This is a genomic window from Rhizobium sp. CRRU65 (assembly GCF_048551595.1).
GTDB lineage: Bacteria > Pseudomonadota > Alphaproteobacteria > Rhizobiales > Rhizobiaceae > Rhizobium > Rhizobium leguminosarum_J.
The window spans coordinates 57,466-106,446 of the sequence record NZ_JBLYZH010000024.1 but is presented as its reverse complement, the minus strand read 5'-3'; the positions used below and the strand labels follow the sequence as shown (position 1 = coordinate 106,446).

The 48,981-nt window shown below is 61.6% G+C and carries 46 protein-coding genes, 1 other RNA gene and 1 pseudogene; 22 read left to right on the top strand and 26 right to left on the bottom strand.

Features of this window, described 5'->3' with window-relative positions; all coding sequences use genetic code 11:
• The 5 genes from ACM5SV_RS33700 to tkt form a co-directional block, all read right to left on the bottom strand.
• The coding region (locus ACM5SV_RS33700; protein ID WP_419425487.1) for a potassium/proton antiporter at positions 1 to 1,524 on the bottom strand (1,524 nt) is incomplete at its 3' end.
• 493 nt (positions 1,525 to 2,017) lie between these two features.
• Positions 2,018 to 2,197, bottom strand: coding sequence for a hypothetical protein (locus ACM5SV_RS33695; RefSeq protein WP_012758883.1), 180 nt, complete (start codon positions 2,195 to 2,197; stop codon positions 2,018 to 2,020).
• A 189-nt stretch (positions 2,198 to 2,386) separates the two neighbouring features.
• On the bottom strand, positions 2,387 to 2,701 hold the full coding sequence (locus ACM5SV_RS33690) for a hypothetical protein (RefSeq protein WP_003552580.1): 315 nt from the start codon (positions 2,699 to 2,701) through the stop codon (positions 2,387 to 2,389).
• A 249-nt stretch (positions 2,702 to 2,950) separates the two neighbouring features.
• A complete protein-coding gene (gap, locus tag ACM5SV_RS33685) occupies positions 2,951 to 3,961 on the bottom strand; it encodes a type I glyceraldehyde-3-phosphate dehydrogenase (RefSeq protein WP_222014729.1) in 1,011 nt (336 codons plus the stop codon).
• An 81-nt stretch (positions 3,962 to 4,042) separates the two neighbouring features.
• Complete coding sequence (gene tkt / locus ACM5SV_RS33680; protein ID WP_222014728.1) at positions 4,043 to 6,016, bottom strand: transketolase; 1,974 nt, start codon at positions 6,014 to 6,016, stop codon at positions 4,043 to 4,045.
• 322 nt (positions 6,017 to 6,338) lie between these two features.
• On the opposite strand from tkt, the gene ACM5SV_RS33675 reads away from it, so the two are divergent.
• The 3 genes from ACM5SV_RS33675 (at position 6,339) to ssrS (ending at position 7,503) form a co-directional block, all read left to right on the top strand.
• Positions 6,339 to 6,614, top strand: a complete 276-nt coding sequence (locus ACM5SV_RS33675) for a DUF4164 domain-containing protein (RefSeq protein ID WP_012758879.1) — start codon at positions 6,339 to 6,341, stop codon at positions 6,612 to 6,614.
• Positions 6,615 to 6,629: 15 nt separating this feature from the next.
• On the top strand, positions 6,630 to 7,007 hold the full coding sequence (locus tag ACM5SV_RS33670; protein ID WP_003542783.1) for a cell division protein ZapA: 378 nt from the start codon (positions 6,630 to 6,632) through the stop codon (positions 7,005 to 7,007).
• Between the two features lie 337 nt (positions 7,008 to 7,344).
• Positions 7,345 to 7,503, top strand: a non-coding RNA gene (ssrS, locus tag ACM5SV_RS33665) — 6S RNA.
• 81 nt (positions 7,504 to 7,584) lie between these two features.
• Here ssrS and ACM5SV_RS33660 read toward each other — a convergent pair.
• From ACM5SV_RS33660 to ACM5SV_RS33645, 4 genes and pseudogenes are all read right to left on the bottom strand, one after another.
• Positions 7,585 to 9,072, bottom strand: coding sequence for an esterase-like activity of phytase family protein (locus tag ACM5SV_RS33660; RefSeq protein ID WP_222014726.1), 1,488 nt, complete (start codon positions 9,070 to 9,072; stop codon positions 7,585 to 7,587).
• 246 nt (positions 9,073 to 9,318) lie between these two features.
• Positions 9,319 to 10,303, bottom strand: a pseudogene (locus tag ACM5SV_RS33655) (NAD-dependent epimerase/dehydratase family protein).
• Positions 10,304 to 10,400: 97 nt separating this feature from the next.
• Entirely contained in the window at positions 10,401 to 10,937 is a 537-nt protein-coding gene (locus tag ACM5SV_RS33650) for a helix-turn-helix transcriptional regulator (protein WP_222014724.1), read from the bottom strand.
• Positions 10,938 to 11,013: 76 nt separating this feature from the next.
• Complete coding sequence (locus ACM5SV_RS33645) at positions 11,014 to 11,346, bottom strand: ArsR/SmtB family transcription factor (protein ID WP_012758875.1); 333 nt, start codon at positions 11,344 to 11,346, stop codon at positions 11,014 to 11,016.
• Positions 11,347 to 11,415: 69 nt separating this feature from the next.
• Between ACM5SV_RS33645 and ACM5SV_RS33640 the strand changes: the two genes are divergently transcribed.
• From ACM5SV_RS33640 to ACM5SV_RS33630, 3 genes are all read left to right on the top strand, one after another.
• Positions 11,416 to 11,898, top strand: a complete 483-nt coding sequence (locus tag ACM5SV_RS33640) for an SRPBCC domain-containing protein (protein WP_222014722.1) — start codon at positions 11,416 to 11,418, stop codon at positions 11,896 to 11,898.
• Positions 11,899 to 12,036: 138 nt separating this feature from the next.
• Positions 12,037 to 13,068, top strand: coding sequence for a phosphogluconate dehydrogenase (NAD(+)-dependent, decarboxylating) (gene gnd, locus ACM5SV_RS33635; RefSeq protein WP_113548303.1), 1,032 nt, complete (start codon positions 12,037 to 12,039; stop codon positions 13,066 to 13,068).
• Between the two features lie 206 nt (positions 13,069 to 13,274).
• Positions 13,275 to 15,386 carry a mechanosensitive ion channel family protein gene (locus tag ACM5SV_RS33630; protein ID WP_419425486.1) on the top strand — a complete coding sequence of 704 codons (2,112 nt, stop codon included), beginning with the start codon at positions 13,275 to 13,277 and terminating at the stop codon, positions 15,384 to 15,386.
• A gap of 6 nt (positions 15,387 to 15,392) precedes the next feature.
• Here the strand turns inward: ACM5SV_RS33630 and ACM5SV_RS33625 are convergent, their stop codons facing one another.
• Positions 15,393 to 15,770, bottom strand: coding sequence for a DoxX family protein (locus ACM5SV_RS33625; RefSeq protein WP_017995098.1), 378 nt, complete (start codon positions 15,768 to 15,770; stop codon positions 15,393 to 15,395).
• A gap of 237 nt (positions 15,771 to 16,007) precedes the next feature.
• On the opposite strand from ACM5SV_RS33625, the gene mprF reads away from it, so the two are divergent.
• Entirely contained in the window at positions 16,008 to 18,611 is a 2,604-nt protein-coding gene (gene mprF / locus ACM5SV_RS33620) for a bifunctional lysylphosphatidylglycerol flippase/synthetase MprF (RefSeq protein WP_221974375.1), read from the top strand.
• On the top strand, positions 18,608 to 19,990 hold the full coding sequence (locus ACM5SV_RS33615; protein WP_222014718.1) for a virulence factor family protein: 1,383 nt from the start codon (positions 18,608 to 18,610) through the stop codon (positions 19,988 to 19,990). Before mprF ends, ACM5SV_RS33615 begins: the two co-directional genes overlap by 4 nt.
• Positions 19,991 to 20,077: 87 nt before the next feature.
• On the opposite strand, the gene ACM5SV_RS33610 is transcribed toward ACM5SV_RS33615, so the two are convergent.
• The 8 genes from ACM5SV_RS33610 to ruvC all read right to left on the bottom strand — a co-directional run bounded on the left by ACM5SV_RS33610 (position 20,078) and on the right by ruvC (position 25,129).
• Positions 20,078 to 20,641, bottom strand: coding sequence for a DinB family protein (locus ACM5SV_RS33610; protein WP_221974374.1), 564 nt, complete (start codon positions 20,639 to 20,641; stop codon positions 20,078 to 20,080).
• Between the two features lie 90 nt (positions 20,642 to 20,731).
• Positions 20,732 to 21,244, bottom strand: a complete 513-nt coding sequence (locus ACM5SV_RS33605) for an NUDIX hydrolase (RefSeq protein WP_221968655.1) — start codon at positions 21,242 to 21,244, stop codon at positions 20,732 to 20,734.
• A 6-nt stretch (positions 21,245 to 21,250) separates the two neighbouring features.
• Positions 21,251 to 22,153: a metallophosphoesterase gene (locus ACM5SV_RS33600; protein ID WP_012758866.1), complete on the bottom strand. Its 903-nt coding sequence runs from the start codon at positions 22,151 to 22,153 to the stop codon at positions 21,251 to 21,253.
• On the bottom strand, positions 22,154 to 23,194 hold the full coding sequence (gene ruvB, locus ACM5SV_RS33595) for a Holliday junction branch migration DNA helicase RuvB (RefSeq protein ID WP_003552548.1): 1,041 nt from the start codon (positions 23,192 to 23,194) through the stop codon (positions 22,154 to 22,156). It abuts the gene before it with no gap.
• Positions 23,195 to 23,277: 83 nt separating this feature from the next.
• Entirely contained in the window at positions 23,278 to 23,892 is a 615-nt protein-coding gene (gene ruvA / locus ACM5SV_RS33590) for a Holliday junction branch migration protein RuvA (protein WP_012758865.1), read from the bottom strand.
• 13 nt (positions 23,893 to 23,905) lie between these two features.
• The gene (locus ACM5SV_RS33585) at positions 23,906 to 24,322 is read right to left on the bottom strand and encodes a type II toxin-antitoxin system VapC family toxin (RefSeq protein ID WP_221974372.1); all 417 of its coding nucleotides are present in this window, start codon (positions 24,320 to 24,322) and stop codon (positions 23,906 to 23,908) included.
• Positions 24,303 to 24,566, bottom strand: a complete 264-nt coding sequence (locus ACM5SV_RS33580; protein ID WP_003552542.1) for an AbrB/MazE/SpoVT family DNA-binding domain-containing protein — start codon at positions 24,564 to 24,566, stop codon at positions 24,303 to 24,305. Before ACM5SV_RS33580 ends, ACM5SV_RS33585 begins: the two co-directional genes overlap by 20 nt.
• Positions 24,567 to 24,619: 53 nt before the next feature.
• Complete coding sequence (ruvC, locus tag ACM5SV_RS33575; protein ID WP_003542749.1) at positions 24,620 to 25,129, bottom strand: crossover junction endodeoxyribonuclease RuvC; 510 nt, start codon at positions 25,127 to 25,129, stop codon at positions 24,620 to 24,622.
• Between the two features lie 245 nt (positions 25,130 to 25,374).
• On the opposite strand from ruvC, the gene ACM5SV_RS33570 reads away from it, so the two are divergent.
• Both ACM5SV_RS33570 and ACM5SV_RS33565 read left to right on the top strand, forming a co-directional pair.
• Positions 25,375 to 27,690, top strand: a complete 2,316-nt coding sequence (locus ACM5SV_RS33570) for a methyl-accepting chemotaxis protein (RefSeq protein ID WP_419425485.1) — start codon at positions 25,375 to 25,377, stop codon at positions 27,688 to 27,690.
• Positions 27,691 to 27,815: 125 nt separating this feature from the next.
• Positions 27,816 to 28,817: an LLM class flavin-dependent oxidoreductase gene (locus ACM5SV_RS33565; RefSeq protein WP_128438565.1), complete on the top strand. Its 1,002-nt coding sequence runs from the start codon at positions 27,816 to 27,818 to the stop codon at positions 28,815 to 28,817.
• Between the two features lie 208 nt (positions 28,818 to 29,025).
• Here the strand turns inward: ACM5SV_RS33565 and ACM5SV_RS33560 are convergent, their stop codons facing one another.
• The gene (locus ACM5SV_RS33560; RefSeq protein WP_131707433.1) at positions 29,026 to 29,772 is read right to left on the bottom strand and encodes a YebC/PmpR family DNA-binding transcriptional regulator; all 747 of its coding nucleotides are present in this window, start codon (positions 29,770 to 29,772) and stop codon (positions 29,026 to 29,028) included.
• Between the two features lie 141 nt (positions 29,773 to 29,913).
• On the opposite strand from ACM5SV_RS33560, the gene ACM5SV_RS33555 reads away from it, so the two are divergent.
• Positions 29,914 to 30,417: a pyridoxamine 5'-phosphate oxidase family protein gene (locus tag ACM5SV_RS33555; protein WP_018445919.1), complete on the top strand. Its 504-nt coding sequence runs from the start codon at positions 29,914 to 29,916 to the stop codon at positions 30,415 to 30,417.
• Between the two features lie 141 nt (positions 30,418 to 30,558).
• Here the strand turns inward: ACM5SV_RS33555 and ACM5SV_RS33550 are convergent, their stop codons facing one another.
• From ACM5SV_RS33550 to ACM5SV_RS33520, 7 genes are all read right to left on the bottom strand, one after another.
• The gene (locus tag ACM5SV_RS33550; RefSeq protein WP_222014714.1) at positions 30,559 to 31,404 is read right to left on the bottom strand and encodes an MBL fold metallo-hydrolase; all 846 of its coding nucleotides are present in this window, start codon (positions 31,402 to 31,404) and stop codon (positions 30,559 to 30,561) included.
• A gap of 168 nt (positions 31,405 to 31,572) precedes the next feature.
• Positions 31,573 to 32,397 carry a TIGR00282 family metallophosphoesterase gene (locus ACM5SV_RS33545; protein ID WP_025395924.1) on the bottom strand — a complete coding sequence of 275 codons (825 nt, stop codon included), beginning with the start codon at positions 32,395 to 32,397 and terminating at the stop codon, positions 31,573 to 31,575.
• A 3-nt stretch (positions 32,398 to 32,400) separates the two neighbouring features.
• Complete coding sequence (locus ACM5SV_RS33540; RefSeq protein ID WP_222014713.1) at positions 32,401 to 32,988, bottom strand: 5-formyltetrahydrofolate cyclo-ligase; 588 nt, start codon at positions 32,986 to 32,988, stop codon at positions 32,401 to 32,403.
• Between the two features lie 117 nt (positions 32,989 to 33,105).
• A complete protein-coding gene (locus ACM5SV_RS33535; RefSeq protein ID WP_222014711.1) occupies positions 33,106 to 33,801 on the bottom strand; it encodes a hypothetical protein in 696 nt (231 codons plus the stop codon).
• A gap of 60 nt (positions 33,802 to 33,861) precedes the next feature.
• A complete protein-coding gene (locus tag ACM5SV_RS33530; RefSeq protein WP_222014709.1) occupies positions 33,862 to 34,779 on the bottom strand; it encodes an NAD-dependent epimerase/dehydratase family protein in 918 nt (305 codons plus the stop codon).
• The gene (locus ACM5SV_RS33525) at positions 34,776 to 35,615 is read right to left on the bottom strand and encodes a glycosyltransferase (RefSeq protein WP_222014705.1); all 840 of its coding nucleotides are present in this window, start codon (positions 35,613 to 35,615) and stop codon (positions 34,776 to 34,778) included. Before ACM5SV_RS33525 ends, ACM5SV_RS33530 begins: the two co-directional genes overlap by 4 nt.
• A gap of 142 nt (positions 35,616 to 35,757) precedes the next feature.
• Positions 35,758 to 36,978: an NAD-dependent epimerase/dehydratase family protein gene (locus ACM5SV_RS33520; RefSeq protein ID WP_221968653.1), complete on the bottom strand. Its 1,221-nt coding sequence runs from the start codon at positions 36,976 to 36,978 to the stop codon at positions 35,758 to 35,760.
• A 119-nt stretch (positions 36,979 to 37,097) separates the two neighbouring features.
• On the opposite strand from ACM5SV_RS33520, the gene ybgC reads away from it, so the two are divergent.
• The 11 genes from ybgC (at position 37,098) to glmM (ending at position 48,821) form a co-directional block, all read left to right on the top strand.
• Positions 37,098 to 37,556: a tol-pal system-associated acyl-CoA thioesterase gene (gene ybgC / locus ACM5SV_RS33515; protein ID WP_131707439.1), complete on the top strand. Its 459-nt coding sequence runs from the start codon at positions 37,098 to 37,100 to the stop codon at positions 37,554 to 37,556.
• A 372-nt stretch (positions 37,557 to 37,928) separates the two neighbouring features.
• The gene (gene tolQ, locus ACM5SV_RS33510) at positions 37,929 to 38,648 is read left to right on the top strand and encodes a protein TolQ (RefSeq protein WP_003552507.1); all 720 of its coding nucleotides are present in this window, start codon (positions 37,929 to 37,931) and stop codon (positions 38,646 to 38,648) included.
• An 18-nt stretch (positions 38,649 to 38,666) separates the two neighbouring features.
• Complete coding sequence (tolR, locus tag ACM5SV_RS33505; protein ID WP_003542730.1) at positions 38,667 to 39,122, top strand: protein TolR; 456 nt, start codon at positions 38,667 to 38,669, stop codon at positions 39,120 to 39,122.
• 8 nt (positions 39,123 to 39,130) lie between these two features.
• On the top strand, positions 39,131 to 40,270 hold the full coding sequence (locus ACM5SV_RS33500; RefSeq protein WP_012758852.1) for a hypothetical protein: 1,140 nt from the start codon (positions 39,131 to 39,133) through the stop codon (positions 40,268 to 40,270).
• Positions 40,271 to 40,684, top strand: a complete 414-nt coding sequence (locus ACM5SV_RS33495; protein ID WP_017995084.1) for a TonB C-terminal domain-containing protein — start codon at positions 40,271 to 40,273, stop codon at positions 40,682 to 40,684. It begins immediately after the preceding gene.
• 20 nt (positions 40,685 to 40,704) lie between these two features.
• Positions 40,705 to 42,012, top strand: coding sequence for a Tol-Pal system beta propeller repeat protein TolB (gene tolB / locus ACM5SV_RS33490; protein WP_012758850.1), 1,308 nt, complete (start codon positions 40,705 to 40,707; stop codon positions 42,010 to 42,012).
• Between the two features lie 152 nt (positions 42,013 to 42,164).
• Positions 42,165 to 42,698 carry a peptidoglycan-associated lipoprotein Pal gene (gene pal / locus ACM5SV_RS33485; protein WP_012758849.1) on the top strand — a complete coding sequence of 178 codons (534 nt, stop codon included), beginning with the start codon at positions 42,165 to 42,167 and terminating at the stop codon, positions 42,696 to 42,698.
• Positions 42,699 to 42,861: 163 nt separating this feature from the next.
• Positions 42,862 to 43,848 carry a tol-pal system protein YbgF gene (ybgF, locus tag ACM5SV_RS33480; protein ID WP_012758848.1) on the top strand — a complete coding sequence of 329 codons (987 nt, stop codon included), beginning with the start codon at positions 42,862 to 42,864 and terminating at the stop codon, positions 43,846 to 43,848.
• An 11-nt stretch (positions 43,849 to 43,859) separates the two neighbouring features.
• Positions 43,860 to 45,200 carry a tRNA lysidine(34) synthetase TilS gene (gene tilS / locus ACM5SV_RS33475; RefSeq protein WP_222014704.1) on the top strand — a complete coding sequence of 447 codons (1,341 nt, stop codon included), beginning with the start codon at positions 43,860 to 43,862 and terminating at the stop codon, positions 45,198 to 45,200.
• A 96-nt stretch (positions 45,201 to 45,296) separates the two neighbouring features.
• Entirely contained in the window at positions 45,297 to 47,228 is a 1,932-nt protein-coding gene (gene ftsH, locus ACM5SV_RS33470; RefSeq protein WP_017961979.1) for an ATP-dependent zinc metalloprotease FtsH, read from the top strand.
• A gap of 240 nt (positions 47,229 to 47,468) precedes the next feature.
• Entirely contained in the window at positions 47,469 to 48,821 is a 1,353-nt protein-coding gene (glmM, locus tag ACM5SV_RS33465) for a phosphoglucosamine mutase (protein WP_003542705.1), read from the top strand.
• Positions 48,822 to 48,981: the final 160 nt, after the last annotated feature.

Genomic DNA, 48,981 nt, shown 5'->3' with positions numbered 1-48,981 from the left:
ATCGAGATCGGCGGCGGGGCGGGCGGGGGAGAGCGCGAAGGCCCCGAAGAATTCGGCATCGTCGTCATCGACAGGCGCCCGGCTGGCGAAGAGCCGGTCAAGCAGGCGGGAATAGCTCGGCACGATGAAGAGATAGACGAGATCGTGCTCGCGCAGCCGCCCGGCATATTGGTAGCGCATGGACTTGCCGTCGCGGATGACGAGCGACGGGGTCGCCCAGCGCGGAATGCGCTCGCCGCGCAGTACCGGGCTATCCTTGATGACGCGGTAGGAGAGCAGTTCGTGGTTGGCCGCGCCCGGCAGGTCGACCTCGACCTTGTCGACGGCGCCGATGCGCGGCGGAATGATGAGGCCGAGCTTCTTGGCGACGGGCTTGATTGTCCAGCCCTGGAGGAGCAGCGAGACCAGCACGATGATGAAGGCGGTATTGAAATAGATCTGGCCGTTCTCAAGCCCGCCGAGGATCGGCATGATGGCAAGCAGGATGGAGACGGCGCCGCGCAGGCCGACCCAGGCAACGAAGCCGATTTCCTGCTGCGTGTAATCGAAGGGAAGCAGCGACAGCCAGATCGCCAACGGCCGGGCGACGAAGATCAGGAAGAGGGCGAGCAGGATGGCCGGCACGATGATGACAGGAAATTGCGATGGCGTGGCGAGCAGGCCGAGCACCAGGAACATGATGATCTGCGCCAGCCAGGTCATGCCGTCCTGGAAGCGCTTGATGGTGCCGATCGCCTGCATCTTGCGGTTTCCGGCGTAGATGCCGGCGACGTAGACGGCGAGGAAGCCGCTGCCGCCAACCGCGCCGGTGAAGGAAAAGACGAGAAGAGCGAGCGCCAGCACAAAGATCGGTGTCAGGCCGCGATCGGTATCGAGCCTGCTGACGATCAGCACGATCATCATGCCGCCGAGCAGGCCGAGAATGACGCCGAGGCCCATCTGCTGCACGAACATGGCGAGCATGCCGATATTGATGCCGGCATAACGCTCGCCGCTCGCCAGCACCTCGACGAGGGCGATGGTGAGGAAGATCGCCATCGGGTCGTTGGTGCCGGATTCGACCTCCAGCGTCGAGCGCACCTTGTCGCGGATGTTGATGCCGCCGATGCGCAGCAGGAAGAAGACGGCGGCGGCATCGGTCGATGCGACGATCGAGCCGAGCAACAGGCCTTCCAGCCAGGTGAAATTCAAAAGCCACATGGCGGCGAAGGCAAAGAGCGAGGCGGTGATCAGCACGCCGACCGAGGCGAGCGCCAGAGAGGGCACGGCCGCGAGCCGAAAGGCCTGCATCGGCGTGCCGAAGCCGGAATCGAAGAGGATCACGGCCAGCGCAATGGAGCCGAGAATATAGGCGAGATAATTATTGCTGAACTCGATGCCGAGACCATCGACGCCGGCAGCAAGGCCGATCATCAGGAAGAGCAGCAGCAGGGGGGCGCCGAAGCGGAAGGCGAGCAGGCTCGAAAAAGCGGCAAGAAGCACGAGCGCCGTCGAAACCAGCACCACGATATAGAACGCTTCCATGCCCACCCCTTTCAATCGACTGCTTCGCGAACACAGCCACCCCCGGCCGATCCGCCTTTATTCAACCCCTCCATCACGCGCTGCGATCCGTCAGTAAACGGCAAAACGTCAGAGAAGGGTAGGCCTTGCGGCTTAACCTCGTCGCGATGCTGCTTCATGCTGCTGAACGGCTGCCGGACGGCCAACCGACACGGAATGCTACGGGAGAAATTCTCTATAAAGAATGTATAGGAAAATCAGGCGAGAGCAGGGCAAAAGAGACAGGCACGGATTTTTCCTGCCCGTATCTGCGAATGGCAACAGAATAAGACACCCTCCTCCTTTCATGCGGCCCGTTTGCCTTGTCCAATGACGGGAAGAATGGATTGCAGGCGCCTATGCGAAGAGCGTGGAAATGAACGCTGAGATTTTTCGATATCGGGTGGAAATGCCGGCCGCCTAGCGAGAGCAGCCGGCTGTCGTTTTGTGCCAGAAGCGGCCGGCCCTTGCTCTGCTATCCCAACACTGCCTGAAATATGACGATGGCGAGAAACGAGAGGCCAATGAGGGCGGCGACCCAGATGACCAGACGATTGGCCTTTGCCAACACGGCAGGTCTGACGTCCCGCTTGGGGTGAAACCGTTGCCGCCGTTTGAGGGTGGTGTGGGACAAGCGTTTTTGTGCCTCTGCCATTTATCACCTCCACTTGGCTCACTTTAGCCATTGTGCAGCGCTGCGTATTTGCTCAATCTAGCACGCTTGGCCAGCGGATTACCAATCCGTGCAGAGACGACGATCGAATTCGAACCCCGAGGCAGCCTCAACTGCACCGCCATCCTGTCCTGAGAACGGCGCCATATCGAACCCGGTGCGGATCGTTAGTCAGTCTTCTGTGTCCTCGCCCTCGTCGGTCAGATCCGCGACCGGGACCAGGAAAACGACGAACTCGTCCTCGATGGTCCGTTCGGGATCGTCGTCGAATTCATAGGCATGCTCGACTTCGCTTGCTTCCTCGGTGGTCGCCTTGCGCAGGCTCAGGGCCGCTTTGCGGTCCCAGAGAGGCTTGCCTTCGGATTCCAGGACGGTCAGATCGTCGCGAAAGTCTTCCGCCTCGAAGAAATGCGTCGCTTCCTCGTGATTTTCCGAGCGGAAACTGGCAACGGCGCGGCCGGCGATTTCAACGGTAAAGTAATCCATCCATCTCTCTCATTTTCATGCGGGCGTCAGTGCTGCCGCACGGTATTGGCGTGGCCGCGCCTGGCCGGTGGCCAATGCGCGAGGAAACTGGGCATTTCGAATGTCCAGGGTGACGTATTCTAGCAGATCTCATCGGGGCAATGGACGAAAAGATGGCGGAGTGGGGAAAGCTGGTTTCGTTCGGAAGGCACGGCAACAAAAAGCGGCCCGGTTTCCCGGGCCGCTAGCATGTCGATGCCTCAAGAGCGCTCAGATGAGCTTGGCGAAAGCGACTGCCGTGTCGGACATGCGGCTGGAGAAGCCCCACTCGTTGTCGTACCAGGACAGGACGCGCACGAAGTTGCCTTCCATGACCTTGGTCTGATCGGTCGCGAGGATCGAGGAGTGGCTGTCGTGGTTGAAGTCACGGGAGACGAGCGGCTCGTCGGTGTAGCCGAGGATGCCCTTCAGCTTGCCGTTGGCAGCAGCCATGATGGCTTCGTTGATTTCACCAACGCTGGTCGCCTTCTTGGCGACGAACTTGAAGTCGACGACGGAAACGTTCGGAGTCGGAACGCGGATCGAGGTGCCGTCGAGTTTGCCCTTCAGATGCGGCAGAACGAGGCCGACTGCCTTGGCTGCACCCGTCGAGGTCGGGATCATGGAAAGGGCGGCCGCGCGGGCGCGATACAGGTCCTTGTGCATCGTGTCGAGCGTCGGCTGGTCGCCGGTGTAGGAGTGGATGGTCGTCATGAAGCCGTGGTCAATGCCGACGGCGTCGTCGAGAACCTTCACAACCGGCACCAGGCAATTGGTGGTGCAGGACGCGTTGGAGATGACCAAGTGCTCCTTGGTGAGCTGATCATGGTTGACGCCGAAGACGACCGTCAGGTCAGCGCCGTCGGCGGGCGCCGAGACGATGACGCGCTTGGCGCCGGCCGTCAGGTGAGCGGCAGCCTTGTCGCGGGCGGTGAAGATGCCGGTGCATTCCATCGCGATGTCGACGCCGAGTTCGCGGTGCGGGAGGGTGGCCGGATCCTTGATCGCCGTGACCTTGATCGGCTTGCCGTTGCCGACGATGATCGAGTCACCCTCGACCTTCACCGTTGCCGGGAAGCGGCCGTGGATCGAGTCATAGCGCAGCAGGTGGGCGTTGGTTTCAACCGGGCCGAGATCGTTGATGGCGACGATTTCGATGTCGGTGCGGCCGGATTCGACGATGGCGCGAAGGACGTTGCGGCCGATGCGGCCGAAACCGTTGATGGCAACCTTGACTGTCATGTTCATTCACTCCCGATAGAGTAGGGCCCGATAGTGAGGGCCTGGAATTGAGGAGATGGAGAGCGCCTCAAGGCGCCCTCATTAAAGCTTTGCTTCCGCGGCTGCAACGACGGCGTCGGCGGTGATGCCGAAATGCTTATAAACTTCCTTGACCGGGCCGGAAGCGCCGAAGCTCTTCATGCCGATGAAGGTGCCTTCCGGTCCGATGAACGCATCCCAGCCTTCGCGAACGGCGGCTTCGACGGCGATCTTGACTGGCGAGTTGCCGAGGATTTCCTTGCGATAGGCTTCCGGCTGCTCGAAGAACAGTTCGGTGCAGGGAACCGATACGACGCGGACGGTGACGCCCTTGGCTTCGAGTGCCGTACGGGCTGCAACGGCGATTTCGACTTCGGAGCCGGAGGCGAAGATCGTCACCTTGGCGTCGGCATTGCCGGCGAGCACATAGGCACCCTGTTCGCACAGGTTCTTTTCGCTGTATTCGGTACGGGCTGCGAGCAGGTTCTGGCGCGTCAGAGCAAGGCCCGAAGGACGGTTGTGCGTCTTGATGGCGATCTGCCAGCATTCCGCCGTTTCCGTGGCGTCGGCCGGACGGAAGACCATCAGGTTCGGGATGGCGCGCAGGCCGGCGAGCTGTTCGACGGGCTGGTGCGTCGGGCCATCTTCGCCGACGCCGATCGAGTCATGCGTCAGGACGTGAATGACGCGGATGCCCATCAGCGAGGCGAGACGGATCGGCGGGCGGCAATAATCCGAGAAGATCAGGAAGCCGCCGCTGTAGGGGATGAGGCCGCCATGCAGCGCAATGCCGTTCATGGCAGACGCCATGCCATGCTCGCGGATGCCCCAATGCATATAACGACCGGCGAAATCCGTCGGGGTGATCGAATGCATCTGGCTGGTCTTGGTGTTGTTCGACGGCGTCAGGTCGGCGGAGCCGCCGAGCGTTTCCGGCAGGAAGCCGTTGATGACCTCAAGCGCGTCTTCCGAAGCCTTGCGGGTCGCAACCGTCGGCTTGGTCTCGGCGAGCTTCTTCTTAAATGTGCTGATCGCGGCGTCGAAACCTTCCGGCAGCTCGCCTGCCATGCGGCGGGTGAACTCGGCTTTGGCCGGAGCCTTGGCGAGGCCGTCTTCCCAGGATTTGACGAGGTCAACGGAGCGCGCGCCGGCTGCACGCCAGCTGTCGAGAACGTCCGAGGGGATGACGAAGGCTTCGGCTTCCCAGTTCAGTGCCTTGCGGGTGGCTGCGATTTCTTCGGCGCCGAGCGGGTTGCCGTGGACCTTGTGGGTGCCCTGCTTGTTCGGGGCGCCGAAGCCGATGATCGTCTTGCAGGCGATGAAGGTCGGCCGGTCGGACTTGTGGGCAGCTTCGATCGCGTCGGCGATAGCGGCCTGATCGTGACCGTCGATCTCGATCGTGTTCCAGTGAACCGCCTTGAAGCGGGCGACCTGGTCGGTGGAATCCGACAGCGACACGGCGCCGTCGATGGTGATCGAGTTATTGTCCCAGAACAGGACGAGCTTGTTGAGCTTCAGGTGGCCGGCGAGCGCGATGGCTTCGTGGCTGATGCCCTCCATCAGGCAGCCGTCGCCGCAGATTGCATAGGTATAGTGATCCTGGAGATCGGAGCCGAACTCCTCGCGCAGCTTGCGTTCGGCAATCGCCATGCCGACGGAATTGGCAATGCCCTGGCCGAGCGGACCGGTCGTCGTTTCGATGCCGGTGGCATGACCGTATTCCGGGTGGCCGGCGGTCTTCGAACCGAGCTGGCGGAACTGCTTCAGATCTTCGATCGTCATGTCAGGATAGCCGGTCAGATACAGCACCGAATAGAGCAGCATCGAGCCATGGCCGGCCGACAGCACGAAGCGATCGCGGTTCGGCCAGTGCGGCTTCTTCGGATCGAACTTCAGATATTTGGTGAACAGGACCGTTGCCACGTCGGCCATGCCCATCGGCATGCCCGGGTGGCCGGAGTTCGCCTTTTCAACGGCGTCCATGGCAAGAAAACGGATCGCATTCGCCATCCGGTCGTGTTGTTCGGGAGAGGTCATGGCTTTTCCGCAAGTTCCGGGTGTCGGGGGATGGCCTCGAGCCTCCAAGACCATCGAGTGAAAGCGGCAGAGACATAGCAGTTGGGACGGGCAAGTCAATAAATGGCAGGTCAAATCCGGGCGGGAAGCGGCGATTTTTGACATTTGATCACGCGATTGTACAAATGACGAAATCGATGTGTAAAACGCTCATCCACAGGATAGGCCGGTGGGCAAGTGACAGGATTTATTGACGGGCCGTTAGCGAGCTGCATATCCTTTTGAAATCGCAGGATCGGCGCGGCGTGCCGATTCGCGGATCCTGCGCGGGAATCGGAAAGACATGATGCCCACAGGCAAAACCATGGAAGCAGCGCTCAACGAATTGAGACAGGCGATATCGAGCCTCGAAAACGCCGTCGACATGCGCGTCGAACGGCAGCGCGAGCAGGGCGAGATCGAGGGCGAGGTGCGGCGTGTACACGCCGACCGCTCGCGCCTGGCGCAGGAGCTCGACCAGGCCGAATTCCGCGCCAACCGGCTGGAAGAGGTTAATCGCGAGGTATCGCGGCGGCTGGTGACGGCCATGGAAACGATCCGCGCGGTTCTGGATCGCTGATAGGAAGAGTTTGGCATGGCGCAGGTGACGGTAACGATCGACGGCAAGGCCTATCGCATGGCCTGCGAGGAAGGGCAGGAGGATCACCTGACCGATCTCGCCACCCGTTTCGACCGCTATGTCGGCCATCTCAAGGATCAGTTCGGCGAAATCGGCGATCTGAGGATCACCGTCATGGCCGGCATCATGATCACGGACGAGATTGCCGAGTTGACGCGCCGCGTCGCCGGATTGGAGTCCGAGCTCGAGACGCTGCGCGGCAATCGCGATACGGTGCTTGCAGCCACCGCCCGGACCGAGGAAAATCTTGCCGCAGCGCTGAGCGAAGTGTCGAGCCGCATCCGCGGCATCACCGACAAGCTGAATGGCCGGTCCGCCCCCGAACTCAATTGATCCTAGAGCCTTTCCTGGTCAGATTGAAGCATTCTGTTGGCTCAAACGGAGTCGGATGGTCGACCGGCCGGCGTGTCGTAGCCCGGCTCTACGGCCAAGCCGGCCGGTCGATCAGCCGGCCCGTTTCAGCCAACCCGAAGGGCCGGGCATCTTTCCGCCAGGCCAAAGGCGATCGGCTCGGACGTACCAAGAGGTATGCCCTTCGCCAATCGCCTCTGCCCTGACGAAAACCTGCTCCGGCAGAATGCTTCAATCTGACCAGGAAAGCCTCTAATTAAATAGGGGCGGCCTTCCGTCGCCACTGGCGCGGCAGCGCAAACAACCTTATATATCGCCATGCGGTCTGCGCCTCTCGACAGGAACCACAATCCCTGGGGCCATACTCGATCCAAAGGGAGCTGTCCCTGGCCAGGCCCGTGGGCCTGGACACACGGCGCCCACCTACGTTTGTAGGCACCCAGGATCGTAAACATCCATCGGTGGTCGTGGATCGCACCCTTTCCTTCCATTTTCAGCGAAGACGCCGGATATGGCGGGCGAACGCGGGTTGCCCGTTCGCCCTTCTTCAGCGCGTCCGTTACTTCTTCAGACCTGGAAGGGTGACCTGGAAGACCTGGAACATTGTGTCGACGTCGGCACCGCCGTCGGCCTTGTAGGCGGCACCCACCTGGAAACCATCCTGCGTCAAAAAGTCGTTGTCATTGGCGACGAACAGGAAGTAGTCGTCCGGCAGGTTCGGGTTGAGAACGCTCGCCAGACCCATGGCTTCCCATTTTTCCGACAGATTGTTCTTGTCGTTCGGCGCGCCGTTGTGCAGGCCGAAGCGGTCGAGGTCGACCTTGTCGTTGAGGTCGATGAAGGGTGTCAGCGTCGCCGGCGTCAGCGAGGGATCGATGACGCCCTTCGGCGCGATCGGCTTGCCGTCATCGAAATTGCTGCCGGCAATGTCGGTCGCGGCGGAAACGTCGACGATGTCGACCTTGCGGTAGAGCGAGATGTCGCCCTTCAGGCCCTGGCCGTTGCCGCTGTCACGGGCGAGCATCAGGAAGGTCTTGTCGGAAAGAGCAATGATTTCGCTCTCGGCGGCGATCATCGTCTTGTCCTTGGCGTCCTTGAAGACCGGCAGCGGCACGACATATTCGTGCATCAGTTTCAGGTGATCGGGATCGGCGGCGTCATAGATCAGCGCGCGGGTATTCTGCCGGGTCGAGCCGGAATCGCCGCCGTCCTGGCGGGTAGCCGATTGCAGCACAGCGATGATGAACTTACCATCAGGCGTCATCGCCATGCCTTCGAGACCCTGGTTGTTCTGGCGGCCGGTCTCCGGATCTTTCGGGTCCGGAGCGGAGGCGCCGGGGCCGGGATTGTTGGAGGCAAAGCTCAACGCGCCCTTGCGCATCGGCAAAAGCGCCTTCGGCGGCTGGGTGGCGGAGAGCAGGTGGCCGTCAGCGGAGAAGTGATAGATATAAGGACCATATTCGTCGCTGACGAACATGCTGCCGTCGGCCATGCGGATGATGGCTTCATTGTCGAGCGCGATCTTGCCGTTCGTCGCCTGCGGCAGCGGCGGAAAATCACCGGCAGCGGGGCGGACGCCGGATTCCGGGTCGAGACCGGTCATGTCGCCGCCCCTGTCGTCGACGAAGAGTGTGGAATCGACGAGCCTTGCGTCGACGCCCGACTGTTCCTTGCCAACCTCGGGTGCCGCACCCGGAGCGGTCGGCGTCAGGCCGATCGAGATGGTGTTCAGACGTGTCCGGTAATCAACGGTGCCGACGGCGTTGTAACCGCGGTCGGGCAACAGGTAGAGCGTGCCCTTGTAGCCGGCGCCGTCGCGGCTCCAGGCGGCGGGATCGATCGCCATGCCCGAGCCGGAACCGAAGGTCTCGCCGAATTTGTCACGCTGGTTGGCCGGAATGCGGCCGATGCCCACCAGGCCCTTGTTGACGAAGGTGAGGCCGCCGACGGTGGCGGAATTCTCGGCCATTGCGACGACTGGCACGGCGGCGGATGCCGCGAGAACCGCGGCGAAAATTCGCGCTGTGTAAGGTCTGACATTCTTCATGGAAATACCCTCTCGGTCAAAAGCGCTCTCGAAACGGCTTCCGCCCGCAGGCTGGACACCGCTTCAAATGACACCCCGGCCTGGATTCGATTTCCCGATGGCGCAACACGCCCTGGATTTCGTCGCCCCATATCCCCGGCAGACGGTCTATGACGGGATCGTGATATCTGGATGACACTTCTCAGCGATAGCGTCATGCTGGAGAGGAAGTCGGGCTTTCGCGTGTCCGCATTGCAGCTCGCTGCTCTATCCGACCGGGTAAGGCCCTTCGGCGAAGACCTCATCGTGGTAGCCCTTGGAGCCGACAATTCAGCGCCAAAGGGCTTCGCCACTCCCTGTTGTCGCGCAGGCAATCGAGCACGAAACGGAAATCATATCGCGGCTGCCAGCCGAGTTCCCGCCTTGCGCGTTCGTTGACATAGACACGGTCGAGCGAAGGAAACATCTTCCAGCCGCGTGATGCGTAAAGGGCGCCTGCACCCTGGAACAGTCGTTCGACGACGTGAGGCGCGTCGCGCCGGATCGCGGCGAGATCATTTGCCGAAAACGGCGTCGTGGCGGAGATGATGTAGCGGCCAAAGCCAATTGCCGGCGCCTTTTCGAGCGCCAGCAGATGGGCGCCGACCACGTCGCTGATATCGACGCGGCGGTGAAGAAGCTCATTGGCCTGGGCGTTCTCTGCCAAATAGCCGTTGCGAATGTCAGGATCGTCGTCATTTTCGGGAAAGAAACGCGAAGTCCTGAGAATGGCGACCGGCAGGCCGGATTTGCGGGCGAAGAGTTCGCACAGACCTTCGGCGGCGAGTTTCGTCACGCCGTAGATGTTTTTCGCGACGGGAAGCACGTCCTCGGTCACCCATGCCGCCGGTTCGCCGGCAGCCGGCGTCAATGCCGCACCGAAGGTGCTGGTGGTGCTGGTGAAGACGAAGCTTGCGACGCCTGCGGTGGTCGCCTCTTCGAGCAGGTGCAGAGTGCCGGCGATATTGGTGTCGAGGAAATCATAATTGCCGTGGGTCGCCACATGCGGTTTGTGCAACGTCGCGGCATGGATGACGTGGCTGATGCCCGACATCGCCTGGCGGACGAAGGCGCGATCACTGATCGAGCCGACCATGTCGGTAAAAGCCGAGGGCTTGATATCGATGCCGCGCACCCAGCGGCTTTCCGCCCTCAAGGTCTGCATCAGCGCCTCGCCGAGATGGCCGGCACTTCCCGTCACCAGTATCGTCATCACATCGTCTCCTGACCGTTCGGCGGCGGACGCTATAAAGACTAAGGTTTTCAGGCAACGCATAAATTATGCATGGGCGTGCAGGAAAGCTGCAGGCTCAGCCGATGGTCGTGACGAGGCGGCCGGCGCTGCAATCGGAAAGCATGATCCGTTCCCAGGTCACGCGGCCGGCGGCGATCGGCAGCAGCGCATTGCCGTTGGCGCCGGTATCAAGCGTCAGCGACGAGAGCCTGCCCGCATGCCAGCCGCGCTCCTCCAGCGACTGCTCGGCGGCGGCGATCTCGGCGGAGGCGTAGGAGAATAGAGAGCGGCCGAGAAAGGCGCCGAGCGGCGCCCGGCACTCCGCCTGCCGCGGGCGAGAGGCGGCGAGCAGCCGGTGGGTGCGGTCGCAGATCAGATGCACCGGCCGGACGGAATCCTCGACCAGCCCCTTCAGCGCCGCATCGACTGCTGCATGTGGCGGCGAGGCGAAAATCCGTTCCAGCTTGATAGCCTGTTCGGGCGAAAGGGCGAGCTTATCGCGCTCCCAGCGTGAGATCGTCGCCTGGTTGACGCCGAGGAGTTCGGCGAGATGTTCCTGCTTCATGCTCCGCAGCAGCCGCATGCGGCGTATGCCGGCTCCGGATATCGTCATCCGTCTGATCCCGTGTCGTTTTTTGCAGCATAAGGCTTCGGCGGGGCGGGCGGCAAGGCGGTTTGACGCCGGGTCATTATTCGGGCTGACCTTCCAGGTCGCCTTTCAGCCGGTCGAGGATAGAGAGCGCATGGCCGGCATAGGCGCTGATCCAGCGGTCATAGATGTGCTTGATCGGCAGGCTGTTCAGATGGTTCCAGCGCTCGCGGCCTTCCTTCCTGGCGATGACCAGATCGGCCTCTTCCAGTACCTTCAGATGCAGCATCACCGTACAGCGATCCATCTCCGGAAACATCTCGCAAAGGGTCCCTGTGGTTCGGGGGCCATCCTTGAGCAGATCGAGGATTTCGCGGCGGCGATGATGCGCCAGCGCCTTGAAGACAGGGTCGTCGGTTGATTCGCTTGACATGTTATGTTTTTATAACATAATGACGCCAAGTACAACGGAACAGGCACAATGGAGAAGAGGAGAAGTGTCATGTCTCTCGGAATCCGCGTTTCCGGCCGCATCGGCCGTCCCGTCGCAGAGGTGTTCGATGCCGTCGTCAATCCGAAGAAGCTCAGCAGCTATTTCACCACGATCGGCGGAGCGAGCGCGCCGCTCGTGAAGGGCACGACGGTGACCTGGTGGAAGGATGCGCCGGTCGAGGTCGTCGAACTGGTGCCGGAAAGCCGCATCGTGCTGCGCTGGGATGGCGGCACTGGCGAAGACGAGGCGAAGTACAAGACGCTGGTCGAGATGAACTTCAAGCCGCTGGAAGACGGCGGCACGCTGGTGACGATCGCCGAGACCGGCTGGCGCGAAGACGATTCCGGCCGGCGCGGCACCTATCTCAACTGCGAAGGCTGGACGCAGATGCTTTGCTGCATGAAGGCTTTCGTCGAATACGGCATCAATCTGCGCGAGGGCATGTTCCTCAGCGAAATGAAGGGAGAGCCGGCCAGCGCGCCTGATGTTTGAAGGAGTGTGTCGGCATCAAGACGATCGGCAGCGCAATCGTCGCATTCCCCGAAATCACCGAGACTTTGCTTGCCTGTCACACTGCGGGTGCTAATTTCCGGATTCGATACTTCATTTCGGTTTCCAGGAGATTTCATTATGCAGCTTGGCATGGTTGGTTTGGGCCGCATGGGCAATTATATGGTCCAGCGCCTGATGCGGGGCGGTCACGAATGCGTCGTTTACGACGCCAGGCCGGAAAGCGTTGCCGAGCTCGCGGGCCTCGGTGCGACCGGCAGCGCTTCGCTCGCGGAATTCGTCTCGAAGCTCACCCATCCACGCGCGATCTGGCTGATGCTGCCGGCGGCGATCGTCGACAAGGTGCTGGCGAGCCTAGTGCCGCTGCTTGAGAATGGCGATATCATCATCGACGGCGGAAACTCCTATTACCATGACGACATCCGCCGCGGCGCCGACCTCATCACCAAGGGCATCCACTATGTCGATGTCGGCACAAGCGGCGGCGTCTTCGGCCTCGAGCGGGGTTATTGCCTGATGATCGGCGGCGAGAAGGGCATCGTCGAACACCTTTCCCCGATCTTCGCGACGCTGGCGCCTGGCGTCGGCAAGACGGAAGCCTCGCCCAACCGGAGCGTCGAAGCGGCTGCGGCCAGCACCGCCGAGCAGGGTTACCTGCATTGCGGCCCGCATGGCGCCGGTCATTTCGTCAAGATGGTGCATAACGGCATCGAATATGGCCTGATGGCCGCCTATGCCGAAGGTATCAATATTCTGAAGCACGCCAATATCGGCGCCGCCTCGCACGAGACCGATGCGGAAACCGCGCCGCTCGCCCATCCGGAACATTTCCAATATGATTTCAACCTGCAGGATGTCGCCGAAGTCTGGCGCCGCGGCAGCGTCATCACCTCCTGGCTGCTCGATCTTACGGCCGATGCGCTGCATGCCGATCCCGCACTTTCGAAATATGCAGGCCGCGTCTCGGACAGCGGCGAAGGCCGCTGGACGATCATGGCGGCAATCGACGAAAGCGTGCCGACGCCGGTGCTGAGCGCTGCGCTCTACGGTCGCTTCTCCTCGCGCGACAATGACGAATTCGCCAACAAGGTGCTGTCGGCGATGCGCGCGGGCTTCGGCGGCCACGTGGAAAAACCGGCCGTGAAATCCTGAAGGCGAGCGACTTCACTCACCGTTCCGACAAAGCCATCATTCTGAAATCGAGCGCGGCGTTTCGTTTCGAAGAGGCGGCGACGTTGACCTTTCCTAGCCATCAGTATGGTTTTCCTACTGCTTGCTGGCGGCAACGGTCGCGAGTATCCATTGCAAAATGTCGGCGCTGCTCTGCACAAGCGACCGACATTTCATTGGAGGCGGTCATGGAGCGTGGCATGGCAAGGGGCTTGAAGGCCGTCATATTCGGCATGCTGACATTGCTCGCGCTTTTTTCGGCGGTTTCGCCTGGCTTTGCCCAGACGTCGCCGGCGCAGGTGTCGGCCGCGGCCGCCCCGCCGGCCGAGGTGCGTCAGATGATGGAGCTGATGCAGACTCCTCAGGTCAAACAATGGATGTCGACGCAAATGGCGGCAGCACCCGCGAGCGATTCGGCGGCCGGCGACCAGATGTCGGTGCTGTCAGGTCTGCTCCAGCATGCCCGTCGGCACGTCTCGATGGTCTCCGATGCAGCGATGACACTGCCCTCGCAGGTCGGCCATGCTTCTTCGCTGTTTTTCGGCGAGATCGCCGCCATCGGCTGGCCACGCATGATAGCGCAGTTTCTGGCGATTTTCCTGCTCGGCACCATCGTCGAGCGCATTGCCCGCTATGCCTTCCGCCGCCGTCGCCAGGCGGCGCAGATGGCGGGCATGCATCTCGCCCCGCGCGTCATTCCGGCGCTGATCTTTGCGATGGCGACGGCACTTGCTCTTCTCAGCGTCAGCTGGCCGCCGGTCAGCCAGAGCATCGCGATCGTTTGCGTTGTCGCGCTCGTGGTCCAGCGCTTCACCATCTGCCTTGGTGGCGTGCTGGTCGATCTCATCGGGCTGGCGCGAGCCGAGGAAGAACGACAGGAGATCACCGCTCCGATCATGCCGGCGCGTGACGTCGCATTCTTCTGGTATCGGCGCTGTGCAACCTTCGTCATCTATTTCATTTTCGGCTGGGCGGTGATCCAGTCGATGGAGCCGCTCGGCTATTCTGCGAGCGTGCGGCTCCTCGTCGGCTATATCCTCGGCATCGGCCTATTGTTGATTGCGATCGAGGCGGTCTGGTCGCGGCCGCACAAGGACGAGAAGCGTGGTCACGGGACCTCCTGGGCGCTCACCGTCTATTTCCTGTTGCTCTGGAGCCTCTGGGTCGCAGGCTTCAACTGGCTGCTCTGGCTCGGCATTTACGTGTTGCTGCTGCCGCGCGTGCTTGCCGTCTCGACGATTGCGGTAAAATCGCTGCAGCAGACCGAAGCGAGCTTCCTTGCCACGCGCCGCATTGCAGCCGTGCTGCTCGACCGTGGCGTGCGGGCGCTGATCATTGCCGTTGCCGCCATCTGGCTTGGGCATATGCTCGGCGTCGGTGCCGATACGATGGCGGCCGGCGAAACGATGATCGACAAGATCGCGCGCGGCGTGATCGGCGGCATCGTCATCCTGCTTGCCGCCGATCTGCTCTGGCATGTCATCAAGGCCTATATCGACGGCAAGCTGCTTGAATCATCCGTGGATGGCGGAGCAACGGATGAGGAGAAGGCCAAACGCGCGCGGATACAGACGCTGTTGCCGATCTTCCGCAATATCCTTGCCGTCGTCATTGCCGTCATCGCCGTTCTGATGGTGCTCTCCGGCCTCGGTATCGAAATCGGGCCGCTGATCGCCGGCGCCGGTGTCGTCGGCGTTGCGGTCGGTTTCGGCGCGCAGACGATCGTCAAGGACGTCATCAGCGGCATGTTCTATCTCTGGGACGATGCCTTCCGCATCGGCGAATATATCGAAAGCGGCAGCCACAAGGGCGTGGTCGAGGCCTTCAGCCTGCGTTCGGTGAAGCTCAGACATCATCGCGGGCCGCTGACGACGGTGCCGTTCGGTGAACTCGGCGCAGTGAAGAACCTCAATCGCGACTGGACGATCGACAAGATCAGCCTCAACGTCAAATACGACACCGATCTCGTCAAGGCGAAGAAGGTGATCAAGCAGATCGGCCAGACGCTGCTCGAAAATCCGGAATTCGGCCCTCATATCATCGAGACTCTGAAGATGAAGGGTGTCGAGCAGTTCGGCGAATTCGCCATCGAAATCCGGCTGTCGATGATGACGAAGCCCGGCGAGCAATTCGTCATCCGCCGCAATGCGCTGGCGATGATTCGTAATGCCTTCCAGGAAAACGGTATCGAATTCGCCGTGCCGACGGTGCAGGTGGCGGGCGACCGCGACGCGGAGGTGGATGCTGCCGTCGCACGATACGCCGCGCATGCGCGGGCGGGCGCCGAACCGGCGGCATGAACCGCTTCACATCGCGCCGGCTGCTGCGATCAGCAGGCCGCCGATGATCGCCAGGTTGGTTTTCCAGGTATTGATCGCGCTGTCGCGCGCCGTTCCCTGCATGTCCCAGAAATTCAGCAGCATGACGGTGGCCGCCAGCGTGAAGACGATGAGACCGAATGCCGCTGCCGCGACAAAAAGGCCGAGCATCAGCAGGATGCCGGCGACGATCTGGAACGTGCTGCCCAAGATCAGCACCCATTTCGCAAAAGGGAGGCCGCGGGCTTCGATCGCCTCGGTCAGCGGCACGATGACGAAAAAATGATGAACGCCGCCAGCGACATAGAGGCCGCCGAGCAGCAGGCGGCCGAGAGCAAGCATCACCAAGGCCGAACCATCCTGCATATCGAACCTTTCTCTCGCGTCTCAACTCTCCATCGAGCGCAAGGCTCTGCCGAAGCTTACGAAAATGCAATGTGCTGCGTCGCCCGCCTGCGCAAATTCGCCCCAATTGAGGATGATTGAGGCGCAGGCGGCGGGGCTGGGGTAGCGGCGGCATAGCTTCATAGAGCTTATATGCCTTTCATGTTACGTCATCTGAAATGATTCCCGCCAAGCTGGCAGTTGCAGCAGGGTACGAGAATGTCGGGGCACGGCAATTTGGAAGAGATTGAAGAAGCGGACGGGTTTTCTTTTGGCGGTCTATTCAGACGGTACAGAACGCCGCTGCTGGCAGCCGCATCACTGGTGGTCTTCTGCCTCGTCGGTTACGCCATCATGCAGCTCACCAACGAGGTGCGCTATGACGACGTCGTCGGTGCGCTCGCCGCCACCAGGCCGAGCTCGATCCTGCTTGCGTTGTTCTTCACGGCGCTCAGTTTCCTCGCACTGATCTTCTACGATCTCAACGCCATCGAATATATCGGCAAGAAGCTGCCCTTTCCGCATGTCGCGCTGACGGCGTTCAGTGCCTATGCCGTCGGCAATACCGCCGGTTTCGGCGCCCTGTCTGGGGGGGCGATTCGCTACCGCGCCTATACGCGCCTCGGGCTCTCGCCGGAGGATATCGGACGCATCATCGCCTTCGTCACGCTGTCCTTCGGATTGGGGCTTGCGGGCGTCGCGGCAATCGCCCTCATCGTCATCGCCGACGAGATCGGCCCGCTCGTCGGCATCAGCCCCTTCCTTCTTCGGCTGATCGCCGGTTCGATCGTCGCCATTCTGGGCGCGGTGATGATCATCGGCCGTGACGGGCGCGTGCTCGATCTTGGCCCTGTGGCAATCCGCCTGCCGGATTCGCGCACCTGGTCGCGGCAATTCCTCGTCACAGCCTTCGATATCGCCGCCTCGGCGTCGGTGCTCTATGTGCTGCTGCCGCAGACAGCCATCGGCTGGCCGGTCTTCCTCGCCGTCTATGCGATCGCCGTCGGTCTCGGCGTGCTCAGCCATGTTCCGGCCGGGCTCGGCGTGTTCGAGACCGTGATCATCGCCTCGCTCGGCAGCGCGGTGAACATCGATGCCGTGCTCGGATCGCTGGTGCTCTACCGGCTGGTCTACCATGTGCTGCCGCTGCTGATCGCCGTGCTCGCGGTCTCGGCGGCGGAGCTGCGTCGTTTCGTCGACCATCCGGCCGCCTCCAGCATGCGGCGCATCGGCGGACGGCTGATGCCGCAGCTGCTGTCGGCTCTCGCGCTGCTGCTCGGCGTCATGCTGGTGTTTTCGAGCGTCACGCCGACGCCGGACCAGAACCTCGAATTCCTCTCCAACTATCTGCCACTGCCGATGGTCGAAGGGGCGCATTTCCTCTCCAGCCTGTTGGGGCTGGCACTCGTCGTCGCCGCGCGCGGCCTCGGCCAGCGGCTCGACGGCGCCTGGTGGGTCGCCGTGCTCTCGGCGCTTGCCGCGCTGACCTTGTCGCTGCTGAAGGCGATCGCGCTTGTCGAAGCGGCTTTTCTTGCCTTCCTCATCTTCGGGCTCTTCGTCAGCCGCCGGCTCTTTACCCGCCAGGCCTCGCTGCTCAACCAGGCGCTGACGGCGTCCTGGCTGATGGCGATCGCCGTGATCGTCGTCGGGGCTGTCGTCATCCTGCTCTTCGTCTATCGCGACGTCGAATACAGCAACCAGCTCTGGTGGCAGTTCGAATTCACCGCCGAGGCGCCGCGCGGGCTGCGCGCCGTGCTCGGCATCACCATCATTTCGTCGGCGATCGCCGTCTTCAGCCTGCTCCGACCGGCGAGCTTCCGGCCGGAGCAGGCGACGGACGAGGCGCTGGCGCGTGCCGTCGAGATCGTCATGAAGCAGGGCAATGCCGATGCCAATCTTGTGCGCATGGGCGACAAGAGCATCATGTTCTCGGAAAACGGCGATGCCTTCATCATGTATGGCCGGCAGGGCCGCTCCTGGATCGCGCTGTTCGATCCGGTCGGCGACCATCGCGCCGTGCAGGAACTCGTCTGGCGTTTCGTCGAAGCGGCGCGCGCCGCCGGCTGCCGGGCCGTGTTCTATCAGATATCGCCGGCGCTGCTGTCCCATTGCGCCGATGCCGGCCTGCGCGCCTTCAAGCTCGGCGAACTGGCGGTGGCCGATCTCAGGACCTTCGAGATGAAGGGCGGCAAATGGGCGAACCTTCGCCAGACGGCAAGCCGCGCCCAGCGCGACGGGCTGGAATTCGCCGTCGTCGAACCGCAGGACTTGTCTTCGGTCATCGATGATCTTGCCGCGGTTTCGACGGCCTGGCTCGAGCATCACAATGCCAAGGAAAAGGGCTTCTCGCTCGGCGCGTTCGATTTCGATTATGTCTCCTCGCAGCCGGTCGGCATCCTGAAAAAGGACGGCAGGATCGTCGCCTTCGCCAATATCCTCGTGACCGAATCCAGACAGGAGGGCACGATCGATCTCATGCGCTTCTCGCCGGACGCGCCGAAGGGCTCGATGGACTTTCTCTTCGTGCAGATCATGGAATATCTGCGAGGGCAGGGTTTCACCCACTTCAATCTCGGCATGGCGCCTCTCTCCGGCATGTCGAAACGCGAGGCGGCGCCCGTCTGGGACCGCATCGGCAGCACCGTCTTCGAACACGGCGAGCGCTTCTATAACTTCAAAGGCCTTCGGGCATTCAAATCCAAGTTTCATCCGCACTGGCAACCGCGCTATCTTGCGGTCTCAGGAGGGGGCAATCCGATGATCGCGTTGATGGACGCGACATTTCTGATTGGGGGCGGATTGAAAGGGGTAGTGAGAAAATGATCAGAACAATCCTTCTTGCCACGGCATGCGCCTGCATGCTCGCGGCCGCACCGGCTGACGCCGCCGAAGAGACCACGCAGAGCTTCGAAACCGGGCTCATCCCGTCGCCGCACATCTTCCTGCCGGAAGGGGAGGTGAAGGGCACGGTGATGCTGATCTCGGATGCCGCCGGCTGGGGCGATTATGAGAAGGGCGAAGCCGACAGGTTGGTCGCCGAAGGCGCCGTTGTCATCGGCGTCGACTTTCCATCCTATATCCAGGCGCTCGGCCAGTACGACGTCAGCCTCAACGACGGCTGTGTCTACATGGTGTCGGACATCGAATCGCTGAGCCAGCAGGTGCAGCGCGCGACCGGCAACAACGCCTATCACCTGCCGATCGTCGCCGGTATCGGCGAGGGCGGGGCCTTGGCGCTGGCGATCGCCGCGCAAACGCCGGATGCGACGATCGGCCAGACACTTGCCGTTAATCCGGCCGCCGGCATTCGGCTTGCCAAGGAGCTTTGCACGCCGGCGTCCAAGCAGGTGGTCGGCGAACGCACGGTCTATGGCCTCAGCGACGGCATCCTGCCGGACCCGATCGTTACCGTTTTCACGCCTGAGGCCAACAAGGATGGTCGGGCGCATGCCGAGGCGCTGAAGAAGGCCCATGACGCGATCGAGATCCGCGATTCCACCGACGATGCGCAGACGGCGTTTGCCGATACGCTCGACGATCTCGTCACCGCCTCCGGCGCCTTCGGCAACCCGCTCGGCCTGCCGCTGGCGGTGCTCGAGGCAACGCCGGCCTTCGATACGATGGCGGTGATCTATTCCGGCGACGGCGGCTGGCGCGACATCGACAAGGAGGTCGGCGGCACGCTGCAGAAGGAAGGTATTCCGGTCGTCGGCGTCGATTCGCTCCACTATTTCTGGAAGGAGCGCAAGCCGGAGGAGACAGCTGCCGATCTTTCGAAGATCATCGATTTCTACCGCAAGCAGTGGAAGGTGAAGCATGTCCTGCTCGTCGGTTATTCCTTCGGCGCCGATGTCGTGCCCGCCACCTACCAGCTCCTCAAGCCAGCCGAAAAGTCGGCGGTGGCGCAATTGTCGCTGCTGTCGCTTTCGCACCAAGTCGACTACGTCATCTCTGTTCTCGGCTGGCTCGGCCAGAAGACGGAAGGGGCGGGAGGCGATCCTGTCGGCGATCTGAAGAACATCGATCCGAAGCTCGTGCAATGCATCTACGGCAAGGACGACGATGACGATGTTGCCTGTCCGGCGCTGAAGGATAGCGGCGCCGAGGTCATCGAACTGCCCGGCGATCATCACTTCGACGAGAATTACGATCTTCTCACCAAGACAATCATCGACGGGCTGAAGAAGCGGCTGCAGAATTAATGCATGTCGCCCAAAACTGTGCAGCGGTTTTGGGACCACGACAGGCATCAAATAGAGACTTAAAGCACTCGCGGCCCGCAGGACGCGCTAACGCATCAGCGTTTCTTCGCTCCAGCCGAGCGTGGCGAGTTCGCCGCCACGGAACCGGGCATCGTCGGCAACGATGAATTCGTCGAGTTGCGGCGGAGCGACGCTGGTGCCGGAGAGCATCGCATGCACCTGCCCGCGATGATGGGTCTGATGCTGGAAGAGGTGGCCGAGCACGTCCTCCATCCGCTCTTCTTGAATGCGGTCGCCGCGATGGAGGCTGATGGTCGAGATGAGTCTCTCCGGCGTCAGGGCCTCGCAAAGTGCCGTCAGGCGCTGATCGACCTTCGCCTGCGCCTCTGTCAGCGAGGAAACGTCATCGAACGGTTCGTTGACCTCGAAGGCCTTGAGCCCGAGCGTGCCGCCTTCCAGGCCGTCGACATAGAACCAGTCGACCGTGATGATATGGTTCAAGGTTTCCTTGATCGAGGGGAAGAAACTGGTGCGCGGCGCTTCGAATTCGCTGGGCTTCAGTGTCGCGCAGGCCTGAAGCAGCCGGCGGTTGGCAAGGGCGTTGTTGTAGGCAAGTTTGCGAAATGGCCTGACAGGATCGAAGGTCGGCATCGGCGCATCTCCTCTTTAAAGGCTTTTGGCGACAGCACCGCCACCTTTTAAGGCGCGCAAAGGGCGCTGTAACACCTTGAATTGCCTGCGTCAGTCTTTGCCGTCGAGATCGCCGTCCCGCCAGACGAGATGACGCGGCACAACGGGAAGGGTTTCGATTTCATCGGCGATGAAATAGGGCGGGATGTCGAGTGCGGACAGGGCATTACGCGTTGCCGGCACCCATTTGAACTCGAGATGGTTGTCGCCGTCCTCGACCCGATGGATGATCTCGCCGGACAAGAAGGGGAATTCTGGCGGAATCTCCATCAGATAATAGAGGCCGAGTTCATGCCAGTCGCGCTGTTCGTAGCGGAAAAAATTCTCGACGATCCAGAGCAGGCGATGGACGGTCACCTCTACGCCCAGTTCCTCCACCATCTCCCGTTTCAGCGTTTGCTCCGACGTCTCGCCGATTTCCGCCCTGCCGCCCGGAAAGGTCCAGAAGGGCTCATGCACGGCGCGATGGACGAGCACGTGGCCGTCACGAAAGCCGAGGCCGGCGATGCGATAGTTGAAACGCTCAGCGCCCGCATTCAGGCGGATGAGAGTGCGCTTGGCCATGCCATTCTATCCAAGATCGATCACGACAATTTCCGGCGGCACGCCGAAGCGCACCGGCGCGATGGAGCAGCCGAGGCCACCGGAGACGATGATATTACGCCCCTCCTCGATCATATGACCATAGGCGTAGCGGTTGCCGTAGCGCGAGGGCACGATAGGCGAACGGCCGAGCAAACGGATCTGTCCGCCATGCGTGTGACCCGATAGCGTCAGCGACACACGCTCCGGCACGCGCGGAAAGATATCGGGTTCATGGGCAAGCAGGATGACCGGCGCATCGTCCGTCACCTGAGCCATCGTTCCCTCGAGATCGTCGAGGCCGAGCATCTGCGTGCGGCCCCACTTCCGGCCCGGCAGAAGCGCTAGCTGATCTTCGAGGCCTGCGAGCCAAAAGCCGCTGCCATCCTTTTCGAGCCGGACGGCGCGGTTGCCATAGACCGGGATGCCGACGTCGGCGAAGGCTCGGTGTCCGAATGTTTCCATCCCGCCGTTCTTCTGGGCGGTCCTGTCCTCCCACCAATCGTGGTTGCCCATGACCGCATGGACGCCGAGAGGGGCCTGCAAGGTGGCGAGCGCCTTCGACCATTGGCTCGAATGCACGTACTGCGTCACCATGTTCATGCCGGCGGCGTAATCGCCGAGCAGGACGGTGACGTCGCCTTCGAGTTCATTCGCCGTGTGGCAGATCGCGGCAATGCGGCTTGCCGACATCCAGGGTTCGCAGGCATGGAGATCGGCGAGCGCGACGACGCGTAGCTTGAGCCCTGGCGTCCATCCCGGCGGCGTCAGCTGGTAGCGGGTGATGGCGAGCCGCGCGAGCGGTTCATAAGCAAAGGCATAACCACCGAGCGACATGACGCCGGCGAAACCGCCGCCGAGAACCTTCAAAAATCCGCGGCGGGTGATCACTCAGTTGTCCTCCTGGAACAGCCGGAACTGCGCAGCCTCCATATCCTTTGGCGGTTGCATTCCCAGATGTTTCCACGCGATTGCGGTCAGAACACGGCCGCGTGGCGTGCGCTGAATGAAACCCTGCTGGATCATGTAGGGCTCGATGATGTCCTCGATCGCGTCGCGCGGCTCGGAAAGGCCGGCGGCAATGGTTTCGATGCCGACCGGGCCGCCGCCAAAATTGACCGCGATCATGTTGAGGTAACGTTTGTCGAGCTGGTCGAAGCCGACATTGTCGACCAGCAGGCGGGTCAGCGCCTCGTCGGCGATCTCGCGGGTGACGGCTTCTGCCCTTGCCACCTCGGCAAAGTCGCGCACGCGCCGCAACAGCCGGCCGGCGATGCGCGGAGTGCCACGGGCGCGTCTTGCGATCTCGCGGGCGCCCTCCTCGGTGATCGGCAGGTTCATCAGCCGCGCGCCGCGGCGCACGATCAGCTCCAGCTCCTCGACGGTATAGAAACTCAGGCGCACCGGAATGCCAAAGCGGTCGCGCAGCGGCGTCGTCAACAGGCCGAGGCGGGTTGTGGCCGCCACCAGCGTGAATTTCGACAGGTCGATCTTCACCGAGCGAGCGGCAGGGCCTTCCCCGATGATGAGGTCGAGCTGGAAATCTTCCATGGCCGGATAGAGGATTTCCTCGACGGCGGGATTGAGGCGATGGATTTCGTCGATGAAGAGCACGTCGCGCTCCTCGAGATTGGTGAGCAGGGCAGCGAGATCGCCGGCCTTGGCGATCACCGGGCCCGACGTCGAGCGAAAGTTGACGCCGAGCTCTTTGGCCATAATCTGCGCCAGCGTCGTCTTGCCGAGGCCGGGCGGACCGACGAAGAGCACATGGTCCAGCGCTTCGCCGCGGTTTTTCGCCGCCTCGATGAAGACCTTGAGATTGGCGCGCGCCTCCGCCTGGCCGGTGAACTCGTCCAGCGATTGCGGGCGCAACGTGATATCAAGGTCTTCGCCCCGCTTTTCCGGCGATATCAGGCGGGCGGGTTCGCTCATGCTCTCATTCCGTTTTGAATCCTGTCACACCAATACACCAAAAAACGGCTGCCTCGACATCCCATCATCGGTTTTGCGGCTTTTCACCGCGCCAGTTCCTTCAATCCCAGCCTGATCAGCTTGGCGCTGTCGGCGTTATCACCCGCCGTCTTCATTGCCGCGGCAACCGCATTGGCGGCCTGGTCGCGGGAATAGCCGAGGTTGGTCAATGCGGACACCGCATCGGCGACCGGTGCTGCCGCGACGCCTTCACCGAGTTCCTGCTTGAGAGCGATATTGATTGCTTCCCCGGCAAAGGCAGGCGCCCGGTTCTTGAGCTCGGTGACGAGGCGCATCGCCACTTTCGGACCGACGCCCGGCGCGCGGGAGACGGCAGTGCGGTCCTGCAGGGCGATCGCATTAGCCAGTTCGCCTGGGGTCAACGTCGAGAGCACGGCGAGCGCCACCTTGGCGCCGACGCCCTGGACGCTTTGGAGCAGGTTGAACCATTCCCGCTCTAGCGCGGTCATGAAGCCAAAGAGCTTCAACTGATCCTCGCGCACATAGGTCTCGATGAACAGCACGCAGGCCTCGCCAGCCGAGCCAAGCTTCGACAGGGTGCGGGCCGAGCAATGGGCGACGTAGCAGACGCCGTGCACATCGACGAGCACATAGTCTTCGCCGATCTCGTCTATGGTGCCTTTCAGCTTGCCGATCATGGGTCGCGGTCTCTCAAGGATGCGTTTCGGGAGAAATGATGTCCAACTCAGGGAAATAGGAGCGGTAGCGCGCGCCATCGCGCGTCAGAAGGCGGTGCGATCGAACGAGGGCGTGCGCCCCGATGAAAAAATCCGGCAGGGTGCGATCGCGCAGGCCGCCGCTTCTCCGGTACTGCGCGTGGGCCATGCCGGCCCGGTACGCGGCGGGAAACGGCAGGGCCTCGCGGATCAGGTTCAGCCGCGACAGGAGAAATGCAAGGGTTTCCTCGCGCGGGGTCATGCTTGCCAACTCCGCCCAGACGACCGGTGTCATGATGAATTGCGAATCCGGACGCAGTATGCTCAACGCCCGCGCGGACCCTTCCCTGAAAGGATTATCCGGCCCGAAAATATCGATGAAGATGTTCGTATCAACGAGGACTGAGGTCATCACGTGGTCCCCTCAACCATTCCATGAATTCATCGGTCGTCATGCCGCTGGTGTCGAGGGTCCCGCTCATACTGCCGAGCCAGGATTCAAAATCGTCCTGTGATGGCTCTATCCTGCTGGATAGGACAACGAGGCGGGCACCCTTTTCATCGGCAACGAAATCCACCTCGGATCCCGGGCCGATCTTCAAACGGTCTCGGATGTCCTTGGGAATGGTCACCTGGCCTTTTTCCGTCACGCGCATGGTAATACCTCCGAGGTATTACTTATCATCGAATGGGAACAGTCAAGAACAGATTAGCCGGCCAGCGCCTGCCGCATCCGGTTGCTGCCGCGATTATGCGCATGGCAGATGGCGATCGCCAGGGCGTCGGCGGCGTCGTTGCCCTTGAATTCGACCTTCGGCATCAGGATCTTCAACATCATGTGGATCTGCTGCTTTTCGCCATGGCCGACGCCGATGACGGCCTTCTTCACGGCGTTCGGGGCATATTCGGAGACCGGCAACCCGGCGCGCGCCGGCACCAGCATGGCGATGCCGCGGGCCTGGCCAAGCTTCAGGGTCGCCACCGCATCCTTGTTGACGAAGGTTTGCTCGACGGCGGCCTCATCCGGCTTATAGCTGTGGACGATCTCCGCCAGGCCGTCGTGCAATTGGCAAAGGCGGGAGGCAAGGTCCATGTCTCCATCGGAGGTCACGGTTCCGGATGCCACAAACCGCAGGGAATTGCCTGATGTCTCGATGATTCCCCAGCCGGTGCGGCGAAGACCGGGATCGATGCCGACGATGCGAATCGTATTTTGCATGGTTCAACCTATAGCGATTGCGAAATAACTGCCATCGATATGTGAACAAAACAAAAACATTCCTGGATTTCGGCCCCGCCATTTACCGCGAATTAAAACAGATGCCTGAATTCTAGTCACCGAATACGAGAGAGGCTGCTTTTCGCGAAGATTTAAGCCTCCGATGTTCTGTTTATAGGTCAGTTGATCAGGCATGCGCTGCGTGCCCGCGCTTGGCAGGCGCGTTCAGAAGGGGTTCGTCGTACATGGCTCGGAGATTTCAATCCCTTTCCTTTAAGGTCATCGCCACATTCATTCTGCTGACCGTGCTGTCGATCGCGGTCATCGATGTGCTTGCCTATTTCGCCAGCAGCCGCATTTCCGACGAGCAGGCGCTGAAGGCCAAGGAAAGCGTGCTGATCTTTCGCGGCGACATGCTGCAGGACCAGCTGACGCAGCTTGAAAACCAGGCCAACTCCATCGCGCGCATCGAGGCGCTGCAGATGTCGATCACCAACCTGAAGAGCGGCTGGAAGACCATCGAGAAGACCGCGGGCGATGCCCGTGCCGAGCTGAAGAAGGTTTTCATAGCAGGCAACCCCAACCCCGCCGACCAACGCGAGAAGCTCATCAAGCCGGAAGGGCCGAGCGGCTTTTATTATTCGAGCCACGAGAAGACGCAGGGTGAAGTTGCCCGCGACCTCGAGGATACCGCCTTCAGCGATCTGCTGATTGTCGATCTCGAGGGCACCGTGCTCTATTCCTATAAGAAGGAAGACGATTTCGCCGAAAACCTGAAGTCGGACGCCTGGAAGGCGACCGGTGCCGGCATCGCTTTCGCCAAGGCGATCGAGAATACCGCCAGGGCGACCGATGACGCCGCGCCGACAGGCTTTTCCGGCCTTCGCGTCGATGCCGGCAGCGGCAAGTCGGCGATCTTCTATGCCGTGCCGATCGTCAAGCTTGGAGCGGCCAAGGGCATCATTCTCTTCAAGGTGCGGGACGAGATCGTCACCGGCATCCTTGCCAAGGGCATCGTCCAGGGCAGCACGGCACGGGCGGCGATCGTCTCCGGCGATGGCTCCGCCGTCGGCCTCGACGCGAGCGGCAAGCTTGCAACGCTCGATCCGACACCCTTCACCTTCATCAAGAGCGCGCTTGCCAGTTCGGCGATGACGGTGGCCGACTTCGGCCGGACGGACGGCGCGGCCCGCGCCTATGTCCGCGGCATCGACTATCGCGGCGATCGCTTCCTCGTGGTCGAAAGCGTGCTTCTGAGCGAGCTTAATGCCGGCTCGATCGAGATCGCCACTCTGCTGACGATGATCGGCATCGGTGTGCTCGTCGTCATGGCGATCGCGACCGGCCTCATCACCAATTTCTTGTTTTCGCCGCTTGCACGGCTTGCCGGCGTCACCCGCGATGTCGCCGACGGCAAGCTCGACAGCGAGATCGGCAGCCTGAACCGCAACGACGAGATCGGCACGATGGCCAACGCGCTCGACCGCTTCCGCCACTCGCTGATCGAAAGCCGCGAGCTCGAAGCCGCGAGCGAAGAGACGCGCCTGCAGGCCGAGCACGACCGCCAGCAGAACCTGGCCGAGCGCGAAGCCGAGGCGAAGACGCTACAGCAGGTGGTCGAGGCGATTGACGAGGGCCTGCATCATCTGGCGAATGGCGATCTCGCCTATCAGATTGATACCCGCTTCCCGAACGAGCTTGAAAGCCTGCGCGTCAATTTCAACGAGGCGCTGGCGACGCTCAGCGAAACCATGACGGCGATCGGCGGTAACTCGATGGCGGTGCGCGCCGGCTCCGAGGAGATGCGCACCGGTGCCGACGAACTTGCCGGGCGCACCGAGCGCCAGGCCGGCTCGATCACCGAGACCGCGAATGCGATCAGCGCCATCACCCAGTCGGTCCGCCAGCAGATCGCGCGGGCCGAACAGGCCGAGCGCATCGCCCGCGACGCCAAGAAGGAGACGACCGGCTCCGGTCTGATCATGCGCGAGACGATCGCGGCGATGGAGGCGATCCAGGCCTCCTCGCGCCAGATCAACACGATCATCTCGGTCATCGACGACATCGCCTTCCAGACCAACCTCCTGGCACTTAATGCAGGCGTCGAGGCGGCGCGCGCCGGTGAATCCGGCAAGGGCTTCGCCGTCGTCGCCATGGAAGTGCGCGAGCTGGCCCAGCGTTCGTCGAGTGCCGCAAAGGAAATCTCCAGCCTGCTGCAGAAATCGACGCATGAGGTCGAAAGCGGCGTTACGCTTGTGGAAAAAGCGGGCGTTGCGCTGACGGGTATCGGCGCCCATGTCGAGGCGATCAACGGGCAGATCAACGAGATCATGAGTGCGACCCGCGAGGAGGCCAATACGCTGCGCGAGATCAATAGCGCCGTTGCCGAACTCGACGCGATGACGCAGCAGAACGCCTCGATGGTCGAAGAGACGACGGCGGCGATCCACCGGCTGGCGACGGAAGCCCTGGAAATGGACCGCCAGCTCGGCAATTTCACGCTGCCGCCCGGCCACCACCAGCCGATCGCCGAGGTGCATGTGCTGCGCCGTCACCGATAAATTATCGCTTGTGACATTGCAGAAGGGTCGCGCTCGCGCGACCTTTTTGTTTGCGCGGATGGTTTGGAATGGCGCGGGCGCGAACCTACATAGACGGCATCGTTCAACTGCCCGGCAGGTTTCCCATGGTTCCCTTCTCCATACTCGACCTTTCCCCCGTTGCCGAAGGCAGCACCGTGCGCCAGTCCCTCGAGGCCTCGGCGCGGATGGCTCTAAAGGCCGAGGAATTTGGTTACAAGCGCTTCTGGCTTGCCGAACATCACGGCATGCCGGGGATCGCCAGTGCTGCCACATCAGTCGTCATCGGCCATGTCGGAGCTGCGACAAAGCGCATCCGCATCGGCTCCGGCGGCATCATGCTGCCCAATCATTCGCCACTGGTCATCGCCGAGCAGTTCGGCACGCTGGAGGCGCTCTTCCCCGGCCGCATCGATCTCGGCCTCGGGCGCGCGCCGGGAACGGATATGCGTACGGCACAGGCGCTGCGGCGCAATCTCGAGGCCGGTGCAAACAGCTTCCCGAACGACGTGGTGGAACTGCAGCAACTCCTCGATACGCCGGTCGAGAACCAGGCGATCCTCGCGGTTCCCGGCAATGGCTCGCATATCCCGATCTGGCTACTCGGCTCCAGTCTCTACAGCGCTCAGCTCGCCGGCATGCTGGGACTTCCCTATGCCTTCGCCTCGCATTTCGCGCCCGACATGCTGCTCGATGCGATCGCGATCTACCGCGACCGCTTCCAGCCCTCGGCGACGCTCGCCAAGCCGCATGTGATGGTCGGCGTGATGGGCGCGGTGGCGGCGACGGACGAGGAGGCACGCTATCATTTCACCTCTGCCCAGCAGCAGTTCGTCAATCTGCGCCGCAATGTCCGCGGGCCGTTCCCGCGTCCGGTGGCCGATATGGGGGACTTCTGGTCGCCGATGGAGAAGATGAATGTCGAACACACGCTGCGTTATGCCGTGGTCGGGTCGCCGAAGACGGCGGAGGCGAAACTGACGGAGTTTCTACAGGAAACGCAGGCCGACGAGGTGATCATCTCGATGCCGATCCACGACATCGAGGCGCGGCTGACATCGGTGGAACTATTCGCGGGGCTGGGAAATTTCATGCGAGCCGCCGCTTAAAACAGGATGATTTTAGGCCGGTGGGCCTAAAATCTGAATCCTGTTCTACATTATATAGTTAGAGCATGATGTCGTCCGAAAACCGCTCACACTTTTCGGCATCATGCTCCAGGGCGCGGGCGAGGCGGCACTCTGACGGCGCCACCTTTCCGGCAAGAAAAAACCCGGCATTGGAGCCGGGTTTCTATTTGACACCTGCCTGAGGGGATCAGGCCGAGAGCTTCGCCAGCACTTCTTCCGACACTTCGAAGTTGGAATAGACGTTCTGAACGTCGTCATCATCTTCCAGGCTGTCGATGAGCTTCAGCAGCGACTGAGCTTTTTCCTCGTCTACTGGGACGTTGTTCTGGGCACGCCAGACGGCCTTGACGGTTTCGGCTTCTCCGAGGCTCGATTCCAGCGCTTTTGCCACTTCGCCGAGGGCTTCGAAGCCGCAGGTGATGTAGTGGCCGTCTTCGTCGGTTTCGACGTCGTCGGCGCCAGCTTCGATCGCGGCTTCCATCACCTTGTCGCCATCGCCGACGGAAAGCTTGTAGGTGATTTCGCCGACATGGTCGAAGGAGAAGGAAACGGAACCGGTTTCGCCGAGAGCGCCGCCGGCCTTGGTGAAGCTCGAGCGGACATTGGAGGCGGTGCGGTTGCGGTTGTCGGTCAGGGCCTCGACGATGATCGCCGTGCCGCCCGGGCCATAGCCCTCGTAGCGGACTTCGTCGTAGTTTTCGCCGTCGGCGCCGGCTGCCTTCTTGATGGCGCGGTCGATATTGTCCTTCGGCATGGACTGGGCCTTGGCGTTCTGGATCGCCAGGCGAAGGCGGGCGTTCATCGTCGGGTCGGGCAGGCCGGCCTTAGCGGCAACGGTGATTTCGCGCGCAAGCTTGGAGAACATTTTCGACCGCACGGCATCCTGACGGCCTTTGCGGTGCATGATGTTTTTAAACTGTGAATGGCCAGCCATGGCACCCCTGTTCACGTCTCATTGTTCGGAATGGGCCGCCTTATAAGAGCGAAACGGCACCCGTTCAAGGAAAAAGCAGTTCGGAACAAAGGCGAGGGGATGACGTTTCAACCAAACTCCATCCAACGGAAAGGAACGATCATGGCAAGTCTCAGTGAGGCGCAGGAACATCCAGCACGTCAGCTCTGGGATCAGGTCAACGATGTTCATGCCGGCATGCTCGGAATTTCCGGACTGGATATGCACATGCAGCCGATGGCGCCGCATGCCGATCCCACCACCAACACAATCTGGTTCTACACCAAGACCGACGCCGACATCGTGCGTGCCATCAAGCCCGGCAGCCGCGCGCATTTCTGCGTCGTCGGTAAGGATCACGACTATCACGCCTGCCTCGCCGGAGTGATCGAGGTGCATCCTGACCCTTCCAAGATCGAGGAATATTGGAGCTCGATTGTCGCTGCCTGGTATGACGGCGGCAAGAAGGACCCCAAGCTCACCATGCTGTCCCTCCATGTCGACGATGCCGAAATCTGGGTTTCCACAGGCAACAAGCTGAAATTCGGCTGGGAGATCGCCAAGGCTAATCTCGACGACGACAAGATGCCGGATGTCGGCATCAAGCGCCATCTGCAGTTCGCCTGATGCGCGAGGCTCCTGCATAATTTTATCCTTAAATCGGAATCGATTTAAGGATAAAATTATGCAGGAATTCAAAGTGCTACAGCGTCTTTTGCGCGTCCGATAAGACGCGCGGCGCCGTAGAAGGAAAACCGCCGGGCCTTTTTACTGCACGCCCTTCAACACATAGATCAGCGGCTTTTTCGGCAGCGTGCGCATCGAGACGGTGATGCTGTCATCGGGCGCATTGGCGACGTCGAAATCCTTGCCGAACATCGAGACGAAGGCTTCGACCGGCGGGCCGCGCCGGTGCATCGGCAGGATCAGCGACGAGCGTAGCCGCTTGATGACGCGGCTCATGCTGTCGGCGCCCATGGTCAGGCCGCCATCGACGGGGACCATGACGACGTCGAGGCGGCCGATCTCGGTATAATGGGCATCCGTCAGCTCGTAGTGCAGGTGGCCGAGATGGCCGATGCACAGGCCGGCGATCTCGAAGATGAAGATGGAATTGCCGTTCTCATGCGCGCCGCCGAGGCCGTAGCTGAAGCGGATATCCGTGGGGACGTTGCGGATATAAGCATCGCCGACGACGAGATTGATATCGGCCTTCTCGCCCGGAATGTCGCTCCACCCATGCAGCACATGTTTGATGCCGGGATCGGGGGTCAGGGTATAGTGGGTCGTGTGCGCCTTGTTCATGGTCACGACATCGGGGGGCGTTGCCGGCCTGTACCAGCCATTATAGTCGGTTGCGATAACGATGCCGCCGGGCGTATCGATCTCGAAGGTCGAATGGCCGAGAAAGGTCAGTTTGACGTCCTCGCCCTCGGAGACGGCAGGCACCAGCGGCGGGGCGCCGGAAAAGCTTGCGAAGGTCACCTTGGGGATGGTTTGCGCGATCGCCTGGCACTGGCTGACCGGTGGCCGCTGCTCTTGCGCCCCGGCAAGATTCGGCGCGGCGAAGGCCGCAAGGCATGCGATAGCGAGGACAAGATATCGCGGCTTCATGCCACCCCTCCGGCGCTCTATCACCCTTCAATCGGCGCATAATCCGTTCCGAAAATCGATTCCGATTTTCGGGGTCATGCGCGAGTGGCGGGGAGGATGCGGCATGAGGCCGTAGGGGTCCAGACGGCGGGTTCTCACAATTGCGTGTTGAACGGCGCCCGTCGCCTGTTACCGCCAGAACTCCGGCACCGTTTCGGCCAGCCGGGGTCCGAGCCGGAGCGGTGCGATCTTTTCGGCAAGTCCCGTCGTATCCGAGATCTCCACGCCGACGCCGCAGATCGTCGCGGGGCCGTTGGCGGCTTCCATGCGGCCCTTCGGCATCTTGGAGATGAAGCGGTTGAGCGGCTCCTCCTTGTCCATGCCGAGGGAGGAGTCGTAGTCACCGCACATGCCGGCATCCGACATATAGGCGGTGCCGCCGTTCAGGATCTGTGCGTCGGCGGTCGGTACATGCGTGTGGGTGCCGACGACGAAGCTGGCGCGGCCGTCGACGAAATGGCCGAAGCACTGCTTCTCGCTGGTCGCCTCGGCATGGAAATCGAAGATGATCGCATCGGCCTGCTCCTTCAGCGGGCAGGCGTCGAGGATGACCTCTGCCGATTTGAAGGGGTCGTCGAGTTCGGGATGCATGAAGACCCGGCCCATGACGTTGGCAACGAGCACACGCGCGCCGTTCCTGGCATAGAAAAGGCCGGAGCCGCGGCCGGGCGTGCCTTGCGGATAGTTGGCTGGACGCAGGAATTGATCGTGGCGGCCGGCAAAAGCGACGGCTTCCTTCTGGTCCCAGACGTGATTGCCTGTCGTCACCACATCGGCGCCGGCATTGATCGTTTCCAGAAAGATGTCCTCGGTGATGCCGAAGCCGCCGGCGGCGTTCTCGCCGTTGACGACGACGAAATCGAGCTTGAGGTCGGAGACCAGGCCCGGGAGGCGATCCCACACCGCCGTGCGTCCCGTCTTGCCGACCATGTCACCCAGAAAAAGCAGCCGCATTCCCTATCCAATCCAAGAGGCAAAAAAGCGAAGGCCGCTTTCTGTCAGGATGGCATCCAGGCTTATGTCGTGCGGCTCGTCGGGCACATGTGCCACTTCCTGGCAGTCGAATGCAATGCCGATCAGCTTCGGATGCAGGCCTTTTTGCCTTAGCCGGCTGATGGCGCGGTCGTAGTGGCCGGCGCCGTAGCCGATGCGGTGGCCGCGGGCATCGAAGGCCGAAAGCGGCACCAGCATGATATCGGGATCGAGAATGGCGGCATCCGAGCTCGGGCCGACCGTGCCGAAACCGGTATCGACGAGGGGTGCACCTTCCGCCAGCTCGCGAAAGACGATCGTCTGTCGATCGAGGATCGCCGGTACGCAGAGCCGCGCCCCGCGTACGGCAAAGCGCGCCATCAGCGGCCTGAGATCGACTTCAGAACGGATCGGCAGGAAGCCGGAGACGATCGTATCCAGCGCAAAACCGACGGCCTCGCCGGCATGGTCGGCCATTGCGAGGCTCTTGGAGGCGCGTTTCTCGGCGGGGATAGCGTCGCGGGCGGACAGCCGTTCGTTGCGCAGCTGCGCTTTCAAGTCTCTAGAGGTCATTCGATCTGCCGGTTCTGAGAGATTTACCCGAGCATAGACGGCTGGATGTCCGATGCAAATGCAGGATGCGACAGCATCACGCTCGTTTCACGCCTCGGCCGCCGGAAGCAGCGGTCGTCAGACGACGATGCTTGTCGGTATTGTCGCCGTGGCGATGGAGAAGCCTGCCATATTGGCCCCGGCCTGCCGGTCCTGCTGCCGCAACTCGCGCATCGCCTTTTCGAGCACTTGCTTGAGTTCGCGCACGACCGCCTTGAACTCTTCCATCGTTTCGCGATCATCGGCTGAAATACCTGAAAATTTCGGGACATCTTCGGCGACGCTCGCATAGGCCTTGCGGGCGTTGGCGGCGGCGTCCGGTTCCTGCGAACCGGTCTCGCCGGCCGCAGTTTCCCCTGCGGTATCCGTCAGCGTAGCATCGGCCCCACTGGTTGCGACTGCTATTGCATTCGTAGTTGCGTCCATCGGAACAGCCGTTGCGGGACTGCCGGTCGCGACTGATGATGCGAATTCGGAGGCGGCGGTGCCGACCTTGCGCGCCAGTTCGGCGGCCAGCCGGGCGACCACCTCAGGTGCCATGTTGGAGCTGCGCAGCATCTCCAACTCCTGTTTCGCCTCTTCGAGCTTGCGTTGCGCCTTCGCCTTGGCCTCGTCTCCCGAGTTCGCCAAGGTCTGGCGCATTTGCTGCAGTGCCTGGGTGGCGCGCTGCAGCTTCAGCACGCCTTGATCGGTCTCGCTTCCGGCGGCTGTAATGGCTGCCGTCGAAGACGCGCCGCGCAAGATGATGGAGGCAGACGTGGTTGCGACCTGCATGAACAATTCCCCGATTTTTAATTCGAGGCCCCGATTGCGATTTGGGCGCATTCTGCAACGTCAGACTTGCGTGGACCTGTGTCTTGGGGATTTAGGCAGCGCAGCGGCCAGCCGCTGCATCGTCTCGTCGAATAGAGGGGCTCCGCCGGGCGCCCAGCCGAGCGCGCGGATTTTCGCAGTGCTCATGGGATTGAGTGCGGCCCTGTCGGGAGGGGGCGGCAGCGCGTGCCGACAGCCCGTCTCGCGACGGATGGGTGAAAGGATATCGCGCGTGTCGACCGAGATGTCCCAGACGTTGAAGACCTCGCCGGAGATGCGGGTGCTTTCCGTTTCCAGCATCAGCCTCACCGCCCGACCGAGGTCGCGGCCGTGAACTTCCGTTCCCCGACGGGCAACAACCGGCCGGCCGGCGAGGTAATCGGCGATGAGGCCGTCCCATTTGTTCGGCGAGAGATCGCCATAGACGCCGGTTGCCCTCAGGCTGACGCCGGCAAAACCCGGCGTGGAGAGGTGGTCAAGCGCGCGTTCGGCATCGAGCTTGACCTGGCCGTAAAGTGTTTCGGGCTTGGCCAGCATCGTCTCCGTCAGTTCGGTTCCCTCGGGATGTTCGCCATAGGCGGCGCGGCTGGACAGAAAGACGCAGCGGCGTGTGCCGGCGCGTTTGGCAGCTTCGAAAAGCCGGACGGTGCCGTCGAGGTTCAACCTGTGGAAGGTCTTCGGATCGTCGCCCTCGCCGCCACGATATTTGCCCGGAACATGGCTGAAGGCGGCGTGGACGAAGAAATAGGCGTCGTCGAAGACGTCGATCTGATCCTTGTCGGGGTCGAGCGAAAGCGCTGCGAACTCGACCGGGCGGGAGAAGAGGCGCGGCAGCGGCGCGCGGCGCCCGCCGACGATCACCTGATATCCGGCGGCCAGCAGTTCCTCGACGACATACCGGCCGACGAGACCCGTTCCACCCGATACCAGTACCTTCATGCTGTCCCTTCCGGATTGTCCAGCGCCGTGATCTCAGGCACATCGCCGCCATCGTGGAAACGGTGCCACAGATCGATCAAAGGTTGTAGTCGCGCTGCATTGGGATGATCCTTTTCCCACGGTTTTTCATACTGGTAATGCAGGATCGAAATGCTCTTCCAGTCCCAAAGGTCCGGCATGGTGAACCATACATATTGCAGCATGTTGAAATAAACCGGCAGGCCGTGCCAATCCGGGAAGAACGTCTCGAGAAAGGTCTGATCGGTGCGCCGCCAGAAGGCGTCCGGCCTGTCGAGCCTTTCGAGCATGTGCCGGAATGTGTCATGCGAGGGCGTGGCGACGAAGACGCCGGAATTCATGCGGCGGAAGTCGGCGAGGCTTTCGTAGACATTGGGGGCGGCGGAAAATTCCGGATAGAGGAAGAGCCTGTCGACGTTCTTCAGCACGAGGGCGTCGGCATCGATGAAGACGCAGCGCTGGTATTCGACGAGCTGCCAGAGCCTGAGTTTGCAGAAATTGTCGAGCGGCGAATGGAAATCCGGCTTGCGGCCCTTGGTGAAAGGGGCTGCCGAATGGAGCTGGCCACGCGCATGGCGTTCGTTGAAGGCCGCAGACAGCGGCAGGTGCTCGACCTCGATCAGGCGGCAGTCGAGCGCCTTCAGGGGCACGAGTGCGGCTGCATCGACGCCGCCGGTGTGGAGAATGATGATGTCAGCCCCGGTGCCGGTTCGGCGCAGGGAGCGGGCAAGTGCGGTCGCACCCATGGCGTAATCGGCATTGGTGACGAGGGTGACGTAGGCCAAGCGATGAGATAGTTGCGTGGTTACGTGCGCCATTGCCGCACTTCCTTGTTCCTGTCCTTGGTCAGGCCCAAGGACAGGGCAGAGGGGGGCTCACACTGTATGCCCTCTCCTTCCCACATAAACTGACTTGGTAAGGGAGTCTCTATGGAGCCTTCCATTATGAACACGCCCGCGCTCACGAGACGGATTTCAGCCGCTTGCCTTCGGGATCGTGATTGATCGTCGCGGCGATGTCCTTAGTCCAGGCGGAGACAGCCGGAACGCGCGCGCGGTCGACGCGATAGGCGAATTTCTTGGCGACGTCGACGATTTCGCCGAGCAGGCCTGCTTCCAGCGTGATCGGGTCGAGGCCGAGATCGCGGAACTTTTCGTTCCGGACGATCAGCTCGTTCTCGGCGGCTTCCTTGCGCGGGTTGGGCAGCCAGGCAATCTTGGCGCCGCTCATCCTGGCGATCATCTCGGCGAGGTCGCGCACCCGGTGAGTTTCGGTCATCTGGTTGAAGATCTCGACGCGGGCGCCGCGAGCCGGCGGGTTATCGAGAGCCAACTCGATGCAGCGCACCGAATCCTGGATGTGGATGAAGGCACGGGTCTGGCCGCCGGTGCCGTGCACCGTCAGGGGATAGCCGATCGCCGCCTGGATGAGGAAGCGGTTGAGCACCGTGCCATAATCGCCGTCATAGTCGAAACGGTTGATCAGCTGCGCATGGCGGCGCGTCTGCTCGGTATGCGTGCCCCAGACGATGCCCTGGTGCAGATCGGTGACCCTCAGGCCGTCATTCCTAGCATAGAACTGGAAGAGAAGCTGATCCAGGCACTTGGTCATGTGATAGATCGAGCCGGGATTGGAGGGATAGAGGATCTCCTGGCTGACCGTGTCGCCGCCTGCGGTTTCGATGCCGACCGGCAGGTAACCTTCGGGGATCGCGGCGCCGACCGTCGAATAGCCGTAGACGCCCATGGTGCCGAGATGGATGAGATGGGCATCGAGATTGAGTTCCGTCAGCGCGTTCAGCAGGTTGTGCGTGGCGCTGACGTTGTTGTTGACAGTGTAGTTCTTGTGGCGGTCGCTCTTCATCGAATAGGGCGCGGCCCGCTGTTCGGCGAAATGTATGACGGCATCCGGGCGGTGTTCGGAAAGCCAGTTCTTCAGGAGTTCGTAATCCTTGGCGAGATCGACCAGATTGAAGTGGATGCGGCGTCCGGTCTCGGCATGCCAGATGCGGGTGCGCTCCTGGATCGAATCCATCGGGGTCAACGACTGAACGCCGAGTTCGGTGTCGATCCAGCGGCGCGAGAGATTGTCGAGGATATGGATGTCGTGCCCGGCATCGGAGAGATGCAGCGACGTTGGCCAACCAATGAAACCGTCTCCGCCCATAACCGCAATCTTCATCGCATCGTCTCCTGATAGGTCGCTCGTTGTCGGGAATAGTTAGGAATTGTGACAGTTATTCAATGCTTGCCTGTCTGGAAGCGTTGCGCCAAAGAGGGCACCTCAGTTTGGAGAAAATTATGACGGAACGCCCTTTTTCCATTTCGGGAGAGCTGACGGAGGCCGGACACCGGCTCGTCCAGCGGGTCTATTATGAAGATACGGACTTTTCCGGCTTGGTCTATCACGCCCGCTACCTTCATTTTCTGGAGCGCGGCCGTACCGATTATCTGCGCTGTCTCGGCGTTGAGCAACGCGAACTCGTCAGCGCCGACGAGGAGGGGCTGGTTTTCGTCGTCCACCGCATGGAGATCGACTTCAAGAGCCCGGCGCGCATGGATGATGTGTTGACGATCCTGACGCATACGGAAAAAGCCGGCGGCGCCAAGATGGTGCTCAACCAGCAGATTCGCTCGGGCGAGACGCTGCTGATCGCCGCTAAGGTGATCATCGCCGTGATCAACGCCCGGGGGCGGCCGAGGCGGCTGCCGGAAACGCTGGCGGTGAAATTCCTGGAAGGCAGCCAGCCGTTGCAGTGAGAATCGTCTGAAATTCAGGTCTTGTCAGAACTTGAGTTTTATGTGAAGGAATTCCCGCGACGCAGGATGAGCGCTCTTTCGGCAGCCGGACCTTGCTCCGGTCAAGTAATCCATGGAACGAAATCTTCCAAACACAGGCTTGCTGTCACAGTCCGGCACTAACGATCTATTAACCATAATAGTGTCTTACTGGGAAAGTCGGAGTTTGTGCGGTGCACGCCTTCCTTTGACCAAATTTGACGGCAAGAAGGCGGAAGATGAGCTTGGAAGTTTGACCAGGGCTTTGGGCGGCGGCCGCCGGACACTTCTTGCGAGATCAGTTTGTGCCGCCCGGTCTAGCGCCGGGCGTTTGGATTCGGGGATTTTGGACCAATGGAACAAGTAGGATTGGCAGCAGCAACGACGGACGTCAGCCTCTGGTCGCTTTTCATGCAGGCCGGCATTGTCGTCAAGCTCGTCATGCTCGGGCTCATCGCAGCCTCGGTATGGACGTGGGCGATCGTCATCGACAAATACCTTGCCTATGGCCGCGCACGGCGCCAGTTCGACAAGTTCGAGCAGGTGTTCTGGTCGGGCCAGTCGCTGGAAGAACTCTATCGCTCGCTGTCGGAACGCAGCAATACCGGGCTGGCGGCAATCTTCGTGGCCGCGATGCGCGAGTGGAAGAAATCCTTCGAACGCGGCGCCCGCTCGCCGATCGGCCTGCAGATGCGTATCGATCGTGCGATGGACGTGACGCTCGCCCGTGAAACCGAATTTCTGGGCGCCCGCCTTGGATCGCTCGCGACCATCGGCTCGGCCGGGCCGTTCATCGGTCTCTTCGGCACGGTCGTCGGCATCATGACTTCGTTCCAGGCGATCGCCGGTTCGAAGTCGACCAACCTTGCGGTGGTTGCGCCCGGTATCGCCGAAGCGCTGCTTGCCACCGCGATCGGCCTCGTCGCCGCTATCCCGGCAGTTATCGCCTATAACAAGTTCTCTGCCGATGCCGGCAAGCTTTCGGGCCGCATGGAAGGTTTCGCGGATGAATTCTCCGCCATACTTTCGCGCCAGATCGACGAGAAACTGCAGCCGCGCGCTGCCGCTCAGTAACCAACGGAGTATTCTGACATGGGTATGGCTGTTGGAGGCAATGGCGGCGGGGGCGGCGGACGCCGCCGTCGTGGCGGTCGGAACAGGGCCGTAATTTCCGAAATCAACGTGACGCCGCTCGTCGACGTCATGCTGGTGCTTTTGATCATCTTCATGGTCGCAGCACCGATGATGACTGTCGGCGTGCCGATCGACCTGCCGGAAACGCAGGCCAAGGCGCTGAATTCCGAGACGCAGCCGATCACCATTTCCGTCAAGAATGACGGCGAGGTGTTCCTGCAGGAAACGCCGATCCCGGCCGCGGAGATCGCCGCCAAGCTCGAGGCGATCGCCACCACCGGCTATAACGAACGTATCTTCGTGCGCGGCGACGCCACAGCGCCCTACGGCGTCATCGCCGACGTCATGGCCCGTATTCAGGGCGCAGGCTTCAAAAATATCGGCCTCGTGACGCAGCAGAAGAAGGACCAATAGCGCTCAAAATGAAGGCCAGTGTCATCACATCTGCTGTTTTGCACGGCCTGGTGCTCACCTGGGCGATGGTGTCGCTCGGCGCTCCGGAATCCTTCAAGGTAGAGGATTTCGAGGCGATGCCGGTCGATCTGGTGCCGGTGGAATCCATTACCCAGATGCAGCAAGGCGACAAGAAGGCTCCGAAGAAGGAGATTTCCGCGCCCGTGCCGACGACGCGGCCGCCGATCGCGCAACCGGCGGAGAACGCCGGAGACAACAATGTCGACCTGAAGACGCCGCCGGTGCCGAACGCCAAGCCGAGCAATAGCGAAGCTGCCGCGGCGAATTCGAGCGAAAAGCCGATGCCGAAGACCGATCCGAAGCCGAATGATGTCAAGGACATCGTCAAGGAGGAAACGGAAGTCGAGCAGCCGAAAGAAGTGGCTTCCATTCCGCCGCCGAAGCCCGTCGAAGTGACGCCGCCGAAGCCGGAGGAAAAACCGCCGGAAGAGCAGGCCAAGCCGGAGGAACCGCCGAAGCCCGACGCCGAGGCGTTGCCGGACAATGTGCCGACCCCAGTCGCCAAGCCACAGGTAAAGCCGCCGGAACCGCAGAAGCCCGCCGAAAAGCCTCCGGAAAAGACCCCGGACCAGCCGAAGACCGCCGACGTGCCGACCGACAAGAAGAAGGCGGACAAGAAGCAGGAAACGGCGAAATCTGCTTCGGCGATGAAGAGCGACTTCAATGCCGACGAGGTTGCGGCGTTGCTGAACAAGACCGACCCTTCCGCTGGCGGCGCCAAGCGTTCGACGCAGGAGGCATCGCTCGGTGCGAAGAAGAGCAACGGTGGTTCCAAGCTCAGCCAGAGCGAAGAAGATGCGGTGCGCGGCTTGATCGAGGGCAATTGGCTTGTCACCCCGGGGATGGAAGGCCTTTCCGGCATGGTCATCAAGGTGCACATGAAACTCGACAAGGATGGTAATATTATTGGTCAGCCAGAAGTCGAATCATCGGGCGGCAGTAGCAGCGATGCCACACGCCGTGCGTTGGAAGGCGGGGCCTATAGAGCTGTCATGAAGTCCGCCCCTTTCTCGATGCTTCCGAAGGACAAGTATGAGGCTTGGAATGAGTTCGACCTGAATTTCGATCCGAGTTCTATGGGAATCTAGATGCTGACGGATCTGTCCCATGGCAACAAGTCTTTTGCAGCCGCCAGCATGCTTGGAGCGATTCTGGCTTGTGCGCCTGAGGCGTTAGCACAGTCGGTCGACGCGGCGACCTACAAGAAGTCAGCCATGGATTTACAGCACGCAATTGCTTCCTCCTTCAATGTTCCTCCCGGGCAGGCGAGGGGCGGCAGAGTTGTGATCACCGTCCATCTGCGGCTCGACAAGAATGGGGCGATCGTTGGTTCACCCGAGGTAACAGCCTCGGGCGGCAAAGAAGCTGCTCGAGAAGGCCTGTCGGCTGCGGCTCTCCGGGCGGTACAGCGCTCGTCGCCATTCCCGATGCCCCCGAAAGAAAAATACGAATCCTGGAACGAGGTCGTCCTGCACTTTGAATCCGGCGATCCGACTCCATAGATGCTGAAAGGCTGTTTGGTATGACAAAGTGTTCCTTTTTCCGCGCCATTTTGGTTGCAGTGGGTCTGATGACCGCTGCCGTCTTTGCAACGCCGGCCAACGCGCTGGTCACCCTCGACATCCGAAAAGGCAATGTCCAGCCGATGCCGATTGCGGTGACTGACTTCCAGGGCGACATGGGGGCGCAGGTCTCGCAAGTCATCGCCGCCGACTTGCAGCGGTCCGGTCTCTTCGCACCCATCAACAAAACCGCCTTCATCGAGAAGATTTCTAATCCCGACGCTTCGCCGCGCTTCGAGGACTGGAAGGTCATCAACGCACAGGCGCTGGTTACCGGCCGGGTTACCAAGGAAGCGGATGGCCGTCTTCGCGCCGAATTCCGGCTGTGGGACCCGTTCGCCGGGCAGCAGATGACCGGTCAGCAGTTTTATACGCAGCCGGAGAACTGGCGCCGTGTGGCTCACATCATCGCCGATGCGATCTACAAGCAGATCACTGGTGAGGAAGGTTATTTCGACACCCGTGTCGTCTTCGTCTCCGAATCCGGCACCAAGCAGCAGCGCAAGCGCCAGCTGGCGATCATGGATCAGGATGGCTTCAACGTGCGGATGCTGACGGATGGCAGCGATCTCGTGCTGACGCCGCGCTTCTCGCCGAGCCGGCAGGAAGTCACTTACATGTCCTTTGCCAACCAGCAGCCGCGGGTCTATCTGCTTCAGCTGGAAACCGGGCAGCGCGAGGTCGTCGGCAATTTCCCCGGCATGACATTCTCGCCGCGCTTTTCGCCTGATGGTCAAAAGGTGATCATGAGCCTGCAGCAGGATGCCAATTCCAACATCTATACGATGGACCTGCGCTCGCGCACGACGACGCGGTTGACCTCGACGGCGGCGATCGACACGTCGCCCTCCTATTCGCCTGACGGCGCGCGCGTCAGCTTCGAAAGCGACCGCGGCGGAAAGCCGCAGATCTACGTGATGAATGCCGATGGCTCGGGCCAGACCCGTATTTCCTTCGGCGACGGCTCTTATTCGACGCCGGTCTGGTCGCCGCGCGGCGATCTCATCGCCTTCACCAAACAGGCTGGCGGCAAGTTCTCGATCGGCGTAATGAAGCCGGATGGGTCCGGCGAGCGCATCCTGACGACCGGCTTCCATAATGAGGGCCCGACCTGGGCGCCGAACGGCCGTGTGCTGATGTTCTTCCGCCAGGCGGCGGGGTCGGGCGGTCCGCAGCTCTATTCGATCGATCTGACCGGTTACAACGAGCAGCTCGTGAAGACGCCGACCTACGGCTCCGACCCCGCCTGGTCGCCGCTTATGGAGTAGGCGATGCGCTGCTGCCTTCTTGTCGCCCCAAAGTCATGGAACCGAGCGGCCAAGGGACAAAGTAGCAAATTGTTAACCATAATCTTTGAGGGGCGGTTAACCGAGTGCGGTTACTGTCCGGAAACCCTGATGAAATCGCAAGGAGACCGGCCATGAGCCGAATTCATACCCCGGCAATGAGCCGCATGCAGAATTTCGCCCGCAACCCCGTCATGATCGCGCTTATCGCCGGCCTCGCGCTCGCAAGCTGCGCCAAGAAGCCGCCGAACAGCGCCGGCGACCTCGGCCTCGGCAGCGGTGCTGGCGGCGCTGCAACGCCGGGCTCGGCCCAGGACTTCACGGTCAATGTCGGCGACCGCATCTTCTTCGATACCGACTCCTCGTCGATCCGCGCCGATGCCTCGCAGACGCTCGACCGTCAGGCCCAGTGGCTCGGCCGCTACCCGAATTACCAGATCACCGTCGAAGGCCATGCCGACGAACGCGGCACGCGCGAATACAATCTCGCGCTCGGCGCCCGCCGTGCGGCTGCCGCCAAGGACTATCTCGCTTCGCGCGGCGTCCCGGCGCAGCGCCTGAAGACGATTTCCTACGGCAAGGAACGTCCGGTCGCCGTCTGCGACGATATTTCCTGCTGGTCGCAGAACCGCCGCGCGGTTACCGTGCTTGGCGGCGCCGGCATGTAATTGCCGAGCAACAATTCGCTTTTTCGAAAGGCGGTCCCGCGTGGGGCCGCCTTTTCTTTTTGACCACACTTTGGCCAGACTCCGTTGCTTTTTGAAAGCAATTGGAAAAATCTCCTGTTCGTGCCATCGAGGTGCGAAGAATCACTGGGACAGGACGATACATATGAAGAAATTTGTCGTGGCAGGCATGCTCTGCCTCGCGGCTGTGACCGGAAGCGAACGGGTGGCCTATTCGGCCTCCTTCTTCGGGCTACATCTCGGCGGCCGATCCGCGGAAAACCAGGCGGCGGCGCCCGTCATCAAGGTGCAGAGCGGCGATGCAGAGGTCCGCGTGCAGCAGCTCGAAGAGCAGTTGCGGCAGCTGAACGGCCGGATCGAAGAGATGAGCTTTCAGCTTCTGCAGATGCAGGAGACGATCCGCAAGCAGCAGGAAGACAATGAATTCCGCTTCCAGCAGCTCGAAAAGACCGGTGCCGGCGGCGGCGCCAAGGCCCCTGTCAAGAAGAGCGAGACAGATGCCGCTCCGGCAGCCTCCGGCGGCGACGATATTGCCAAGGTGATCCAAGCACCGCAGGGAGCCGAAACGGCTCCCTCCACCAGCGTGCCTGAGAATAGCGGTCTCGGCCAGCCGCCGAAGGAGCTCGGCTCGATCGATTTCGATCAGAACGGCAATCCGATCGGCGGAAGTGTCGACGAAAATGCCACGATCGGTTCCGGGCCGATCCCCGATGCCAACACCAAAACGCCGCAGCAGACCGCCTCGCTCGGCAGCGAGGCCGACCAGTACAAGGCCGCTTATGGCCACGTGCTATCCGGTGATTACAGCACGGCCGAGCAGGAATTCACGCAGTACATCACCCACTACCCGAGCAGCGCGCGGGCAGCGGACGCCAATTTCTGGCTCGGCGAAGCGCTCTATTCGCAGGGCAAGTACAATGAGGCGGCCAAGACCTTCCTCAATGCGCATCAGAAATACGGCACATCGGAAAAGGCGCCGGAAATGCTGTTGAAGCTCGGCATGTCGCTTGCCGCCCTCGACAATACCGAGACGGCCTGCGCGACGCTGCGCGAAGTGTCGAAGCGTTATCCGAAGGCCTCTCGCGCCGTCATAAGCAAGGTTGCGAGCGAACAGAAGCGCCTCGCCTGCTAAGGTCTTCCGGGATGTCTCCGGAAGCCGCATCGCCTCAACTGGCGATCCTCCAGTTTCTCACGTCGCTTCAAAGCCCCGCGCGCATTCTCGTCGCGATATCAGGCGGCAGCGATTCCACCGGCCTGCTTCTCCTCCTCGATGAAGCCGTGAAGGCCGCGCCCCATCTCAAGATTTCCCTTTGCGCTGCAACCGTCGATCATGCGTTGCGCGCCGGTTCCGCAGACGAGGCGCGCGAAGTCGCAGCCCTCTGCGCATCGCTCGGTATTACCCACAGCATTATGACCTGGCAGGGCGACAAGCCGAAAACCGGCATCATGGCTGCGGCCCGAGAGGCACGTTATGGCTTGCTTGCCACCGTCGCTAATGACTTCAAAGCCGATCTCATCGTCACGGGGCATACGTTCGACGACCAGCGCGAAACACTGCAGATGCGCAGCATCAGAACAGAGCAAGTCTCGACCGGCATTGCGGATGCGGTGCTCTTCGAGCGGCGTTTCTGGATACTGCGGCCGCTTCTTTTTTCCAGCCGGACAGATATCCGCTCTTTCCTCAAAGAGCGGGGCGTGCCGTGGCTCGACGATCCGAGTAACGAAGATGTGACATACGAGCGCGTGCGGATACGCCGGCAGCTTTCGGTCGCTGCAGGTGTCGAGAGGACTATCCAAGCGGCCTGCGAAGAGCGACTGGCTCTATCGTCCAAAGGAGCCGAATGGCTGGATCGTCATTTCCGGCTTCACGGCGGCCTGCTCGGGCAGGTGATGCCTGACGGGTTGAGGCAGGATCGGGCAGTCCTCGATTATGCACTCGGCCGTCTGGCAGCTGTTTTCGGTGGGCAGCCGTTTGCGCCGGGGAGGGCGCAGATGGAGCGTGTCCTCGCATTTGTCACCGGCAGTGAGCCGGGACGGATGACCGCTGGCAGAGTGGTGTTCGATCTCAGGCGTGACGGGCTTTATCTGGCCCGCGAAAGCCGGGGGATATTGCCTTTGCTATTGCAGCCGGGAGAGGCTGGGGTTTGGGATGGAAGGTTTTCTGCGCGAAATGGTTTGTCCACATCGATAGTGGTCGAGGCCGCCACTCCACCTGTGACAAGCACAGGAACGAGGGGGCGTATGCATTACCTTCCCAAGGGTGCACTGAAGCGCGCCATCGCTGCGGCGCCGGTTTTATCCGCAGAAGAAAACCTTTTATCTGAGCAATCCGCCCGCATGGTCGAACTAACACCCTATTTCGCACCCTTCGACCGCTTTTTGACACGATTTGACTTCATCTTTGCCAATAGGCTTTCGGCGGTTTTCGCGACGGCGCCCTATGCGAGGCTGCCTTTAAGAAGTATTGACGGAAAAACCATCTGACCTGGGGTGTCGCCTTGGCAATCGCACGGCGCAACCCTATGTTAGATACGAATAAGACGGTCGCCATGAGGCGGCTGTTCCATGCTGGGGAGTTCAATGAACCCTAACTTACGTAATTTCGCCTTGTGGGCGATCATAGCGCTTCTGCTGATCGCCCTTTTCAGTATGTTTCAGACGGCGCCGGCGCAGACGGGCTCCCGCGAAATCCCTTATTCGCAGTTTCTGCGTGAGGTCGATGCGGGCCGCGTGAAGGATGTCGTGGTCACGGGCAACCGTCTCTCCGGAAGCTATGTTGAAAATGGCACCACCTTCCAGACCTATTCGCCTGTGATCGACGACAGTCTGCTCGATCGCCTGCAGTCGAAGAATGTCCTGGTTTCCGCCCGTCCTGAAACGGACGGCTCTTCGGGTTTCCTCAGCTATCTCGGCACGCTTTTGCCGATGCTTCTGATTCTCGGCGTCTGGCTGTTCTTCATGCGGCAGATGCAGGGCGGCTCACGCGGGGCGATGGGCTTCGGCAAGTCCAAGGCCAAGCTGCTCACCGAAGCGCATGGCCGCGTGACTTTCGAAGACGTTGCCGGTGTCGACGAGGCCAAGCAGGATCTCGAGGAAATCGTCGAATTCCTGCGTGATCCGCAGAAGTTCCAGCGTCTCGGCGGCAAGATCCCGCGCGGCGTGCTGCTCGTCGGTCCTCCGGGCACCGGCAAGACGCTGCTCGCCCGCTCGGTCGCCGGCGAAGCCAACGTGCCCTTCTTCACCATTTCGGGCTCCGACTTTGTCGAAATGTTCGTCGGCGTCGGCGCAAGCCGCGTGCGCGATATGTTCGAGCAGGCGAAGAAGAATGCGCCCTGCATCATCTTCATCGATGAAATCGACGCCGTCGGCCGCCATCGCGGCGCCGGCCTCGGCGGCGGCAATGACGAACGCGAGCAGACGCTGAACCAGCTGCTGGTCGAAATGGACGGCTTCGAGGCGAATGAAGGCGTGATCCTGATCGCCGCTACCAACCGTCCCGACGTTCTCGACCCGGCGCTGCTGCGTCCCGGCCGTTTCGACCGTCAGGTCGTGGTGCCGAACCCCGACATCGTCGGCCGCGAACGCATTCTCAAGGTGCATGCCCGCAACGTTCCGCTGGCGCCGAATGTCGATCTCAAGATCCTCGCCCGCGGTACGCCCGGTTTCTCGGGCGCCGACCTGATGAACCTCGTCAACGAAGCCGCCCTCATGGCCGCCCGCCGCAACAAGCGCGTCGTCACCATGCAGGAATTCGAGGACGCCAAGGACAAGATCATGATGGGCGCCGAGCGCCGCTCCTCTGCGATGACCGAGGCGGAAAAGAAGCTCACCGCTTACCATGAGGCCGGACACGCGATGACCGCGCTCAATGTCGCCGTCGCCGATCCGCTGCACAAGGCGACGATCATTCCGCGCGGCCGTGCGCTCGGCATGGTCATGCAGCTTCCCGAGGGCGACCGCTACTCGATGAGCTACAAGTGGATGGTCTCACGCCTCTGCATCATGATGGGCGGCCGCGTTGCCGAAGAGCTCACCTTCGGCAAGGAGAACATTACCTCGGGTGCCTCCTCCGACATCGAGCAGGCCACGAAGCTTGCCCGCGCCATGGTCACGCAGTGGGGCTTTTCCGATCAGCTCGGTCAGGTCGCCTATGGCGAGAACCAGCAGGAAGTCTTCCTCGGCCACTCGGTTTCGCAGTCGAAGAATGTTTCGGAAGCAACCGCGCAGAAGATCGACAATGAAGTGCGCCGCCTGATCGACGAAGCCTATACGCAGGCCCGCACGATCCTGACGGAAAAGCACGATGAATTTGTCGTGCTTGCCGAAGGTCTGCTCGAATACGAGACACTGACCGGCGAAGAGATCAAGGCGCTGATCCGCGGCGAAAAGCCTTCCCGCGATCTTGGGGATGATTCGCCGCCAAGCCGCGGCTCAGCCGTTCCGAAGGCCGGCGCACGGCCTGCCACCAAGGGTGACGAGCCCGAAGGCGGCCTCGAACCGCAGCCGCATTGAACAGTGGCACTCCCTTGAACAAGGCCGGATTTCCGAAGTGGAGATCCGGCCTTTTCCATTGGTAACGGGATATAATCATTTTTCTTGCTAATTTACGTGCCGTTCGCCGCATTTTGTGGCATTCCGCTGAATTGAGGCAAGCATGAATCACGCTGCTGGATTGACGACATTCCACTGAAGCCGGATTCGCTTGGAACGGTGCGCTGCCTTGAATGGCGCGCGGAAAGCACAGGAGTGCAGATGAAAAGACGCTATTTCGGTACGGACGGCATTCGCGGCCAATCCAACGTCTTCCCGATGACGCCGGATCTCGCCATGCGGGTCGGCATTGCCGCCGGCACGATCTTCCGCCGCGGCAACCACCGCCACCGCGTCGTCATCGGCAAGGATACGCGCCTTTCCGGCTATATGCTGGAGAACGCCATGGTCGCGGGCTTCACGGCCGCCGGCCTCGATGCTTTTATTCTCGGCCCGATCCCGACACCAGCTGTTGCCATGCTGACGCGCTCGCTGCGCGCCGATCTCGGCGTGATGATCTCCGCTTCGCACAATCCTTACGAGGATAACGGCATCAAGCTCTTCGGCCCTGACGGCTACAAGCTTTCAGACGACATCGAGGCCGAGATCGAGGATCTGCTCGAAAAGGACCTGAACGCGCAGCTTGCCAAATCCGACGATATCGGCCGCGCCAAGCGCGTCGACGGCGTGCATGACCGCTATATAGAACATGCCAAGCGCACGCTGCCGCGCGACGTGACGCTGCAGGGCCTGAGGATCGCCATCGATTGCGCCAATGGGGCTGCCTACAAGGTGGCGCCGGCCGTGCTCTGGGAGCTCGGCGCCGAGGTCGTCACCATCGGCAACGAGCCGAACGGCACCAACATTAATCTCAATTGCGGTTCCACCAGCCCCGTCGCGTTGCAGAAGAAGGTCGACGAGGTGCGCGCCGATATCGGCATCGCCCTCGATGGCGATGCGGACCGCGTCATCATCGTCGACGAGAACGGCTCGATCGTCGACGGTGACCAGCTGATGGCCGTCATCGCCGAGAGCTGGGCCGAGAGCCAGCAGCTGCGCGGCAATGGTATCGTTGCGACCGTCATGTCCAATCTCGGCCTCGAGCGTTTCCTCGATGACAAGGGTCTCGGCCTTGCCCGGACGAAGGTCGGTGACCGCTACGTCGTCGAGCATATGCGCCAGCACAACTACAATGTCGGCGGCGAGCAGTCCGGCCACATCGTGCTTTCGGATTACGGCACGACCGGCGACGGTCTTGTCGCGGCGCTGCAGATCCTGGCCGCGGTCAAGCGCACCGGAAGAACTGTCAGCGAGGTCTGCCGCCGCTTCGAGCCGGTGCCGCAGCTGCTGCGCAATGTCCGCATCAGCGGTGGAAAGCCGCTGGAGGATATCCAGGTGCAGAAGGCGATCGCCGACGCCGAAGCTGAACTCGCCAGGAACGGCCGCCTCGTCATCCGCCCCTCGGGCACCGAGCCGCTGATCCGCGTCATGGCCGAGGGTGACGACCGAGCCCAGATCGAGCGCATCGTCAACGAACTGATCGGCACGATCTCGAACGTCCGGACCGCCGCCTGATTTTTTCGGGACGAAACGTCAAAAGCCGGTACGCAAGTGCCGGCTTTTTCGTTATTGGCGCCTTCGGTTAGAAGATCCACTCCAGATCGACTTCCCGCGGGAACCGTTTCCGCCCTTCCGAAGACAACATGTCAGTGACTTGCCAGCTTGGCTTCCGATA

Bases quoted from the DNA above. Each gene is read 5' to 3' on its own strand.
- ACM5SV_RS33695 (WP_012758883.1), bottom strand. From the start codon at position 2,197: ATGGCAGAGGCACAAAAACGCTTGTCCCACACCACCCTCAAACGGCGG.
- ACM5SV_RS33690 (WP_003552580.1), bottom strand. From the start codon at position 2,701: ATGGATTACTTTACCGTTGAAATCGCCGGCCGCGCCGTTGCCAGTTTC.
- gap (WP_222014729.1), bottom strand. From the start codon at position 3,961: ATGACAGTCAAGGTTGCCATCAACGGTTTCGGCCGCATCGGCCGCAAC.
- tkt (WP_222014728.1), bottom strand. From the start codon at position 6,016: ATGACCTCTCCCGAACAACACGACCGGATGGCGAATGCGATCCGTTTT.
- ACM5SV_RS33675 (WP_012758879.1), top strand. From the start codon at position 6,339: ATGATGCCCACAGGCAAAACCATGGAAGCAGCGCTCAACGAATTGAGA.
- ACM5SV_RS33670 (WP_003542783.1), top strand. From the start codon at position 6,630: ATGGCGCAGGTGACGGTAACGATCGACGGCAAGGCCTATCGCATGGCC.
- ACM5SV_RS33660 (WP_222014726.1), bottom strand. From the start codon at position 9,072: ATGAAGAATGTCAGACCTTACACAGCGCGAATTTTCGCCGCGGTTCTC.
- ACM5SV_RS33650 (WP_222014724.1), bottom strand. From the start codon at position 10,937: ATGACGATATCCGGAGCCGGCATACGCCGCATGCGGCTGCTGCGGAGC.
- ACM5SV_RS33645 (WP_012758875.1), bottom strand. From the start codon at position 11,346: ATGTCAAGCGAATCAACCGACGACCCTGTCTTCAAGGCGCTGGCGCAT.
- ACM5SV_RS33640 (WP_222014722.1), top strand. From the start codon at position 11,416: ATGTCTCTCGGAATCCGCGTTTCCGGCCGCATCGGCCGTCCCGTCGCA.
- gnd (WP_113548303.1), top strand. From the start codon at position 12,037: ATGCAGCTTGGCATGGTTGGTTTGGGCCGCATGGGCAATTATATGGTC.
- ACM5SV_RS33630 (WP_419425486.1), top strand. From the start codon at position 13,275: ATGGAGCGTGGCATGGCAAGGGGCTTGAAGGCCGTCATATTCGGCATG.
- ACM5SV_RS33625 (WP_017995098.1), bottom strand. From the start codon at position 15,770: ATGCAGGATGGTTCGGCCTTGGTGATGCTTGCTCTCGGCCGCCTGCTG.
- mprF (WP_221974375.1), top strand. From the start codon at position 16,008: ATGTCGGGGCACGGCAATTTGGAAGAGATTGAAGAAGCGGACGGGTTT.
- ACM5SV_RS33615 (WP_222014718.1), top strand. From the start codon at position 18,608: ATGATCAGAACAATCCTTCTTGCCACGGCATGCGCCTGCATGCTCGCG.
- ACM5SV_RS33610 (WP_221974374.1), bottom strand. From the start codon at position 20,641: ATGCCGACCTTCGATCCTGTCAGGCCATTTCGCAAACTTGCCTACAAC.
- ACM5SV_RS33605 (WP_221968655.1), bottom strand. From the start codon at position 21,244: ATGGCCAAGCGCACTCTCATCCGCCTGAATGCGGGCGCTGAGCGTTTC.
- ruvB (WP_003552548.1), bottom strand. From the start codon at position 23,194: ATGAGCGAACCCGCCCGCCTGATATCGCCGGAAAAGCGGGGCGAAGAC.
- ruvA (WP_012758865.1), bottom strand. From the start codon at position 23,892: ATGATCGGCAAGCTGAAAGGCACCATAGACGAGATCGGCGAAGACTAT.
- ACM5SV_RS33585 (WP_221974372.1), bottom strand. From the start codon at position 24,322: ATGACCTCAGTCCTCGTTGATACGAACATCTTCATCGATATTTTCGGG.
- ACM5SV_RS33580 (WP_003552542.1), bottom strand. From the start codon at position 24,566: ATGCGCGTGACGGAAAAAGGCCAGGTGACCATTCCCAAGGACATCCGA.
- ruvC (WP_003542749.1), bottom strand. From the start codon at position 25,129: ATGCAAAATACGATTCGCATCGTCGGCATCGATCCCGGTCTTCGCCGC.
- ACM5SV_RS33570 (WP_419425485.1), top strand. From the start codon at position 25,375: ATGGCTCGGAGATTTCAATCCCTTTCCTTTAAGGTCATCGCCACATTC.
- ACM5SV_RS33565 (WP_128438565.1), top strand. From the start codon at position 27,816: ATGGTTCCCTTCTCCATACTCGACCTTTCCCCCGTTGCCGAAGGCAGC.
- ACM5SV_RS33560 (WP_131707433.1), bottom strand. From the start codon at position 29,772: ATGGCTGGCCATTCACAGTTTAAAAACATCATGCACCGCAAAGGCCGT.
- ACM5SV_RS33555 (WP_018445919.1), top strand. From the start codon at position 29,914: ATGGCAAGTCTCAGTGAGGCGCAGGAACATCCAGCACGTCAGCTCTGG.
- ACM5SV_RS33550 (WP_222014714.1), bottom strand. From the start codon at position 31,404: ATGAAGCCGCGATATCTTGTCCTCGCTATCGCATGCCTTGCGGCCTTC.
- ACM5SV_RS33545 (WP_025395924.1), bottom strand. From the start codon at position 32,397: ATGCGGCTGCTTTTTCTGGGTGACATGGTCGGCAAGACGGGACGCACG.
- ACM5SV_RS33540 (WP_222014713.1), bottom strand. From the start codon at position 32,988: ATGACCTCTAGAGACTTGAAAGCGCAGCTGCGCAACGAACGGCTGTCC.
- ACM5SV_RS33535 (WP_222014711.1), bottom strand. From the start codon at position 33,801: ATGCAGGTCGCAACCACGTCTGCCTCCATCATCTTGCGCGGCGCGTCT.
- ACM5SV_RS33530 (WP_222014709.1), bottom strand. From the start codon at position 34,779: ATGAAGGTACTGGTATCGGGTGGAACGGGTCTCGTCGGCCGGTATGTC.
- ACM5SV_RS33525 (WP_222014705.1), bottom strand. From the start codon at position 35,615: ATGGCGCACGTAACCACGCAACTATCTCATCGCTTGGCCTACGTCACC.
- ACM5SV_RS33520 (WP_221968653.1), bottom strand. From the start codon at position 36,978: ATGAAGATTGCGGTTATGGGCGGAGACGGTTTCATTGGTTGGCCAACG.
- ybgC (WP_131707439.1), top strand. From the start codon at position 37,098: ATGACGGAACGCCCTTTTTCCATTTCGGGAGAGCTGACGGAGGCCGGA.
- tolQ (WP_003552507.1), top strand. From the start codon at position 37,929: ATGGAACAAGTAGGATTGGCAGCAGCAACGACGGACGTCAGCCTCTGG.
- tolR (WP_003542730.1), top strand. From the start codon at position 38,667: ATGGGTATGGCTGTTGGAGGCAATGGCGGCGGGGGCGGCGGACGCCGC.
- ACM5SV_RS33500 (WP_012758852.1), top strand. From the start codon at position 39,131: ATGAAGGCCAGTGTCATCACATCTGCTGTTTTGCACGGCCTGGTGCTC.
- ACM5SV_RS33495 (WP_017995084.1), top strand. From the start codon at position 40,271: ATGCTGACGGATCTGTCCCATGGCAACAAGTCTTTTGCAGCCGCCAGC.
- tolB (WP_012758850.1), top strand. From the start codon at position 40,705: ATGACAAAGTGTTCCTTTTTCCGCGCCATTTTGGTTGCAGTGGGTCTG.
- pal (WP_012758849.1), top strand. From the start codon at position 42,165: ATGAGCCGAATTCATACCCCGGCAATGAGCCGCATGCAGAATTTCGCC.
- ybgF (WP_012758848.1), top strand. From the start codon at position 42,862: ATGAAGAAATTTGTCGTGGCAGGCATGCTCTGCCTCGCGGCTGTGACC.
- tilS (WP_222014704.1), top strand. From the start codon at position 43,860: ATGTCTCCGGAAGCCGCATCGCCTCAACTGGCGATCCTCCAGTTTCTC.
- ftsH (WP_017961979.1), top strand. From the start codon at position 45,297: ATGAACCCTAACTTACGTAATTTCGCCTTGTGGGCGATCATAGCGCTT.
- glmM (WP_003542705.1), top strand. From the start codon at position 47,469: ATGAAAAGACGCTATTTCGGTACGGACGGCATTCGCGGCCAATCCAAC.